Here is a 57,671-nt window from a genome sequence, read left to right as displayed (position 1 = left end):
TATTCAAGTCTTCTTTCTGTATGGGTTTTAATAAGTAATCTACGCTATTTACTTTAAAGGCTTGGATCGCATATTGATCAAACGCTGTTGTAAAGATAATTGGAGCTGTTACTTCTATTTTCTGAAATATTTCAAAACTTAAACCATCTGCCAGTTGGATATCCATAAACACCAAATCTGGTGTAGTATTGTTTTGAAACCATAGCACGGCATCTTCTACCGTATCAATGATATCCAATAGCTTATAATCAAAATTACAGGCTTTTAGCATGCGTTCTAATTGGCTTGCCGCTCGTGTTTCATCTTCAATTATTAATACGTTCATAGCTATTCTATTGTTCTGATGTCTTTAATAATGGAAGGGAAACAGAAAATTGGTTTTCATTGTTTACTATTTCAATCAATTTCTCAGTAATCAATGCGTAGCGCTTTTCAATATTTTTAAGCCCCACCTTCGTTGATGGTAGTTGGGTAGATTTTGCTTGAATTTTATTATCCACCGTAATATAATCATCCTTGATATGTATGTAAACAGTAAGTGGTTTCGCTTTAGAAATCACATTGTGTTTAATCGCATTCTCTAATAAAAGCTGTAGGCTCATAGGTACAATCATAGCATTTAGTGATGCTTCGGGTATATTCCAATTCAATTGCAAGTTATCTCCAAAACGTTCTGACTGTATGTGGATATATGCTTTAGCAAACTTTAGTTCATCCCGAAGCGAAATGAGATTTGCATTGCCAGACTCTAAGAGAAAGCGATATATATCTGATAATTTATCTACAAATTCTTTTGCTTCTTCTTTAGAGTTTTGGTCAATGATATCACGTAGTGTATTGAGCGTATTAAAGAAGAAGTGAGGTTGGGCCTGATTACGAAGTGCGTCTAATTGCGCTTGTACAATGGCTTGTTTAGACTGCTCTTCTTCTCTTATCGATTTTTTAAGTTGTAAATAAAAGTAAATGGCTTCGTAGATCGCCATCGTCATAATGGTGAGAAAAATAACGAACACTAATGATTTGGTTCTTTCTTGAAAATTATAAGTGAGCTCTTCAAAGAACAAAGAAAAGAAATGATGCCCCAAGAAATCGACCACGAACACCGTGACGGCAGTGGCGAAAAATAAAACCACAATACGATTAGCACTATCTTTTATGTTGGGATATTTTTTCCGTAAACGAATCAAGATGGCCCTATTGATAAACCAATCAAAGATGGAGAAGAATAATGAGATTCCCCAGACCAGCAATGCTTCACTAGTATTTAGGTTCTCAAATGCATTATTAAAAACATAGGCAGCGCTAAAACTTAAAATTAGAATACCAATAACCGTAAACCAGAAGTCATCAAAGCCTAAATATTTAATACGGTTCTCTTTATTTAGTAACATACTAATTGGGTTGTTTTCTTGTTTTAAATTTAAGAATAATAAGATGATTTACGAGTCAAATATCTAACCTTTACCTAGTTTATAAAAGGACTATAAGTTCAATTGTCGTTAACTGTAGTTGAATTGTAAAAATGGTGCCCTGATTTTATATACACTAAAAACACCCTTTTAAATGAAAGAAACAGTGGGAGGGAAGGGACTCAAATATTCATATTTGTATTATAATGTGCTGCGTTATGTGACGTTGCTTTGGAGAAGAAACAAAGTTTTAACCAATCTCCATTGATTTTATTTCTTTTTAAAATTTATTTAAAATGTAATCGAATGCTTTTTTCACGAAAAAACAATAGGAGTGTAAGGGAATGTGTATGGAATGCGAATAAATAACATAAAGTTTTGATAATTAAGATATTCCCTCAAAATAATCCCCAATTAATTTACTATATTTAAATTCTCTCTTGTAGCAATTAATAGACTAAATTTTATGTTTACCAATGTCATATTTATGTCAAAAATTTTGAATAGAACGTATTAAAAAAAACAAGAATGAGTGTTAAATATTATTTATTTGAAACAAATTCATATGGCAGATACTACACCTAAAATCAACATAATTGTTGTTCAAGATGAAATGCTGCAGGCTGAGGATATTGTAAACAGACTTAAAGAACTTAACTATAACATAATAGGTTTTACAGACTCCGCAGCGGCAGCCTTAGAATTAATATCACTACACCAACACGTCGATATATTATTGCTAGATGTTGTTTTAAAAGGTGCTACAGATGGTATTGAATTAGCAAGCATTATAAATGAGAAATATAATATCCCATTTATTTTTCTAACCGCTCATGCGGATAATACAATTATTGATAGAGCTAAAAAAGTAAAACCGCGTGCATATATATTAAAACCGTTTAATGATCGTCAGGTTAGTATAGCAATAGAGCTTACGCTAGTTAATTTTTCTAAAAAACCCTTGGAAAAAGAACTATTAGTGAAAAGTGATTTTAACTTTTCCGAAAATCAAGTGCCAAATCGTACCGATGGCTTCTATCTAAAAAAGAATAATCATTTTGAGCATGTAGGTTTCTTAGATATGCTTTTTTTTAGAAGTGATGTAAACTATACTTCGATTTATACAAAATCTGATCTTTTTATTTATAGCGAAGGTCTAAATAAGATAGTCGAGCAATTACCTAAAGAACATTTTATTAGAGTTCATAGAAGTTATGTTGTAAATATAAATGTAGTTTCAGGCTTTGAAGGTAATTTACTTTTTATTGGTAATTATAAAATCCCAGTTAGTAAGAAATATAAAGAAGCTGTTTTTAATCTTTTTAAAGATGTAATCTAGTATTATTCTTTTTCCCTGAGTCCTTCTTAAAAACGTTGAGTTTCTAAATGTCTAGAATACCTGAGTATTTGAAGTAAGCAAGAAATTAATTTTTTTGAGTTTGTTCAAATCCCGTAATCCCTAAGAATCGCGTATTTGAAATAATACGTACTATTCGCCGTTTTACTCATATTATACATTTGTTCTATAATGGTCAGCATTATGTAACTTGAGCTTTGGTTAAAAGCGGTTCGCAGAAACTTTCTTTCTTTATTTTTTTTCTCTCCTAAAGTGAAATTATAAATGTGAATGGAACACTTTTTACAGCGTTGGATGTAGGAGTGGAGGTAAAGTGTGTGGAATGCAATTTTATGACGAGTGTAACTTATAATTAACCTAATATTCGACCTAGCAATATTATCTAGAAAACACTTCTTTAAATTGATAAAAGAAACGTTCAATTAACCTCAAATCTTCGGTAACAATTTCTGCAATCCCTCGCATTTCTTGTTTAAATTCAATTTCTTTTTTATAAGAAGTTACAAGAGTGGATGGGAGCGAAACATCAATAAGATAAAAACCATCTACATCTGGAATTAAAGAAATATTTTTAACGGTGCCTTGTAAAGTTCCAAACTCAGTATCTGGAAAATTTTCTAATTTGATATTCACTTTTTGACCAACTTTTATTTTTCCAGAATTTTGAGCAGGGGTTTTCAATTTTGCAATAAAATCTGTATTTTCAATAGGAATAATTGTAAAAACCAAATCACCTTGATTTACATTTTGATTTTCAGTCCAAAAGTTCAAGAATGAAACATTCCCATCAATTCTTGATTGTAAAAGATAACGCAACTCCCAATCTTTAATACTTTTCTTTAATTGATTATAAGACTGTATCACATTTTTTAGCAATACCATATCTTCTTTAGTTTTACTAATTGTTGTGCCTTGTAGCGTATTTGACGCATTGCTAATGGCCTCTTTTATTTGAGATATAGAAACAGTCATATTCTTGTAATTGCGTTGTGCCCGTAAGTATTCTAACTGTTTGTTTTCATATTCCATTGCAGAAATAACACCTTTGTCAAAAAGTGTTTCATTTCTTTTCAAGTCTTTTTCTATAAATGCTAACTCAGATGTGTTTAACTCTTTTTGAGCGTTTAAGTTTGCCAATCTTCGTTTTAGTTCTGAAACTGAAAATCTGTTTGCGACTGCTACGTTAGAAAAAGGTTGCAGTTCTTTATTTAATTTGTATTGAATAAAACTATTTTCAAATAATGCATAGTCTGAATCTATATCCCCTAAAAATAGCACAGGAACATTATCTATTGGATAATCAAAAGATTTACTATTTATTTTCAACGTGTCAAGAATTGATTTTAAAAATAATACATCTTGAAACTTAGCGGTATTTTCAAGAACTGCTAAAGGTTGATTCTTATAAACCTGCTCATTGTTTTCAATTAGTAATGTGTCTAATCTACCTGTGATTTTTGCATACTCTTTTTGAGGTGGTATTTGAGTTGTTATAATCGCTTCTGAAATAATAATATCTGGATATTTCACAAACCACGAAAGAAACAATAGCATAAGAATTAAAGCTAAAAACAAGACATTACCCCAACGTATCATCCAATGTGGCACTTTGGTTAAAATCTCTTGCACTTCTTCGCTACGAAGCTCTATTTGTTCTATATGTTCATTCATTGTCCTCCCCTTAATCCCCTCCGGCGGAGGGGAGATTTTTTAGTTACCAAGTTCTAATTGGTTTTTAACAAGGTTGTAATAATCTCCTTTTTGCTTTACTAAAGCAGCATGATTGCCAACTTCTACTATTTTGCCTTGGTCTAATACTACTATTTGATGCGCATTTTTAACCGTACTCAAACGGTGCGCAATTACCACCACCGTTTTATTTTCAAAAAAGGTGTCTAGTTTTTCCATAATCACCTTTTCATTATTTGCGTCTAATGCAGAGGTGGCTTCATCAAAAAATAAAAAATTAGGGTTTTTATAAACGGCTCTGGCAATAAGTAAACGTTGTTTTTGTCCTGTACTTAAACCAACGCCCTCCATTCCTATTTTCGTATTATAAGACAATGGCAAGGTTTCAATAAATGATGCAATATTCGCAACATCTACTGCGTGGGCTAATCTCTTTTTATCTACATAATCCTCTCCTATAGCAATATTATTAGCAATGGTATCATTAAAAATATAACCCTCTTGCATCACAACACCACATTCATTACGCCACGTTTTTTGTGAAATGTTTTGTAAATCGTGATTTGCTAATTTAATTTGACCATTAATTGGATCATAAAATTTTAGCAGCAACTTCATCAACGTAGTTTTACCACTACCGCTTACACCGACTATTGCCGTTACTTTATTTGAAGGAATTTCTAAATCTAAATCTTTTAAAACAAGTTGGTCTGAGCCAATATATCTAAATGAAACTTTAGACAATGTGATATTGGTATCTAATGGAATGTTTTTAATCTTCTCAACATCTGTTTGTTCTTCATCTTCTTTGTTATGAATTTCAGATAATCTATCTAAAGATATTTTAGCATCCTGCACTTCTCTTATAAAACTAATGAGTTGAGCAATCGGGGAGTTGAGTTGCCCTACTATATAACTTATTGCTAGCATCATACCGAGTGTTATCTCTCCATCAATAACTAATTTTGCCGACAAAACAGTAATTAAAATGTTCTTTAACTCGTTAATAAACCCAGAACCTACGCTTTGATATTGCTCTAATGCCAAGCCCTCAATAGAAACTTTAAATAAACGAGCTTGCACGAACTCCCATCCCCAGCGTTTTTGTTTCTCTGCGTTGTGCAATTTAATTTCTTGCATACCATTTATAAGCTCAATAACCTTACTTTGCTCTTGGCTGACTTCTGAAAATCGTTTATAATCTAAATCTCTACGTTTTTTTAAGAAAATTATTATCCATAAAAAGTAAAGAAAACTACCCAATAAAAAGATACCAAATAGCGTGAGGTTATAATAAGCAAGCACCAAAACAAACACCACCAAATTAACTATCGAGAACAACACATTTAAAGAAGATGTTGTTAAGATGCGTTCTATACGCTTGTGGTCATTAATACGCTGTAAAATATCGCCCGTCATTCTAGTATCAAAAAAGGCGATGGGCAAGTTCATTAGCTTTATAAAAAAGTCTGAAACTAAGGAAATATTTATACGAGTGCTCAAATGTAATAATATCCAGCTTCTAATAACCTCGATTGCGGTTCTACCAATAAACAAAGCCAATTGCGCAAAAAGGATTAAATAAATAAAGTGAACGTTTTGATTTTTTATACCTACATCAACAATACTCTGGGTTAAAAAAGGAAATAAAAGTTGTAATAAACTAGCTGCCAGTAAACCAATAATAAGCTGCCATAGAAACTTTTTATACTTAAAAATATACCTTGCTAAAAATTTAAATCCAAATTCTTTAATATCTGTATTAAAAGATGAATCATAAAACTTTGCAGTAGGTTCTAATAATAAGGCTATGCCTTCTTCTGTTTCTACTGTTGCATTATTACCTATCCAGTGATTTAAAAATTCTTTTTGATTGTATTTTAGAAGACCGTGCGCAGGATCAGAAATGAAAAAAGTGTTCCTTTTAATTTTATATAAAACTACATAGTGATTTTTATTCCAATGCAATATGCAGGGGAGTGGGGCTTCGTTTAAATCGGTATAAGAAATTTTAACGCTCAAAGTTCTAAAACCAATTACTTCTGCTGCATTACTTAAATTTAACAAACTACTTCCAGAACGTTGGGTTTCAGAAATATTTCTTAGAAAATTTAATAAGAATGTTTTTTTATGAAATTTAGCAATGATTTTTAAACAAATAGGGCCGCAATCTTTATAGTCTGGCTGTTTATAATGTGGAAATCTATTCAAAAAATTTTCTATTTTAAAAGTATACTTAGTTTTAAAAAAAACGTGTAATTTTATTTAGACCATAATCTAGCTAATTTTTTTTTCAGAACCTTTTTATCAATTTCAAAAGATTTTTCTGTAACAAGAATACCACTATCACTTAAATTAGAATAACCCTGCTCTCCTTTCCATTTTGATATAAAAGGATTATAATTACATTCATATTCATGAAACCATAGATTACTATTTTCATTTAATTTTACATCACGGGGATCGACACACATATAACGAAATTCACAATCTTTACATATTAATGTATTCTTCTTTTTTATGCTCCATTTTTTTTGAAAATTATTACTTTGAATAATATTTATAAAATTGTCTTTCGATATCTTTAATATATTACCAAATATATCATATGAATTTAATCCATTTTTAATGTTACCCAGATTGTCTATATATATTTTTTTATTAAAATAGTTGTGATAATTGTATGCTTCGAAAAAGTGATCAAAATTTATACTAAGCTTATTTTTGTAAACATTTGCTGAATATTCAGTGAAAGAATTTGAGTATTCTATAATTTTAAAAAATTCAGAATTATTATTTGTGTAATTCGAATATGATGAATTAAATAATAAAATAGCGAATACTTGATTAAATTTCACTAAATTTCTAAAGTCTGATGGACTATAATCTCTATTCTCCTCTATTAGTATTAGATGGATGGAGTCTACTTCTAATTTTGAGATATTTTTAATTATATAATTAATTCTAGTTTTGTCGTAATGCTTAACAATAATTGATATATTTCTTACATCAATTTTTCCAAACAATTCAGAAAATAAAGAAACTTCAATATTGTCATGGATAATTACATCTGATATAAGGAATGGTGTTTGAAATTGCCGATCAACTTCTGGAAAGTTATTTAACTCAATATCATTTTCAATTTTAAATAATATTTCTTCGCTTAATAAAAAATCTATCCAATCTGTACTTTCAAATTCATTTTCGAACTTAATTATTCCGCTAGAATTTATCAATGAAAATATTTCATTCGAAATAAAAAAATAATCATTTCGAATTAAATCATAGATTATTGCTCTATTAAATCCTTGAATTGGAATACATAATCTATTTCGAATGTATTTGCTCATATAACTGATTTATAAATTGTTCCAATCTGAAGATGGTTAGTTTTATACCTATTTGAAATTCTAAACTTATTAATAGTTTTTTTATCTATAGTTTTTTTTGCTTCTTTAACTGATAATAAATGTATAGGTGCAACACCTAATTTAATTTCTTTTTTTAAATTTTCAATCATTTTATAAATATTCAGCAATTTTTTTTTCTAAATGATAGTTACAAGGTTTTGAAGTCATTCCAAATTGTCCAATAGGGTTGATATCTAAAAGATAATATTCATTATCAAGAGTCAATATAATATCTAAAGATGCACAATCAATTTTAAAATTTTCCAACATTTGTTTCAATAACTTCTCATAATTTTTGTTTAAAGTATAAGGACTTTCTCTATTAGGCTTATTTAGATCATAATGTCTAAAATCTACTTTTGTTTTAGGATTATTTTGAGAAAATATTGCCATTGAAAAAAAATTATCTTTTAAGTAAAAAGCTCTTATTTCGAATTTTTTAGGAATATAAGATTGGAAAAATGTTGGCACAAAAGTTAGAGGCAATTCATCAATCTCACTACTATTTAATTTATAACTATAACTTAAATATGTAGAATCATTTAACTTTTCTCTAAGACTATACCTAATAGATTTTGAAATTACACCATTTTTACAATTGTTTTTATAAAATTTAATCAAATCAATTTTAGACTGAGTAATTAGAAATGAAGGCATATTTATTTTATTAAATTTACAATATCTTAGTACTTCCAACTTATTTAATAAATTATCCTCAAAACCGTTTATACTCTTTTTAGTTTTTAAAAGAGAGAAAATATATTCTGCAATACTCCTATTTTCTATGTTATTATATTTTTTTGTTACCTGGCTAAAATCAAAACCTAAATCATTCTTGAAAAATAAATCTCCACGACGATACCAAACTGAATCAATTTCGGAAAATGATATTTTCTTTGTTGATGTTTTAAGTATAAAATCATCTTCAGTTAAACTTTCAATTTTTAGTTTATCATCTTCATTGATTCGTATAAATTTTTTTTGCATAGAATTTAACCATCTCATTACATAAGTAGTGGTAAAATCATTTTGTATCGAAATGATTAAGATCATAAGTATTAAATTATAATTCTACTGCTTGAATTGTGTATAAGTAATTCTTGTTAATATTCCCTTGTGCTTTCATTCCACTAATTTTGTTAATAATTTGAATATTGTTTTCATCAAAATTTAAGTTATTTATTAGGTAGTTTTTTATTTGTTTTAATTGTTTTTCAATAATTTCAACATTATGATTATTAAGTTTTGATGGTCTTATATAAATTTTTGAAGGCATTTCTTTATTATATAATTCGCTAATTACATATAACTGGAGAAGTGATTCAGTATAATTAATATTATTACTATTATCAAATTTTAAGAGAAATAATGGATTTTCTTTTTCTTTTAATTTACCAGCTACGTAAAAGGACTTGGTTATTACTATGGGTATGAGCCAGCTAATTTTCTCATCTAATGCAGATTCAATAGCACATTGTATTATTTTTTCTTTATGATTATCGTTTGAGTGGATAGCAAGAATTGTAGGGTCAATTTCTCTATAACTCTCAAAATTGTTAGAATAAAAAGTTCTAGGAAACCCATAAACATTACAGAAATTAGTTAGATATTCTGAACTTAATGAATCTTGACGCACCTCATTACTATAGTCATCGGTTTTATTACGTCTTATATATTGATCCAAAAAAACTAAATTTTCAATTTTTTGGAAATATGAAGTGTCTACGTTTTTCCAAAACAATGGGTTGGCTTTATTAAAGTATTTCTTACTTTCCTGCCATATAGGTTTAAATTTTACACTGTCTAATAATTTAATATTGTACCCTCCATCAAAAGCCGTTTTAACATATCTCAGTGCATACTTATTATTTTTAGCGATATAACATCTAGCCAAATACATGGATGAACTATAAATAAATTCGTGACCTTTTAGTTTTTTAAAAAGTAATTCTGCATTTTCACAATCGTTTGCATCAACTAAATTATAGAGTTGTATTGTTTTTTCTCTATCCAATAACCAATCTCTTAATTGATAATCTAATTTATCATTTTGAAAATCCTGACAACCTATTGTAAAAAAATACAGACTTATCAAAATTACATAAGTCTGCCTTTTTTTAATAAAAAATAATATTTCTGTTAACATTGGTTTACACTAGTGTAATTTACTTTACAATTATCATCATATACGGTTGTGTAAGTGTCGCAAGGCTGACCACTACAATTAGTGTTACCCGATTCTGTACCTCCACTACTTGTAGGATCTGTACCGCCAACTAAGATGTTTAATTGTTCTTTTTTCATTTCTTTTTTAAATAAATTAGAATTAAAACCTGATTTCATATCGTGATAGTTTTTTTAAAATTATTAATTAATGAATATTTTCTAATCTTGACAAACTGGTGAAACATCATACCAAAATATTGAGCAGTCATCATTATAAATGGTTTCGTACGTATCACCAGAAGGATAATGATTTGTTGGTCCAGTTTCTGTGCCGCCACTTCCACCAATAACTCCACCTCCAAAGAGATTATCTAATGATTTTTTTTCAATAGATTTTTTAAAAAGTTTAGAATTGAATTTTGTTTTCATAATAATAAATTAAATATTCAACTTACTCTATATAAGGCTTTTCAGTTTCCGCCATCTCAAATCTAAAGAAAAAGTTTTAATATAGAGCATATATGCGTTTATAATTCTTAATTGATATATTCACTTTTAGAGTGTGATAAACAGTAACACTCAATATATAAAAGACTTCGGAATAAATCTTAGGAAATTGCGAAGAATAAAAAGATTATCACAAGAAGAGTTAGCATTTGATTGTAATATAGCAATTTCTCAAATAGGAAGGATCGAGCGTGGAGAAGTAAATACGACATTAAGTACATTATATACTATTCCTTTAGCTTTAGAAATCACAGTACCAGAGTTGCTTGAATTTTAAATTTTGTTTAAATATACCTCCTACTATATAGGAGGAGGGAAGTTAGTAATACCTAACTCTACATTAAAAAGCCTAATAGAGTGGACATAAATAGCTTGTCTTGGCATATATATTATCTTAAAGCTAAACGTTGAATGTAACCCTAAAAATAAATAACTGCGTAAAAAATAAAACTTAGAATAAAAAAGATAACGAACATCCATAATAAAAGTGTTTAAAGTTAAAACCCCCGCAATATGCAAGGAAAGCTTTCATTTTGTTTTGAATGAATCTAATGCAAGGGGTAAAGCGTTTTACGGAGCTTTGGATATGGTCTTGGTTAAAAAGCTTTACTTCATTTTACCCTTGAATTACACGATTTCAAAAAAAGACCTTTGCTGTAACTTGTGTGTGCCAAAATCCCAAATTATAACAAAAATGTAAAATTGAATCACAATCTGGCTGTAGCGTTGGCAAAACGGCCTCAGAAAACTTTGGTTAAAACAATAGGCGAATGAGCGTCCATATTTTAGAGATCTAGCAATACATATTATTAATAAATTCAATGTTTAAGGCTAGTTCAAAGTAATCTTAGTGAGTTAGAATGCTTTCTAAAATATAGCGATTGAACCGTGATTGTTTCCAAAGTTTTGTGCAGCCTTGATTTTTTTGTTTCTTTTTTTGTCAAGAAAAAAAGATAATAATAAACGATTAATAGCAAGGGTTTCAAATTTCAGTTCTAATCTAAATGTTGTTAAACAGCTCAAATCAAAAAAGTTGAATAATAGCACAATTAGAGCAAGTGTACAGAAATTATCTCGCAGAGTAATTTTGTACTCTTGCGGAAGGCTTTACGAGAATGTCGTAGAAAAAAATATTGCAGGATTATTATCGTATACGTGATTTTTAAACAAATCTAAAAGGTTAGCTTTTTTTTGGCGCTGGCAATGCGGTTGGAAATTGTGTTTAGAAATATACGTCATAAGCGTTTAATTTATAAAAAGCAATCGAGCGCATAGGCAGTGGCAATTTTACATAGCGACTAATTATGGTACAAATCTAACGAGGTGTTTAAACTAGACCAAAACCAAAAATGTTTAATGACCCCCAGATATGGTTTAATCAAACGAACTAAGTAGTATGGGGATATTTTACATAATATAGAATTATAGCTTACAAACTCACTATGTTCATTGAAACATCAAAAATGATACATTTGTACTATAATGTTCTGCGTTATGTAACTTTGCTTTGAAAAAAGCGATACGCTAGTATTAGATTTCCATATTTTTTTCTTTACAAATGTTTTTTGAAAATGTGAGTGGAACACTCTTTACAGCGGTGGCAGTAGGAGTGGAGGTAATGGGTGTGGAGTGGATTACTGTAATAAATTAATCTCTTGATAAAACCTCTCTAATTTGATGAAAAAATCTTTCTACCAATCTTAGATCTTCAGTTATTATTTGTGCGGAACCAGAAAGGTTTTTTAAATATTCTATTTTTTTACCATGAGTAGTTGTAAGACCATTAGACAGTTTAATGTTTGCTTGGAAAAAATTATCATTTGGAACATTCGATAAATTTGTGATATGCGCTTTTAGTAAACCAAATTCACTTGCATTAAAGCCATCTAAAGAAATATTAACTATTTGTCCTATTTCAACCTTACCAGAATTGAGAACGGGTATTTTTAGATAGCCAATAAAATCTCCCTCTTCATTAGGAATTACAGAAAAAAGTGGGATGTTAGGTTGCACAAATTGATTTAAATTCACTGTTTGCAAATATTTTAATTTGCCATTTACAGGACTTTTAATAACGTGAGTTTTAATCCAATTATCTAAGGCTATCTCCGTTTCTTTTACCGCTTCATAAATATTTAACTCATTGCTTAAAATTGTTTCTTCTTCACTGTGGCCAAGATTGCTTTTATTACTATTGATATTTATTTTTTGGCTTTTTAATTGAAATATTCTTGCTATTTGAGACTCATAACTTCTTTGGCTCTGTAAATATTGAGTTTCGTAGGTTTCAAATTCACGTTTTGAAATAACACCTTTATTAAATAATTGTTTATTTCTATTCAAATTAATTTCTGAAAGTTCTAATTCCCGCTTTGCTACATCTCTATCGTTTTCAGCACTCTTAATTAAGTTGTTAAATACTTGTAATTGATTATCCTGTAAATTTGCCTGCTTTTCATAATTACCATCTTCTAAATGATGTTCATAACTATGAGCAAGTCTGGCTAGATTATTATAATTGCTTTGTATCTCGCCCAAATTGAGTTTTGTAAATTCTATTTCCAAAACTGAGTCAATGTCATATTCTACTCTTTCTATATTTTTAAGTATAGAATCAAGTAATTTTATATGGCTTAGATTTACATTGTTATCAATTATTGCAATCCAATCATTTTCATTAATAGAAGAGTTATCTTTAAAAAATAAACTATCAATTTTATCATTAATTTTGGGTGATAGTAAAATTGGTGGGTTTTGTGATGTTACGATGGATTGTGCAATGATTACATCTGGATATTTAATAAAAAATGAAATAGTTATTAATAATATGATGAAACCAAACAAAATAGTATTACCCCATTTAAAAATAGATTTTGGTGGGTTTGATAAAATGTCTTGAACCCCTTCACTGTATACATAAAATTCTTCGTTTTCTCTTTCCATTTTAATTGCCTAATTCAAGTTGATTTTTGACTAATTCATAATAGTCACCTTTTAATGCTGTAAGTTGTTCATGAGTACCCTCTTCCACGATCTGGCCATTTTCTAGTACAATAATGTTATCTGCATTTCTCACTGTGCTTAACCTATGTGCCACGATTATTGCTGTTCTATTCTTTAAAAACTCAGCTAATTTTTCCATTATCGCCTTTTCATTATTAGCATCAAGGGAGCTTGTGGCCTCATCAAAAAATATATATTCTGGGTTTTTGTATACTGCTCTTGCAATCATAATACGTTGCTGTTGCCCACCACTTAATCTAATTCCATTAGTGCCAATTTCGGTATTTAGTCCATTAGGTAGTCTGTCAACAAATTCATCAATGTTAGCAATTGAAATAGCTTGGCGCAGTTTTTCAGCATCAATAACTTCATTTTGTTCAGATTCTGCTATATTATTTGCTATACTATCATTAAAAATAAAAACATCTTGCATTACTGCTCCACATTGTGCTCGCCAAAAATCATTTTGAATATGGTTCAAGGCTTGTGTACCTATATTGATTATTCCCTCAGTAGGCTCATAAAATTTTAATAATAATTTTAATAACGTGGTTTTACCGCTACCGCTAGCACCAACAATTGCGGTAGTTTTACCTTTAGGTATTGAACAATTAATATTCTTCAATACCATTTTATCTCTCTTACTGCCATATCTAAAAAATAAATCTTTAATCTCTAAATTTGCATTTTCAGGAATAAATTGTGATTTATTGTCCACTTGTGAATCTTCATTTTCTTTTGAGTGAATTTGCCAAAGTCTCTCTAAACTCAATTTCGCATCTTGCCAAGACTGTATAAAACCAATAAAGCTAGACAGAGGAAGATTTAATTGCCCAACGATATATTGTACCGAAAGCATAATACCTAATGTAATATCACCATTAACCACCGCTGTTGCTGAAATGAATGTGATAATAATATTTTTAAGTTCATTTATAAAGTTTGAACCAATGGATTGATATTGAGCTAATTTTAAACTACTTATAGATGTTTTAAAAAGGCTAATTTGGATGCCTTCCCATTTCCATCGATGCTTTCTTTGTGAATTATTAGTCTTTATCTCTTTAACTCCATTTATAATTTGTACTAAGGAAGATTGACTTTGCGAGTTTTCATCAAATCGCTTAAAATCGAGTTCTGCTCTTTTTTTTAAGAAAAAAAGTGTCCAAGCAACATAGCCAATCGCTCCCGTAATAAATACAAGAAATATTTGTAAATCATAAAAGATAAGTACAGCATTAAATACTAAAAACAATAACACAGAATAAATCATACTCAAAGCGTTATTTGCCACAAAATTTTGTATTCTGTTATGGTCGTTAATTCTCTCTAGATAATCTCCAGTATTTCTTGTGTCAAAAAACGGAACAGGTAGCTTTAGCATTTTCATTAAAAAATCTGAAAGCATTTTTATATTGAATCTGCTAGTAATATGTAGAAGTAGCCACTGCCTAAAGATAGTAACTAACGTCTGTGATATAAAGAGCGCTAATTGGGCAATGAGTATTAGGTAAATAAAGGGTATATCTTGGTTTACAACTCCAATATCCACCACTGATTGCATCAAAAAAGGAAAAATAAATTGTATGATTGTAGCAACAAGGAATCCTATAAATAATTGAAAGAATATTTTCTTATATGGCTTTAGGTAGGGGATAAGAAATGAAAAACCCTTTTTGTCATTAGTGTTTTCTTCTTGTTTGTAAAACTCAGGACTCGGCTCTAAAAATAGTACAAAGCCATTCTCGTCGGTTGCGCTTGTCCATGCTTTGAAAAACTCATCTAATGGATAGTCCAACAACCCTTGAGCAGGATCCGCAATATAAACTCTATTTTTAGTGGTTTTATATACAACCACCATATGGCGTTGACGCCATGGGATAATAAAAGGAGTTGGAGCCTCTTTTACTAAACTTTCTAAAGTTATACGCATCCCTAAAGTACGCATCCCAATAGCTTCAGCTGCATCTGCAATACCAGCCATCGTAACACCCAATCTTGTAATACCTGCTTTTTCTCGCAAGTAGTCTCTAGAAAAACGCTTGCCGTGGTATTTGGCAATCATTCTAAGACACGTAGGACCACAATCTCTATTGTCAAATTGCTTATAAAACGGAAAATTTTTATTCTTTAATGATTGTGCTGCCATCGCATTTGGTAAGGGTATTTTTCATATAATACGTTATCTTCATTGATTGTATTACCATCTTTTCCTTCTTTTACTGCTTTTTTAAAGATTGCAATGGCTTCATCTTCTTTTTTGAGCTGAGCCAGGCTTAGCCCTTTATAAAATAAAACCTCAGCAAAATTGGGGTACGTTTTTAATGCCAAATCAAATTGCTCAATAGCTTGTCCATATTTGCCTAATTCATATTTTGTAATTCCGAAATAAAACAAATCTAGATAATGGGCACCATCGTCAAACTTTTCTTTTTGTTCTTTTATATCTTTAGCGAGTAGTTGTTCTGCTTGTTCAAACTCATTTAACTGAAGATGGGATAATGCTATATAAAATTTATAGGTATGATCCATTTCATAAGAATTTCCGTGCATTTCTATTGCCGCTTGAAAATCTTTAATAGCTTCCCTATATTCTTTTGAGAAAATACACTTTATAAAAGCACGATAGGGCAAGTATTTTTGAGGATTATATTGTACAGCTTTATCTATAAATTGCATACCCACTTCATATTTTCTAGCTTTAAACAAAGGCATTGCTTTTTGTTGCCAGAGATATGAGATAGTACTATCCTTTTCTAAACCCTTACTAAGACATTCTTGCCATTCATTCATTTCATATGTATAGTTATGTTTTTTTGCACATTGCTTACTATATTCTTCAATTATTTGTTCTTGCGCTTCTGTGTATTTTTGAAAAATAGGTTTTTCTGTATTGTTATTTTTGATAGGTTGTGAACAAGAGAATACGATACATAAAAAAAGGATAGAGATGTAAATTTTCATAGCACTAATTTTTAAGGTTAACTTCTATAAAATTACTAAAAGTGAAATTATAAGGTTGATTAGTGTATGTATAATCTTTAACTATATCACCATATTCACGTATCATTTTTATATACTGTTCTTTAATTGTTGCGTACAGTTGTATGCTAGGTTCTTTTATTACTTGCACTACTCCTTTATAATGCGCACAAAATTTTTCAAAACAAACAAGATCGTATTTGTACTTGTTTAGGTAAAACCCTATTCTAGCTAATGCTTCTTGTTTTTCTTTATCATTAAACACATTAGCTGTTATACAATTATCTAAGCAAAGCGTAGAGGTATAGTAGGTGTATAAGGCATGAAAAAGCACATAAAAGCTTCTGTATTCTTTTGGGTTTTCTAGTATGGGGGCTAATGGAGCGTTGGGGTCTAGTATAAAATGTTCCTGTTTATTAAACCAAAACATAAACATAATGGCATGCCCAGATTGGTGTGCAATATCATCTACAAAAAAGGCTTCGCCGTAATCGTCTTGGTAGGCATTTAAAAATGCCATACCTAGCACATTGTTTGAAGCAAAAGAGTTCGTGTGCTTTGGGTCTGCTTTAAAAACACATAATTTGCTGCAGCATTTTTGTATGAGTTTAAAATGTGAGGGGCTCGTTTTTTCGATACATTGTACCGCATTTTTTAAGTCTGCTTTGTTTTTTAAAAATAATGCTTTGTCCATCTCAACTAACTTTGGATCAAGTGGCTGCTCATTCTTATCTCTAAAAATGGGAGATAACAATGGTGTATAGGTTTTAATAAGCTCAATAGTTTTATTTTGGTCTAAATAATAGGGCGCTTCTATGAGTTTTTTGTGGCGATTATAATATCCTTTATTAGGGATGTAAGCAATATTGCTATTGTTGTATAAATACTGTAATTGCAAAGATGTAGGATTAGCAAAATAGCCTTGCATCAACTCTTTTAGTAAAGCTTCTCCATTTTCTGAATACGTAGGGCTATTAAAAAAAGCGAATAATAAAGGTTCTAAAAATGTATCACTATTTTCAAAATTGAGTTGTGACGTAATATTTGGACTTTGTTTGTAAAGTAATAATTTAGTCGTGTTCGAAATTTCATCAACGTTAATATCATTATGTTTCATATTATATTTTTTTTAATTATGAAAATAGGTAAAAGCAGATATATATTTTATCCCAATTTTAGTAATAAACTCTCATTTTTCAGGATCGAATTTTAATCATAAAAATTTAATTAGTAATGGGATAACTAAATTGACGGAATTTGTTAAAGAGTGAAGTGTAATAGAATAAAAAATATTCTTATATAATCTTGCATATGAATAAAATATAGATGAAATAAATTGTGGAAGTAATATTAAGGGCGAGTATAAAATAATTTCATAAGTTAAATCATAATTAAACAAATGAGAAAATGCAAATAATAATATTGAAAAATATACAATACTTCGATTGTATTCGCTGAAAGTTTTTTTTAATTTCTCATCTATTTTAATACTATTGTTTAATATTTTAAAACAAAAATAACCGGCTGATATCGCAATAAATATTCTTAAAATAATGTTTTCAAATTCAAATATATTTAGTCCTAAAAATTTAGAAACTATATAATAAGAAAAAATAGTCAATGTAATTGATATATTGAATTTACTATATATCAGTGATAATCTGAATAGAAGCTCTTCTAATATTGGAGCAATTAAAACACCGATTATTAATTTATTAATTATTTTTAAATTATTAAATGTATCAATTTTTCCTTTCAAAGGGTAATCAAAAAATCCTAGTTTAGAAATAAAGATTATTGTTATCAAAGACAAAATTTTAAAAAAGAAAAACGCAACAACAAATTTCATAATGAAATTTTTATGTTTATTAATCGAATTATTACATTCTATCTTTCCATACTTTACTAAATAAAATAGATCTTTTATAAATTTCATAACTAATTTATTGGTATTCCAGTTTTAAAAATTTATAGATTAGTATAATTTTAAATTAATCGTCAAAAAATCCAGTAATTTTAAATTACTGGATTCAAAAATGTTTCAAGTTAATAATATTTTAATTAAATATTATATTCCAATTGTTCCATATTATTTCAAAGACTCCGTCACTAGGATCAACATCTGCAGGTGGAGTAGGGTCTGGATGACAATCCCCAAAAGTACCGCCACTTACGCTTGTTAATAATTCATCTTGATTTGTTGAAGCTGCTCTTTGTTGCAAAGCCTCAAAGCTTAATTTACTCATAATAAAAATTTTTAAGTTAACAATAGACCCAAACTTAAAACGTTTTTTTATTACTCCTTGCTCAAAAAAAGAGCAATTGCGCCCTGTTTTTATTTTGCTTAAAAGCAGTACCTTTATACTTTGTAATATGTAAATTAATTAAATACCCCATTCTCGGGCAAGAAATATGAAAGAAGTTGTAGCGAAACGCATAAAAGGGCTTAGAGAGTTAAGAGGTTTTTCTCAAGAAGAAATTGCAGACCGGTTAAATATATCTCGCTCTGCCTACGAGCGCATGGAAAACGGTAAAAGCCAGTCTTGGGCTACCCATCTTGGGAGTCTAGCAGAGGTTTTTGAGGTGACGCCAGAGTACTTTGTAAAAGAATCACCCAATAAGCAAGAAAATCATGAACAAAATGGAGGTTTGGCCTTGCAAAATAACGGTACGATAAACACCATCAATTATCTTTCAGAAAAACTCGTGGAGCAGTATGAAAAACGTATTGCGATATTAGAGAAGGAGTTGAAGGAGAGTAAGTTTTAAAAGCAAAATTTAAAAAATCAAAACTTTTTTTCTCGGCCTCAGAAAACTTTGATTAAAACAATAGGTGAAAGAGCGTACATATTTTAGAGATTTAGATATATTAATCTTTACAGTGACTAAGTTTCAAAGCTTATCTAAGTAAACGTAAGACTAACAGAGACTTTCTAAAATATAGCGATTGAGCCGTACATTGTTTCCAAAGTTTTATGCAGCCTTGATTTTTTTGTTTCTTTTTTCATCAAGGAAAAAAGATAATAATTTACTATTGACAATCACAATGTCAAATGTTTAATTCAAAATAGCTTGGAACTTTACAAACAAAAAAATAATCAACAAAAGACAAAATCTAGCAAGTGTAAAGAAATTTATGTGGCTGGCGTGTTGGCTTAAATTTTTTACTCTTGCGGAACGCTTTACGAGAATAGCTTAAAAAAAATTACAGCATATATTTTCCCATATAAGAGAATTATGAACAAAAAGAACAATCTAAGCTTTGTGCGGCTGCAAGCGATGGATAATTGTGTTTTAAAAATTTATGGCAACGCCTAAATATTTTAAAAAAGCAATCGAGCGCGAATGCAGTCGGCAATTTTACATAACGGCTAATTATGGGACATTGCGACGAATCTTCGAGTCAGAACAAACCAAAAAGTATAATGACCCCCAGACAAGCTTAAAATGAGCCAGACGATATAATCAGGGATATTTTACATAATGTCATTATAGCTTACACAGACGTCATATCAATGAAACGAGCAAAACAATCAAAATGTACTATAATTTATATTATGTAAAATAGAATATTTTGAAGTTAATAGGAACTTCCCTTTTACTAGTATTTAATTGTGTTCTTTAAATTAATGAAAATACTACTCTTCAGAATCTTATCTTTGAATTCTCGTTTTTTAAAAACTTATTCATTTAATTCCAAATCTATGAAGTTACTAACTACTAATACACAGTTCTTAATTATTGGATTATGTTTATTATTAATTACAGTAAGCTGTCAAGAAAAAAATACTCAGGTAGATACCACTTCAACAATTAACGGTTATAGTATTTCTGGTTCTGTGGCTAATTCAAACGCGACTATGGTGTATTTGGTAGATACAGCTAACAAACGTGTAGATTCGTCTAAGGTTACCAATAATAGTTTTTTATTAAAAGGTTCTATTGGGGAACCCAATATGTACAACTTGGTTTTTGATACATCAACACCGTCGTATGCAATTCTACTTGAGAATATGGCTTTTAATGTGCTTATGAATGATTCAGATGTACTGATTACTGGTGGTGATTTAAATACCAAATTAGCTACCTATAAACGTGACGAAGCTATTGCTAATGCACAGCGACTTTCGGTTTTAAAGAAGTTTTCTTTAGCGACAATTACCGATAAAGAGTTACTATTTTCATTAGATTCAATTTCACAATTAGAAACGGAATATGCTGTTTCTTTTATAGAAAAAAATAAAGATAACGTGCTCTCTTCTATGGCAATTGCAGCAGTTTCATTACCGCTAGAGGATTTAATAGCTTTAACGGAACGCACTAAAAATGCTAAAAACTCGCAGTTAATCAACACATTAACTACAACCATTGCTGTACTACAAAAAGCGGAAGATGATAAAATTGCAGCTGAAGAAAAAGTTGCAGCAAAACGAAAAGTATATCGTGTAGCTGCGCCACAGTTTTCAGGCGAATCACTTTCGGGTACAAACTTAGCGCTAACTTCAGTATTAAAAGGTAACAAGGCGGTGTTAGTAGATTTCTGGGCAAGTTGGTGTAAACCTTGCCGTATGGTGACTCCGGAAATTAAGTATATATACCAACAGTATAACAAGCTGGGTTTTGATATTATTACCGTTTCAGAAGATCGCACTCAAGCTGCTTGGCGTCAAGGTATTCAAGAAGACAATATGCTAGATTGGAACCATATTTATGACAACCAAATGACTATAGCGAGTCAGTTTGGAGCGCGAGCAATTCCGCATATGGTTTTAATTGATAAAGATGGAAAGATTATAAAAGATAAAATTTCAGTAAACCAACTCAAAAAAGAGTTGGCTATAATTTTTAAGTAAAGTCCCCTATTCTGCTTTTAGGGTTTTAATATCTGCTATAAGTTGCGCGATAGATACCTTGTTTAGTCCGTTATAAATACCACGAATATGTCTATTGCTATCTACAAGTATAAAATTTTCAGTGTGTAGAAAATCGGCTTCAGTTTTATCTAAACCTAAATCTTCTTCTACAAAATATTGGTTACGGCCTAAGTCGTAAATTTCGTTTCTTGGTCCAGTAACTAAATGCCATTTCCCATCAATTACATCTTTAGCTTCAGCAAACTCTTTTAAAATTTCAGGAGTATCGTGTTCTGGTGTAACTGAGTGCGAAAGCAATAACACGTTAGGATCATCTTTAAAAGCATCTTGTACTAGTTTCATATTATCTGTCATTTTAGGACAGATTCCTGTACAGAAAGTAAAAAAGAAATCGGTTACATATATTTTACCCGCTACCGTTGCTTCAGTAATTGCTTCGTTGTTTTGGTTTGTTAAATTAAAGGCTGGTACCGTATGGATTTGTGCTATAGTATCTACAGATGGATCTAACCATTGTGGAGTAAATGAAGCCTCTGTATAATATGGTAATTGTGCAACACGACTAGTAGTTTTAGCGGTACTTTCTGTGCACGAAATACTACACAAAAAGATGCTACCTAGCAGTAGTTGTAATAACACCATCTTCAAGTTGAAAACAAAGGTTTGCTCTTTTAAGCCCAAATATGCGTCCGTTTTTTGCTTCATAATTATTGTAAATTTTACCGTTTTCTCGCCACGATTGTTGGAGGCCTTCTTCTTTTCCGTTTACTAAACTGAGTTTTTTAAAAGGAGCTCCACTAATATACCATTGTTCGTGGGTGCCCTGTGCTATCCCATTAGTGTAACTTCCTTGCGAGCGAAGTTTCCCATTTTTCCACCAAGTGGTACTGGTTCCATTACGTTTACCGTTTGTATAAGTAGTTTCAAAACTTTTAATTCCATCTGCAAACCACTTAGTTTGAAGTCCGTTTTTAATCCCATTTAAATACGTGACTTTTTCCGACGGTATTCCGTTTGGGTACTTTGAAACTGCTATCCCAGTAAAGGGCTTCTCGTTTTGATAAAGAAGCCCTTCATTAGGATGAAGTGTAAGTTGCGATATTGAAATTTCGGCGAGTGTTTCGGTGTTTAAAATTTCCGAAGTACTGCTTCCCTCCTCTTTAGTTGTCGCTATATTATTACAACTAATTAGCATACAACAACTTACTACAAACAGACTATTGTATAGTGTTTGGCGTACCTTGATAATCTCCTGGAAATATGATGTAATATTCATTTAAATACGTTTCGTTCTGTATGTGGTAATGGTACTCAGCAGTATCAGTATGCTGCGTAGTTGACGTGTGTCCTCCAGAACTATCTAAATCTGTAGGATATGCTCCTGTTGAATCACATTTTCTTCCATACACGAAAAATCCGTCACTGATAATACCAATTAAGGCATCGTCATCATTTGAAAACGCTTTAGGCTCAAGGTGGTAATGGTAACTCTGAGGTCCTGTATGCGCCGCAGAATAGTCTAATGAAGGTACAGCATTATCTAAAGGAACGTTTGGTCCTTCTTGATCGTCATAAATCATTGCACCACTAACAGCAATACCAATAGGTCCTAATCCTGTTGCAGTTGTACTTGAAGCAAGTGCAGGACTCGCAGGAATTGTTAATGAAAAAGACCCATTAAAATCATCAATATTACCTGGCGCCATTTGCTCATATGAGGTTACTGTTGGCTCCACAAATAATGGATGATTTTCAGCCGAAGCTGGTGTTGAAATACCGTCCGTTTCACGAGCTGTTGTATTAGACCAATATGGTGATGTATGGTTAGGTAACCCGTTAGATTCTATCACCACGTTAGATCCACTCAACATAATGGTTAAATTATCTGTGTCAAATTCTGCAAATGCAGCGTGTAATTCAGTTACTGTATCATCATCATCGTCGCTTACTACAGTTACATCACTATCATCATCTCCACAAGCTGTGAATAATGTCATTGATGCAAAAAATGCGATGGTTAGAAATTTTACTTTGTTTGTTACTAATGTCATAGTTTTGGTTTTAGGGATTAATTTCTTCTAGGTGGTTTTCCTCCTTGTGGTTTAGGAGCATTTTTTAATTCGGTTAGTGATATGTTACCATCGCTGTTTGAATCAATTTTAGAAAAATCGTTTGCTAATGGACCTTTAACTTCTGCTTTAGAGAGCATTCCGTCATTATTAGTATCCATTTCTTTAATAAGTGTCGCTGCATCTTTCTGTCCTTGGCCTTGTTTTCCTTCTTGAGAAGTACTTTCTGAACCAGATCCACAAGAAGCTGCAAAAATTACTAGAGCTGCTAATGCTAGGGTTGTTTTCAAATTTTTCATTGTTTTATTGTTTATACTTATTTAGACTACACATAATTTAAATTCCTTCTTTTCGTAAGTTTTTTTATTCTGAAATTTTAAGAATCGAAACAATTTGAAGCAGAATTTCACATCGTTCATTCATTTGATTTGTATATTGTTCTAGACTTTTTAAACGAACACGTATTCCAATACATTGAGTTCTCCAAAACCAGCATACATCTATATAGCCTTTGATTTGTTTCCATCTCAAAAAGGAGCTGCTACACATATTAATCACTGCCTAAAAGCATTACAAAATACCTTTGATGTGGGTGTTTTAATTTGTTTAGGAAATGATGATATGCCAGCTGTTCAATTTGATAAGGAACGCAATATTTTTGTGTATCGGTTTAAGGAAAAAGTAGTTAACTTTCTAGAACGGACAACAAAGTTTAAAGCCTTTGTAGCTAAAATTATAGCGCTTCCGGTTTGTGAACAGATTCAATTAGTTCACTTTAGAGATATCTGGGGCGGAATCCCTGTATTAGCAAGTAGTAAAAGTTTTAAAACAGTTTTTGAAGTTAACAGTTTTGCTAGTATTGAACTTCCCTCCCGCTATCCAAAAATACCCCAAAACACACTACATAAAATAGCCAAATTAGAACAACAATGCATCACAGAAAGTTCAGCTATTATAACGCCTTCGCTCATTACAAAAAACTATATCGTTTCCCGCTTTAATATTTCCGAAGCTATAATTACACACATCCATAATGGTGTTGAAATTCATCCTGCTACCAAAAATAAAAATGTAGAAAAGTATATACTGTATTTTGGAGCATTACAGAAATGGCAAGGGATAAAGACATTATTTAAGGCCTATAAAGAGTTGGTTGATTTAGATTTGAAATTGATAATTTGTACTTCAATTCCAGAAAAAAGAGTCCTTACCTATCAAAAATTGGCTACGCAAATTGGCATTGAAAAATATGTTGAATGGCAGTACGAATTGTCTAAGGATAAATTAGCACAAGTTATTATTAATGCACAATGTACTATTGCGCCATTAAGTGCTTGCGATCGTAATTTAGTACAAGGTTGTAATCCTTTAAAAATTATTGAATCTATGGCTTATAGCGTTCCTGTGATAGCATCTAATTTACCTGTGTGCAGCGATATAATTACTGATAATGTTAACGGTTTTTTAGTACCGCCGGATAGACCTGAAATTTTAGGTAGAACTATTAGAACGCTAATAAGTGATTCGGAAAAAATGAGAGTGTTAGGAAATAGCGCTAAAAAAACTATTGAAGATTCCTATCTTTGGGAGTACCAAGAATCTAAAATGAAAACAATCTATTTACAATTGCTAAACTAATGGACAAATTTGTAGAAATGGACGGTAAACTGTTTAGAAAAACAGGAAAGATTCAAGGAAAACGTCCAGCACGTTATTGGCTTGTTTTCATAAAGAAATATTTATTAACGGGACAAAGTAGAATATACAGTCCTGTACTTTTAATCTTTCTTATACCTATTACATTAGCAGTACTCACTATCATTTCATTATTTAAATCAAATACATTTGAATATTTTGAAAATTTGATGCCAGCTACTATGATTAGTGCTTTTGTGTGTTTTTTTATATATGCAATATTAAGTACTACTTTTAAGAAAAACTTCATCCACTCTCCTAGCTTCCATCACTTAGCTCGTTTTATCGTGCATATAAAAGGAGATATTAATAAGCAACTAATTTCAATGCGAATTGACAATTCAATAATTGAAGCTGAAGCAAACTATATTAACCCTACAACCTTAGGAATCAATCCATCTAGAGGAACTGTTTATAAACCTTATCAAATAGAACGGTATGCTTTAAAATTCCAATTTAAGGATGGTACAAAAGGTCTAGCATCATTGCATCAAATTACAGTAAGAGTACGGTCTACAAAACGCAGAAGTAGTGGTAAAACAAAAACTAAAGTCAAGTTTAAACATAAATTGTTTTACCAACTTATTTTAACCTTACCAAAATCACATTATAAAGTGATAAACGCTTCGGTACTTGCAACTAAGCAAGACCCTTATGGAATAGTGATCTCTGAAGATTCAGAAAATTTCTTTGTTAAAATAAAAATGAAGCAAAAAAGAAGTGAGATGTTTAAAAAGATCTCTCATACCGTTGAAGATGATGTTTCATATTATACTAAAATGCTTAAATACGCTATTGAGAATAGAGTGTTTGAACCTTTAGAAAGCACAACTAAATCAATCGATAATGAAATCCGTTTTTAGAACTAATTCAATGAAACCAATGAACTGCGAACAAAAATCTGGTATTTTCTTGAATAGATCTTGTGTAAACGAGGCTGTTAAGACATGTTCTAATTGTAAGAAAAATGTTTGTAAAACGCATAGTCACTTGTTAGATGCTACAAAACTATGTGAAGACTGTTATTGGGAATTTTTCCTCTACAGTGAAGAACACCGCAATACGGAGACATATATTGACAACCGAAACAATCACGATAGAGCTACTACATTGTCAGGAAGTAATACTTCTGGAACTACCGATAGAGAAGGATTTGAAGGAGGTTTTGGTGGAGGACAATTTGGAGGTGCAGGAGCTTCTGGCGCTTGGACCGAAGGCGATAAACAAGGTTTTAATCAAGAAGGTGAAGCCACAACAGGAGCCGGACTCTTTGATGATGGTAATGACGCTACTTTTTTCTATAGCTAATGAGAAAAACAATTTGTTGGTTTACAGAAAATTATCCTCCCAATAACGGTGGAATGTCACAAAGTGCAGATCGTATTGTGCAAGAGCTTAGGAAAACGTGTACTGTGCACGTATTTCATTTCACTAATAAAATCGCACCTTTTTTTACAGAAGCTAACGTAGGCGGTAGTTATACAGCAATTCCAGTATACCTAGACAGTTCGCATACCTTAAATGTTCTATGGTCGCATATAAAACAGCATCCGCTTATTATAAATGATGCTATTTTAGTTTCCTATGGTAGTCAATTATGTCAACGTGGTTTGCCATTAATTGCCAAGTGGTTAAAACTACCCTTAGTAACTTGCTTTCGTGGTAATGATTTTGATTCAGGAATTTTTTCGTCTAAAAAACAGCATATTTTATACGCCATTGAACACTCGGCAGCCGTTGCTTGTGTTACTAAAGAGAAACAAGAACGCATACTTTCTTTAAACCTAAATTCTAACATACACTTTACACCTAATAGTATTGATTTAGCACAGTGGATTCCATTAACTAGTGATATAAAATTAGCTAAAAGTTATCGAAAAGCTGCTATTTCTAAAAAATATAGACTTGGATTTATAGGCTATCAAAAGCCCAAAAAAGGTATTTCCTTCTTTTTAGAAGCCTTGCAATTATCAAATATGTGTGATAGCATATTTTTACAATTTGTAGGTGAAATATCTTCTGATTTAGCCGAAACTTTAACACTTCAAAACATTCCATATTCATTAGTACTCCCTAATTCTAAAACCGAATTAATGGCATATTATTTAAGTTGTGATGTTATTATAATTCCTTCAATTTACGACGGAATGCCAAATGTACTTTTTGAAGCAGGAGCTTTAAAAATACCAATAATAGCTTCTAAGGCTGGTGGTTTAAAAGATGTGTTAACAAATGATAACGCTTATATTTTTGAAACAATATCACAAGCATCATTATTGAAAACATTGGACAAATTTAATGAAGATTCACTAGTTACTAAGCAACAAAAAGCTGAAGAACTTTACACAACAATACAAACGAACTACACCCCTACTTTAGAAAGTAAAAACTATTTAAATATCTTTAAAAATATAAATAAATAATTATGAAAACTACCTCATTTAAAAATAGTTACGATAGGCTACTTAAATTTTTAGTTATAGTGTTTATTGCGACATCATTTGTTGCTTGTAAGCAAAATACAAGTGCAACATCTAACGCTACAGGAGAAGATTACACTTCTGAAATGACCAAAAGTGACAAGAAAAAATACAAAGATACTAGTGGCAATGTAGTCTATGAAGTTAAATATAAATCTGACGGATTCAAACTTCGAACAGCAAATTCAGATTTGCTTTGGAAAGTAAAATTGTATCCAGAAAAAATTAAAATTAGTGATAACGAGGAAAACGAGCATCCATACGAAATAAAATTAATTGGAATATTAGCATCAAAATTAGTTAAAGATGATAAAGAATTAGCTCGTTTAAAAATGGAAAGTGGAAATGCCATAATTACTTATAAAAATGGTGATGAAGAAACATCTTTTAAAGCGTACTACTCATCTACATTATTAATTAATGAAATTGATGAAATAGCAGCAGATCAAAAAGACATTATAATACGTGAATTGAAAGCTAAAGGATATTGATTTGTTTTTATGTACAAGGAGGCGGATTGGGGCATCTAGCAAGGGTTGAGAAGGTTATTCGACACTTAAATATTGATGAAGATAATGTGGTTATCATTACACCATCGTCATTTTCCAAACACTTTCCGCAGTTTGAGTTTGTTCAATTAAGATGGAATGATTCCGTTGAGATTTGGCAAAAGCAAATTTCAGATACTTTCCATAACTATCTAATAACAGCCTGTTATGTGGATGTGTTTCCTTTTGGAATAAAAGCAGAGCTTCCTAGTATTTATGAAGCTTTTGAGAATATTTCGTTTCATTATATAGCACGCATTTTAAAATGGGAATTTTATAAAAGCGAGTGTATTAGTGCTATCAACTTTCACTTTAAATCTACTTTAGTTTTAGAGCGGTTATATGAAACTCACAAAATCTGGATACAGCGTATTTCCGAAGAAATAATTTACATCGATATTGCTCCGCAAACAATGCCAAAGCAAATAAGACTTCACGAAAAACCGTATTCACTTGTTATACATTCTGGGGGGATTAAAGCTGTTGAGAAATTATGTGATTTGGCTATTGGAAATACAGCAGAAAAGCCAAATGAACTTATTGCCGTAATTACTCAAGTTCCTTTTAAGCATGTAAATCCAAGAATAATTACTCACACGGGACTATTTGGGATACTTCCCTACCTCCACTTTGCGGAACACATTTACACTGCTGCAGGATTTAATACCGTCAATGAGTTAAAAAATTATCGCGCAAAACATACAATATTTCCTTTTGATAAACTTTATGATGATCAATTTTTGAGAGTTAAACAAGTTTTATAATATAGCATTAAGACGTTAATATTTTGCCAAATGCCTACTAAGAAACCTTAATTTATATTCCACGTATAAAAGAAGCACTACTTTTGCGGCTTGGAAAAAGCTACTAGAAAATCTCAAATAGAATTTGTTGCCCTAATGGCAGCATTAATGTCAGTTACGGCATTAGCAATTGATGCATTATTACCCGCATTAGATGTGATAGGTATTGCAATTGGAACTCAAACTCCAGCAGATAATCAATTACTTGTGACAATGATTTTTGTAGGATTAGGAATTGGACCGTTAGTTTTTGGGCCATTATCTGATGCTACAGGAAGAAAACCTTCTGTTTATTTGGGTTTTATCATTTTCATTATAGCAAGTTTTGTTTGTGTTTCAGCTGAAACTTTAGAGATGATGATACTTGGGCGAATACTTCAAGGAATAGGCCTCTCCGCCCCTCGTACTGTGTGTATTGCTATAATTAGAGATTTGTATGATGGCGATTATATGGCACGTATAATGTCGTTTGTAACAGTTGTTTTCTTATTAATTCCAATTGTTGCTCCTGCGATGGGAAAATTTGTTTTGGATCATTACAATTGGAAAGGCATTTTCTATGTGCAAATGCTTATTAGTATTGGAGTTGCAATCTGGTTTTTAATCCGTCAAAAAGAAACACTTACAGTTGAAAATAAAATACCATTTACCTTAAATCGTGTAATAAACGGTTTTAGAGAAACAACAAAACACTTACAGACAATGGGATACACACTTATCTCTGGTTTTGTTGTGGGATCTTTTTTAGTCTATTTAAGTTCTTCTCAGCAAATTTTTGAAGTGCAGTATAATATGAAAGAGAGTTTCCCATTCATCTTTGCAGGGCTTGCAGTTTCAATAGGTACTGCCATATTTTTAAACGGGACTTTTGTAATTCGTTTTGGAATGAAGAAGATGGTTACTTGGTCACTTATTGGATTCTTTACGGTTTCCATTTTATACGTATTGTTATTTCACAATACACCACACCCTTCTATTTACGTTTTAATTGGATTTTTTGCGATGCAGTTTTTCTGTATTGGATTTCTCTTCGGAAATTTGAGAGCATTAGCAATGGTGCCTGTTGGACACATTGCAGGAATTGCCGCAGCTGTTACAGGATTTATCTCCACTTTAATGGCGGTTCCTATCAGTACATTTATTGGTAGATATGTTGAAAACAGTACATTGCCTTTATTTATAGGGTTCTCTGTTTGTAGCGGTCTGTCTTTGGTTATTCTATATTTAATAAATCGTAAAAACGCCTAAGTTATTTTAGACGTTTTTGATTGATTGTAAGTAGTAGTTTAATTTGATAATGCTTCAAGTTTTTTCATTACCTCTTCGGCTTCAGCAGCCTTTGCATCACTTTTAGATCTATTAGTCGTAGAGAGTTTAAACGATTCCTCTGTTAGTTTTCTATATTGTTCTTCTAACATTTCTCTTTCTGATTTCTTCTTAAATAATCCAAACATAAGTTTCTAATTTTATTTCAAGATACAATTTTAGTACCTACTGTTAATTACACTTTATAATACGTTAATTTAAACGTTTCTCATTTTTAGTTTAACACTATAGTTATCCACTATATTATGGGCTTTCACGGAGTTTCTATAGTATCTTTGGAATATGAATTTATTCTTGATAATCCTTATTGTTTTTAATGCTTTAGCCTTTTTGTTTTATGGGTTCAATTGTATTTTTTCATTAAAAATGCAAGATGAATTTACCCGTTTTGGATTAACCAATGTACAACGTAAACTTACAGGTGTTTTACAAGTTATTGGTGGTTCAGGGTTGCTTGTTGGATTTCTAGTTCCAGTTCTGGGTTTGATTTCTTCCTTAGGACTGACCTTATTAATGATTTTAGGGTTTGCTGTTAGACTAAAAATAAAGGACAGCTTTGTGCAAGCTGCCCCATCATTTATATTTATTCTATTAAATGGATATATTTCATATAAAATAGCGCAATCCTTGAATATTATAACGTAAAAGCGCTACAGTAAATAAATCAATACGCATAACACTAAAAATAGAAATGCAGGAAATGATTTATACAATGGATCACTAATTTTCAAATGCATTATTATAGAACCTAATAAGAGTACTGCAAGTCCAGCCGCCGCTGGATTCTCTAAATACGGTAATCCAATGGATGCTAGTAAAATTAATGCTAGTGTCACTTTTAAAAAGCCTATTACATAGCAAGACCACTTTGGTAAGCCATACGCTTCAAATTCTTCAAGAATAGTTGTTGCGTTTCCTCCACGCCATTTAGTTGCTTTATCTTTTTGAATAAGCCACACATTTAATAGACTAAGTGCCACTGCTACTTTGCATACAATAATAAAATATTCCATTGGTTGAATTATATTAGGTTATTAATTACTCACTATTTAAGTCTCATAACTGATTTGATATTCACGAACTCTTTGATCCCAAAACCACCGTGTTCTCTTCCATGACCTGAATCCTTAACACCTCCAAAAGGCATATTTGGTTGTGCCAGTCCAAAACTATTAATGAAAACCATACCCGTGTCAAAATGATTTTGAGCTAATTTAAAGGCTTTATCTTCATCCTTACTGAAAATACCACCACCAAGACCAAAACGACTGTCATTAGCTATTCGCATTGCGTCCTCATTATCTTTCGCTTTAATTAGGGATGCTACTGGTCCAAATAACTCATCATCATAAGCAGGTTGTCCTTTTGTGATATTAGCTAAAACAGTTGATGGATAATAAAATCCTTTTCCACTTGGCATTTTTCCACCAGTTAAAATTTCAGCACCTTGTTTTACACTTTCTTCAACTTGATTATGTAGTTTTTCTCTTAAGTCGGCTCTAGCAATTGGTCCCATTGCAGTTTCTTTTTTCATTGGGTCTCCAGTCTTAACAGCTTCCATTTTTTTAACAAATGCATTTTTGAATTCCTCGTAAATACTTTCAACGACTACAAATCGTTTAGCCGCAACACACGTTTCTCCATTGTTATAGGTTCTACCTGTTACACAAGTTTCGACTGCTAAATCAATATCTGCATCATCTAAAACCAAATATGCATCGTTACTACCTAATTCTAAAACAGTTTTCTTTAAAGCTTTGGCTGCTACCTGTGCAACTACCCTTCCTGCACCATCACTTCCCGTTAAGGTTACTCCACGAACATAATTGTTTTCAATCACGGCATTTGATTGTTTGTGATCAATAATTAAAACAGTAAATAGATCCTTTGGAAGTCCTGCTTCTTCAAATACCTCTTTTAAGAATAACCCTGAACCTGTGCAATTTTCAGCGTGTTTTAACAACACACCATTACCTGCCATTAAATTTACAATAGCATATCTAATTGCTTGGTAACAAGGGAAATTCCAAGGTTGAATACCATAAATAAGCCCTGTAGGTGAATACGTTACCACACCTTTTCCTCCGTTTGGCAATTCGCGTTCATCATCTGCTAAATCTTTCATTCCCTGTGTAGCTGTATGCTCACATAAACTAGCGCAAAGTTTAACTTCTTGGAATCCGTGTTTAATCACTTTTCCCATTTCCTGAGTCATCAACGTTGCAAACTCTTCTCTACGGTTCATTAATACTTGACCAATTGCTTTTATTACCTTAGAGCGATTCTCTAACGATGTATGGCGCCAGTTTTCAAAAGCTTGGTGACATTTTTCTACTGCGTTTTCAACTTCAGCATCAGTCATATATGTATATTCCTGTACAACCTCTTCTGTGGCTGGGTTTATTGTTCTAAATCCGCCTTTAATTTCTCTTTCTTTCATAATTTCTTTTTTCGTTATAAGACTAATTTTGTGTATTAATTTCTTCTGAAATATTCATTAAAAATTAATATGGCACTTTGTTTTATGGCAATTACAGCATCTATTTTTTTTTAGAATTTCGGCTATGCCAACATTTACTATTTCTAACTAGGAATTAAGTTTCTTGTTTTTGCAGGATAATCTATATAACCTTCTTTTCCTTGTGTATAAAATGTATCTTGGTTCCAATCAGTTAGCTCCACATTTTCAGCAAAACGCCCAACTAAATCTGGATTTGAGATAAAAGGCTTTCCAAAAGCTACACAATCTGCATACCCTTCATCAATAATTTTATTCCCTTTCTCTTGATCAAAAGCACTGTTAATCATCAATACACCATTGTATTTAGGTCGGTATCTTTTTGCAATTTCAGTTTCAGCATGTGGAACATTAGTAACATCTGTGAAAGGTTCTGATAGATGTATATATGCTAGATTATATTCTGCATCTAGTTTTTCAATGATATAATCGAAAGTAGGAAGTGTTTTTTCAGTAATTTCCATACCAAAAATACCGTGTAATGATGGGTTGAAACGTGCGCCAATTTTATTCTCAGGCATTACTTCTTTTATCGCATCAAGTACTTCAAAGAAAAAACGCGCTCTGTTCTCAATGCTTCCACCATATTCATCATCTCGTTTATTACTAAAATCACTAAAGAATTGATGAAACAAGTATCCATTTGAAGAGTGAATTTCAACACCATCAAAACCTGCTTCCATTGCATTTTTAGCTGCTCTAACAAATTCTAATTTTGTGATTTCAATATCCTCTTTAGTCATAGATTTAGGAGTCAAAGTATCTTTCTGTCCTACAGGAGTAAACACTTTAGCATTAGGATTTATGGCAGATGGTGCCCAAGGTAAATCTCCTCCGTGAAAATCTGGATGTGAAATTCTACCTACATGCCACAATTGAATGAATATTTTTCCTCCTGCTTGGTGTACTTTATTTGTGACTTTTTTCCAACCTTCTACTTGCGCGTCATTATGGATTCCTGCAGTATGAATATATCCAACAGCTCTTTTAGAAACCTGACTACCTTCTGTAATTATTAAACCGGCAGTAGCCCGTTGTGTGTAATATTCTGCGTGTAAATAATCTGTTGGTGCATTTTTATCATTTACCGCACGACTTCTTGTCATTGGAGCCATAATTACTCTATTAGACAAAGTGATGTCTCCTAATTTTAAAGGTTGGAGTAACGGTTGATTTGAATTTTCCATTTTCTATATATTTCTGATTAAATTGTTGTTTTCTTATATTAATATGCAATTAATTTAAGGGTTGCTTTTTCCTTTGTACTCCTTCTGTTTCGCTGAAATTACCGTTAAATGCAAACTCACGCTGTAATTTTCGTTCACTTTTAGGGGATTCTATTTTCTGAAGATTTTCAGGCAAGTCACTTTTTTCTCCTCCATAATATCCTAAAGCCAGAGCTGTTGCAACGTGATAGTCTTCAGTAAAATTAAATTCGGTTAAAGCATCTTTAAATTTTAGTCCAGCCATTTGGTGTACAGCGATGCCCAAGTGTTGTGCTTGAACTGTAAGCATTGCTGAGAACGCACCTAAATCGTGTAATGCATGAAAGTTTTCTTCTCCATTCGGATTTGTCTTTTTGAAAGCACCTAACATTAAAACTGGAGCATTTTTAGCCCAACTTTGATTGAATTCAACTAATACATTAAGAATTCTTTCATAAGTATCACTTCCTTTAATTCCCCAGATAATTCTCCAAGGTTGGAAGTTATTACAACTTGGCGCCCAACGTCCAGCTTCTAATAATGATCTAATTTCAGTTTCCGAAACAGGGATATTACTAAACGTTCTTGGACTCCATCGTTCTTTAAGTAAAGGATGTATGTCAAATTTGGTGTCTTTATGTATATTAGTAATTGTCATAATCAGTATTTTTTATGAAGGTACATTTAATCTCTTTTTGTTTAATCTTTTTTAAAACACATTTAACAAAAAGAATGATACATTAACATTTCTATATGCTTTTCCGTATAAACTACCATTTACTTTTACTTAAAAACTAACATATGCTTGTCTGGGGAATTTTCATTGCTATAATATTATTACTCTTGGTTTTAGACCTATTTGTATTAAACCGAAAAGCTCACGTAATTAAAACTAAGGAAGCAACCATATGGACCATCATTTGGATTTCATTAGCGTTAGCTTTTTCAGGAGTTATCTATTGGTTGTTTGCTGGCGCACATATTGAAAACCCTACTGGACTAACTGCAAGCGATGCCGTCATTAAATATATAACAGGTTATCTCATTGAATTATCACTAAGTATTGATAATGTTTTTGTTATTGCTGTAATCTTTTCCTCATTTGCAATACCAGATAAATACCAACATAGGGTATTATTTTGGGGGATTTTAGGAGCAATAGTTTTTAGAGCTTTGATGATACTCTTTGGAGTAGCATTAATTACGAAATTTGATTGGATTATTTACGTATTTGGAGTGTTCCTGCTAATTACCGCTTATAAAATGGCGACTTCATCTGAAAGTAAATTTGATCCTAAAACATCTAAAGTTTATAAAGTTATTCGTAATTTATTTCCTGTTACTCAAAAAATTGAAGGTGAAAAATTCTTCATTAAACGAATGGGAGTAACTGCTGCAACACCGCTTTTCATAGCCTTAATCATAATTGAACTAACTGATATTTTATTTGCCTTAGATAGTATTCCAGCGATTTTAGCAATAACAGCAGATCCTTTCATAGTTTTTAGTTCAAACATATTAGCCATATTAGGACTTAGGTCAATGTATTTTTTGATTTCTAGAATGTTAGCAAAATTTAGATATATCAATTACAGCCTTGTGGTTATTTTGGCTTTTGTAGGTGTTAAAATGCTCTTATCTAAACATATTCATTTTCCTGAGTGGATTTCATTAACAGTAATTGCCGTAGCACTAATAGCAGGGATTTTAGCTTCTGTTTTAATTAAGGCTGAAGAGGAACTAATTGATTCTCAGTGAAAGTTAAAATGAATATCATAATAATCTATTAAAATTTTTTATTACAAAAAATTGTCTCGTATCTTTAAGTTATAATTTAAAACGAAAAGACTATGAACATAAATTTCGAATACAAAGACGTAGCAGCAAGCAAAAGATTAGAGGCAATGGCTTCTGAGAAGCTTAATAAGCTTGAAGATAAATACGATTTTATGGTAGGTAGTGATGTCTACTTTAAAACTGAAAAAACAAGTTCTCCAGAAAAAGGAATGATTTGCGAAATTAGAGTGAATGTTCCTGGTACTACCATTTTTGCCTCATCAAATACAGGTGCTTTTGAAAGTGCAATTGCTAAAACTGTAGGAGATGTTAAAACGCAACTACAAAAACGAAAGGATAAAATGCAAGCGCATTAATATTATAAGTAAAAGTAAAAAGCCTTGACTATGAATTAGTCAAGGCTTTTTTTATGTTGAAATTTTAATAATTTAAAATCTGTAATAACCACATTTTAAATAGGCTCCTTCAGGAAATGATATAGGATGATCACTATCGTGAAATGTTTTCTTAATAAGGTTATAAGTACGTTTAGAAGCGTCTAACATTTCAGTATTTAAATTGAAGAATGCTTTACTAGTCACCCTTGAGCTACAAGAAGCCAAAACAAGTAAACCTCCTTTATTTGTTAGTTTTACTCCTAATTGCGCTAATTGCTTGTACTTTTTTAAAGCAAGCACAATCTCTTTTTCACTTTTGGCAAAACTTGGTGGATCAATTATTACTACATCAAATCGTTGTTTGTTTATAATAAGAAGCTCCATTTCTTTAAAAGCATCGCCAGCAATTATCTTATGTGTTCCTTTATAACTATTTAATTTACCGTTTGCTAAAGCAAGTTGTAATGCCTGCTCACTAATATCTAAGCTAGTAACGGAGGTAGCTCCCCTTGCTAATGCGTGAACTGAAAATCCTCCAGCATAGCTAAAAACGTCTAAAACGGTCTTTCCTTTACTTAGTTCTCCTACTAACTTTCGGTTGTTCCTGTGGTCTAAAAAGTATCCTGTTTTATGTCCTTTAATAACATTAGCAGAAAAATTAACCCCATGTTCTTTAAAAACGATAGTTTCATTCTTCAATTTTCCGAAGAGCACCATTCCATCTTTCAAATTATGGGCTTTACTTTGCTGTAATTTTCGACTCAATCTAAGCACGAGCGTTTCGGCTTTAGAAACCTCCAGAAGTTGCGTGCAAATTGTTTCTAAATAAGGCAGCCAAATTTCACTATATAATTTAACAACAAGCACTTCAGCATATATATCAGCGATAAAACCTGGAAAACCATCATTCTCTCCAAAAAGAAGTCTATAGCTATTGGTATGAGTCTGTAAAAGTGTTCTTCTTAAAGCAAAAGCGCTATTTATTTTTTCTTGAAAAAACTCCTCATCAAGTTTTGCTCCACCTCCGTGATGCACCATTTTAATAGCGATAGGCGAATCTGGATCATACAATCCTACACCCATTGGTTTATTTTTTGAATGACTAAATATTACAGCAATATCTCCTGCCGTACCAGTTTTATTGACACTTTCAATGCTATCACTAAATATCCAAGGATGTTCTGAACGAACACTACGTTCTCCTTTAGCCGAAAGCTTTACAGCAAGAACTGACGGTTTTCGGTTAGGAAAAGGGTTATTAAACATTATAGTTGTTTGTTTAGGTTTTTCTGGTATTTACTTTGAATAAGGTCAACAATAACAAGTACTGCGATTACAAAGTAAAATGTGGTCTTACTCATAGGAGTAATATGATTTCCAAAAAGTTGAAGTTCAGCAATATGTCCACCTTCTGAAAGTAGCATAATTCCTACAATTAAAAGAATAAATAAACCCAAAACCTCATACATACGGTTCTTTTTAAGGAATTCTGTTACTTTTCCACTTAACCATATCATAAGTAATCCACCTATAACAATTGCCACGGCCATTACCCAAAATACATCTGTTAACGCAATAGCTCCTAAAATAGAATCGAACGAGAATACAAGATTCATAATTACGATTGAAACAATAATCATATTAACACTTTTAGGTTTTTGTTCCTCAGTGTCATGAATATCTAATTGCATCATATGCATAATTTCCTTTACAGCTGTATACATTATGAATGCTCCTCCAAAAAGGACAATCAAACTATGTATATTAAACTCACCTTCCACTATTCCTTCCCAATGAAAACCAAATAAAGGATCTTGAAAAAGTGCTATTAATTGAAGCAATACAAATAGTAAAACTAAACGTAATACAATAGCTAAACCAATACCCAATTTACGCACACGTGCTTGCTCCTCAATAGGAGCTCGCTTAGATTCTAGAGAAATATATAACAAGTTATCTAAACCTAAAACTGCTTGTAGCATTGTTAAAAGTCCGAGGGTAATAAAGTTTTCAAGGGTAAAAAGTCCTTCCATGTTGGGTCGTTTAATTGGTTAGTTTAGTTTGTATTATTGAAATAGCGTCGTTTACAGTTCTAAGCTTTTCCATGTCTGCATTTGCAAATTCAATTTCAAAAGCGTCTTCAACATCTAAAACAACATCTACTAAATGTGCCGAATTAATATTTAACTCTGCTGTTAAGTCACTGTCTAACTGAATAGTATCTTTAGACACGTCTTCAGGTAAATAGGTTGAAATAATTGGGATTAGTTGTTTAAATATAGCTTCTGAAGTCATAAAATATATTGAAATTTTGTCTTGCTAATATTTTCTAAAGATAATACACGCATTCACATCTCCAAAACCAAAACTAGCCTTTATTGCTGTTTTTATAGTTGCTGAAATTTTCTCAGTTGGTACGCTATCACTTGAAATTAATGAAGCTATCGAAGGATGAAGATTCTCACAATTCTTATTCCCGAAGATAAAATTGTGCTTCATTTGTAATACTGTTGCAACACTTTCAATACTTCCACTTGCTGCTAAACAATGACCCGTAAGGCTTTTAAGCGAATTTATATATGGAAAATTTTCCCCTTTTCTTTTTAGTGCAATAGTCCAGTTTTTAATTTCTTCAGGATCTTTAACTGTAGCAGTTAAATGACCATTGATGTAATCAATTTCCGAAGCATCAATAGTACTGTTTTCAAGAGCTTTACTAATACATTTTCTAACTGCTGTTGCATTGGGTGCAGTCATACTACCACCTTGTCGATGTCCTCCACTATTTACAGAACCACCTAAAATTTCTGCATAAATTTTCGCTCCTCGTGCATGAGCACTTTCTAAAGATTCTAAAAGCATCGCACCTGCTCCACTTCCAGGTACAAAACCCGAAGCATCACTATCCATAGGCCGTGAACCAGACTCTGGATTATGATTAAACTTATAACTAATCACTTTCATAGCATCAAAACCACCCCAAATATATGGGCCATCTTCACCAGTACTTCCACACAACATTTGTGTTGCTTGGCCATTAGCTATACGCTCATAACCCATTAAAATAGCCTCCGTTCCTGTTGCACAGGCAGACGAGTTTGTAGTTACACTATTTCCTGCACCTATCATCCCAGTCAAATATGCACTTACACCACTTGTCATAGTTTGAGCTACTGCGGTGCTACCTAATCTACGAACTTTCCCTTCATCCAACTTATAAATTGATTCTCTGAATTTTTCCACACCACTTGTAGCCACACCAAATACAATTCCTAAATCCCAATTAGGTTCATCCTCTTGATTTGCAATACTTAAACCAGAATCATTTAAAGCATCCATTCCAGCAATTATTCCATAAAGAATTCCGCTTGCATTGAAGTTTCTAAGTTGTAAATCAGTGAAATACTCCCTCTTTTTTTCTTCTGAAATTTTAGGGATTCCACCTATTTGGCAAGAGAAATTTAAATCTTTTAATAACTGATGATGTGTAATTCCTGAGGTTCCATTTTTTAATGCTTCGGTAAAGGTCTCAAGACCCACACCGTTAGGTGCACAAACTCCCATTCCTGTAATTACAACTCTATTTTTCATCTAGTCTAGGTATTAAAATACTATACAATCATTCCACTTATTTCTCCAAGAGCAACGGTTTCATTAGCTTCATTTAACATACGCACCTTACATTTAAGTTTACCAAATCTAAAATATACTTTCTCAGAAACCACTTGCACCTTCTCTCCTGGCATTACTGCTTTTAAAAAATCTATATGTTGATTTGATAAAGCTATTTTAGTTTGATCTGTAGCGTTTCCTAATAAAAAAATACCCAAGCAAACAACGCCTATTTGAGCCATACACTCTGTTAATAATACTCCTGGAGTAATTGGGTTGTCTTTAAAATGTCCTTTATAAAACTCGGCATTTTTATTAAATGTATAAAAACCTTCAACCCCATTTTCGTCCACACGTGTTAAGCCATCAACAAATAAAAACGGCTTGGTATATGGGAGTTTAGAACGAATTTCTTCAAGTGTGATTTGCATATTTGTATATTATCGTAAACTTTCGCCTCCATCAACTTTTAGTACGTTTCCATTTATCCAGTTTGCTTCATCTTTACAAAGCAAATACACTGAGTTGGCAACGTCTTCTGGTGTGGTCATTCTATTAAAAGGGTTTCTTTTTAGTGACATTTCAGCAATGTGCTCATTACCTGGAATCATTTTAAATGATAAAGTTTGAGTTGCTCCAGCTTGAATACAATTTGTTTTTATACCCAATGGGGCTAATTCAATGGCCATTTGACGCATTAATGCTTCTAAGGTAACCTTTGCGGCAGAAACAGCTCCGTAACCTTGCCAAACGGTATTATTACCTTCACTAGTGAAAGCAATATTTCTTACATCGCTAGCAAACATATTGTTATCGATAATTGCTCGTGTCCATTGCCACCAGCTTGTCCCCATTGCGTGAATGGTAATATCAAGATCTTCTTTAGTCAATGTTTGGTTTGCTTCATTTAACAGTGGTTTTAATGTCCCTTTCGCTATGCTATGGACTAATACTGAAATTTTAATGTCATTTAATTCGGTTAAAATTTCATTAATTACTTCTGTTTTCAAAGCGTCTTTATTAAACGCAGTAACTGAAACATTATGAGATTTCATTAATTCAAATTCTTGCGTTAAGGTATCTCTATCACTTCGTCTAGCTCGATAGATTAGAATTAAGTTATATCCGTGTTTAGCTAATTTATGAGCCGTAGCAAGCCCTAAACCGCTACTTCCCCCTAAAATTAAAGCATATTTATTAGTCTTATTAACCATAGTTAGATTTTTAAAATTTCAGCAATACTCGCTGTGCTGAAAAACCAGGCCCAAAACTCAACATCAAACCAAGTTCTCCAGGAGCTACCCCTCTGTCCATAAATCGTTCAAGAACATACAGCACTGTTGCACTACTCATATTTCCATAGAGTCTGAGTACTTCTTTTGTGTCATCTATATTTTTGCCTAAACTTCCAAAAAGTTCTTCCACCGTTTGTACTATTTTTTTTCCGCCTGGATGAAAAATTAAATGATCAACTTCAGCGATAGTTTTTCCTGCTTTTTCTAGAAAAGGATGTACAATATTTGGAAAATGATTGCTAATTGTTTGTGGAACTTCTTTATCTAGAATCATTTGAAGCCCTGTATTTACAAGCTTAAATCCCATTAATGATGTAGCATTATAGAAGTGATACATTTCTTCGGCTAGTATTTCGGCACCTGAATCTTCTTTGTTTGAAGATAGTAATACACAGGCAGCACCATCACCAAAAATGGCAGCACTAACTACATTAGTCATCGAATAATCCTCTAATTGAAATGTTGCTGTGGGAGCTTCAATTGCCACTACAGCAGCTCTTTTTCCAGGATTTGCTTTTAAGAAATTTTGAGCATAAATTATCCCCGAAACTCCAGCGGCACAACCCATTTCTGTCACCGGAAGCCTCACAACATCTTGCCTTAGTTGTAAGTCATTTATTAAATATGCATCTACGCTAGGTATCATGATGCCTGTGCAACTTACTGTTATTAAAAAATCAATATCTGTTGCCTTCCATGAAGCTTTTGTTAGCGCTTTCAGCATCGCTCTTTTTCCTAGTTTTTGAACTTCTCTAGAATATATATCGTTTCTAGCTTCAAAACTTGGGTTTGTAAACACCTCGATTGGATCCATAATACTATAGCGTTTATCTACACCTGCGCCTTCAAAAAGTTTTATAACCTTTCTTTGGTATCTTGAATCCTGACTAGACATCCATTCTTTTACAAACGGAATGATATCTTCAGTATTTCTAGAATATGGTGGTAATTGCGTAGCAACCGTTGTTATCTTTACAGCCATTAGGGTTATTTTTTAAAGAGAATCCATTGAAATCTGAAAGCCCATTTCCATTGAATAGTTTGATTATTAAATGCTATTTTTTCTGAAATTTTAAACAATTCATTCTTTTTAAACCCACGAGCTACAGACACCAAACCATCGTGTTTTGCAATGCGTGTTTTTATAAAGATAGTACTAAATAGTTTGAATAAAGTAAAGGCTATTTTACTTCTTTCTAAGTCATTAACAACAACTCCTATTTTTGCTTGTTTCATAAAATTATTTAAAACTTGAGATATTTGTTCGTTTTTAAAATGATGTAAAAACAAGGTGCATAAAAATACATCTGCAGAAATTTCTTTAATTTTAGGCGAAAGTACATTCATTATTTTATATGAAATTTCAGGGAAACTTGTCGATCGTTCTTCTGCAGTTTTTAATATATGTTCATTAGCATCAATACCAATAAATAAGCAGTCCCATCCTTTTTTACGAGTGAATTTTGCACATTGTCTTAACAACTCGCCATCACCACATCCTACATCAACAATTGTTATTTGTCCACTTTGCTTATGAGTCAATATTTTTTTTAATCCATTAATAGTGATAGCATTCCCACCCAATAATTTATTAACACGCTTTAAATCATTAAGCAATAGTTCTAACTCCTTGCCTTGAAGAGCAAAGTCGTCCATAATCTCTTCTTGTGTTGAGCGATATGTATCTGAAATTTTTATCATATCATTGGGCTGCCATGCGTTTTTTTTATAATTGAAGGTACTATTTGAGGAAATACACTCGCTATTTTTAGTCCTATTTTAGATGATGTTTCATTAAGTAAAATACGCTGTATAACACTCCCCGCTTTTAATCTTTTTTGAAATGCATTATTCCATTTTAAAGCATAGTTATCCTCTAGCCACTGTCTACTATCACTAGATTCGTTCCTAGATTTTAAATATAATTCACTAAAAATTTTGGCGCTATGTATTGCCATAGCCATTCCATTTCCACAAAGTGGATGGATTAAACCTGCACTATCTCCTAGCATAAATATATGGTTAGATATCGGTTCTTTATTCTCAAATGAAATCTGACTAATAGTTAAGGGTTTTTCAAACACAGGAACTGCAGTTTCAAAGAAATGCTTAAGATGTTTGTTTTTTGATAGATGTTCTTTCTGAAATGCTTTTATACTTTTATATTTTTTAAAAGCTGAAACTTTAGAGAGGTAACAAGCGTTGACCTGTCCTGTTTCCGTTTTAGAGAGTCCGCAATAGCCTCCTTTAAAATTATGTAGTTGAACTTGGTTGTTTGGCATTTCATAAGTATAATGCCCTTTTACTGCCATCCAAGGAGTTTTTTTTTGAATGAATGTTCTATTAAGTGATTTATCTAAATTGCTTCGTTTTCCAAAAGACCCTACAACATAATCTGCTGTATACAGAGAATTAGCACTTGTTAGCACAGAAAATATAGATTTTTTAGAAATATCATTTACTTCGTATGTAATACTAGTGACAGTATCGAAGATGAATTCCGAATTTTTTCTAGCTTCATCATACAGAATAGCATCTAATGAAAATCTACTTATCCCAAAACCACCAAGATCTAACTGTACATCTATTTCAATATTAAACGTATCAGTTATTTTGAATTTAGATATTTCAGCAGCATTATGATAAAGTGGATTAACGCCTAATTGTTTGAGATATGGCAATACCTCGTTAGAAACGTATTCACCACAAACCTTATGATGTGGATATTTTTGTTTTTCAATAACCAACACCTTTACGTTTTGTTTTGAAAGATGGATTGCGGTACTTAAACCTGCAAGTCCTCCTCCAATAATTAATACATCAAAATGCGTTAGTTTTATCATTGCTCTAATTTCGGGATTGTATGGCACATAAAAAACCCATTCACAAAACTTTATGAATGGGTTTAATAATATATTACAAATAAAACTATTTAGTTTCCATTTGCTTCTTTTTCAGCGTCACTTTTCATTTTTTCATTTGGAACTATTACTATGTTCACTCTACGATTTTCAGCTCTACCTTCGGCAGTATTGTTATCTCCTACTGGTGTTTGTTCACCGTACCAATTTGTTGTAAATCGAGAAGCATTCATCCCTTTGGTTCCTGTAAAATAGTTTGTTACAGCATAAGCTCTATTTTTAGATAAAGTCATATTATTTTCGTCACTACCTACACTATCAGTATGTCCTACAACAAGTACATTAGTATCAACATACTCTTTTAAAACACCAGATAACTTGTCTAAAGTAGCTTTTGATGCTGCGTTAATGTTATATTTAGCAGTGTCAAAGTAGACACCACTATTTTCATCAAACGTTACCACAATACCATCGTCCACACGTTCTACTTTTGCACCAGGAATTTCAGTTTCAATTTGTTGTGCTTGTTTATCCATTTTATTTCCAATAAGGACACCAGCACCACCACCTACTACTCCCCCTATAACGGCTCCAATTTCACCATTACCACCTTTACCTATGTTGTTTCCTAGAATTGCTCCTAAAACAGCACCACCGGTAGCACCAATAACAGCACCTTTCTGTTTGTTATTTGCGTTCTTGGTTGCTTCGCAACTAGTTAATCCAATTACTAACAATAAACTCAATGCAGTAATAGTAAATTTCTTAATTATATTTTTCATTATTCTTGAATTTTAGTAAAGTCCATATTGATTTTAAAAGGTTTACCGTCTAAATCTACGGTTTGTTCCCAACGCATATTTGTATCGCTTAATTGCGTTAGATTTACTCTAAAACCTGTAGTTTCAGTTTTGTTAGAACTTCCTTGTTTTACTGTAGGTTTAAGTAAAAAATCGTACAAACCGGAATCAGCATCTACTTCTTGAATTGTAAATATAAAATTTCGATCTCCTGTTTGACAATTTGCTCCATTTATGGTGTATATACCAGAATTATTATTCGGTATAAAACGCCAGGTTGATCCTTCAAAACACTCTTTAGATGTGTCATTAAATAATGAAACATTATAAGTTCCAGTTTGATTGTACGTAATTGCTTCTAAAGTCCAATTACCCTTCACAACTTTTTTAGACTGAATAACTGTTTTTGGCACACCACAAGAAATAATGGTGAATGCCAAAACAGCAATTGCTATGATTTTTTTCATCTTAAAATATAGGTTTGATTAAAGACTAGTTTATTTTCTAAGTAATTTAGATAGTAATGAAAATACTAATAGAACAATGAAAATGTAAAATATAATTCTTGCAATGTCTGTTGCTCCATCTGCTATTCCTCCAAATCCAAATACTGCCGCTACTAAAGCGATTACTAAAAAGATAATTATCCAACGTATCATAATAAAAGTTTTTGATTGTTAATATTGACGCTAATGTACTGTGAAGAAAGAGCGAAACAATAATGTTTGTCTTAAATTTAACTGAACTTGTTAAATAAATCAACGAAGATTAAAAAAGCCTTAAACAACTGTATAATAAGTGTTTAAGGCTTTGTTTAAATTGTATTTTAACAGTTTTTATGTTAAAATATAGCAGTAATGTAATTGATTAATATTCAAAAATTAAAAAAAATCTAATAAGCTAAAAGTGCCAATAATTGATCTTCAAATCTATTTTTAGGTAGATACTGCGCTTCAAGATTTGCCGCAAAAGGAATTGGTGTTTCTAAACTAGCTACTCTTTTTACAGGAGCATCTAGATATTCAAAACAATTTTCAGTTACTAATGCTGAAATATCACTAGCCATACTACCAAACATTGAATCTTCTTGTAGGATAATAATCTTACTTGTTTTTTTAACCGAAGCAAAAATTGTTTCAGTATCTAAAGGCGAAAGCGTTCTAAGGTCAATAAGGTCTGCTGAAATATTAGGATTCTTCTCTAATGTTTCCATAGCCCAATGAATACCTAAACCATAACTAATGATAGTTACATCATTTCCTTCTTGCAATGTTGCTGCTTTACCAATAGGTAATGTGTAATAATCTGTTGGTACTTGCTGGCGTATACTTCTATATAATGCTTTATGTTCAAAGAATAATACCGGGTTAGGGTCCTCAATAGCTGTAGCTAATAAACCTTTAGCATCGTATGGAAAAGCTGGGTAAACTACTTTTAATCCAGGAGTGTGAGTAAACCAAGCTTCATTTGTTTGGCTATGAAACGGTCCTGCTCCTACACCTGCACCGCAAGGCATACGTATTACTACATCAGCCTTTTGATTCCATCTATAATGAGATTTGGCCAAATAATTAACTATTGGATTAAATCCGGAAGTAACAAAATCTGCAAATTGCATTTCCATTATGGCTTTATAGCCACAAATAGAAAGTCCCATCGCAGCAGACACAATAGCCGACTCACAAATGGGAGTATTACGAACACGTTCTTTACCAAAAGCTTCTAAAAAGCCGTCAGTTATTTTAAACACACCTCCATACTCGGCAATATCTTGCCCCATAATAACCGTGTTATGATGACGTTCCATTGATTGCTTTAATCCTTCGGAAATAGCATCGATTAAACGAAGTTCTTCTGTTTTATTGTTTGATGTAACTTCTTGATATATAAAACTTTGATACACATCATTTAACTCAGTACTTAAGTCTGCTTCAATAACTTCTTCAGCAAAAGCTAGGTCTAATCCGTTATTGATTTCAGTTTTAATTTCAGCTTTATATTTCTTCTTTATAGTTTCGGTTAAAACATCTTCCTGTAATAAGAAATTTTCAAAATTTATTAATGGATCTTTTGCTTGCCATTCATCTAATAAGTTTTGAGGAACGTATTTTGTTCCACTTGCTTCCTCGTGCCCACGCATTCTAAAAGTTTTAAACTCTAGTAAAACAGGCCTTGGGTTTTTACGCATATCAATAACAAGATCATTTAATCTTGTATAAACTTCAAGAATATTATTTCCTTCAATAATGTGAGATTCCATACCGTAACCTTTACCACGATCTGCAAGGTTTTCACAATTATATTGCTCGCTTGAAGGAGTAGATAGTCCATATCCATTATTTTCAATACAGAATAAAACAGGTAATTGCCATACACTAGCTACGTTTAAAGCTTCATGAATATCTCCTTCACTTGTTCCTCCTTCACCAGTAAATACTGCGCAAACTTGATTGTTTCCTTTTAATTTGTTTGCTAGTCCTATTCCATCTGCAACACCAAATTGTGGCCCAAGATGCGATATCATCCCTACAATATTATATTCTTGTGTTCCAAAGTGAAAACTACGATCACGACCTTTTGTAAAGCCGTTCGCTTTTCCTTGCCATTGGGAGAATAATCTATGTAGCGGAATCTCTCTTGTTGTAAATACACCAAGATTACGGTGCATAGGTAAAATATACTCTTCATTATCAAGTACAGATGTTAAACCAACTGAGATTGCTTCCTGACCAATACCACTAAACCATTTAGATATTTTTCCCTGTCGTAATAAAATTAGCATTTTTTCCTCAATCATTCGAGGCTTAAGCATTGATTTATATAACTTTAGTAATAATTCATTAGATAGCGAAGCGCGATTATAGTCGAATGAAATTTGTGCAGCTGTTTTAGTACTCATAATTATTTTTAATGTAAATCAAAAGTAGAAAAAATAGCACACTAGGACTATAATTAAGACTTTTTTTTCAATTCGGTTTCCATTAGTAATTTGGTATCTTTGTAACATAAAATGTATGTATTATGAATAATATTCCAAGTGTAGATCTTGCTGACTTTCTAAGCGGTGATGCTGCTCGAAAGCAAAAGTTTGTAAATGAATTAGGTAAAGCTTATGAAGAAATAGGTTTTGTATCATTAAAAAATCATTTTTTAAGCGATGAACTTGTTTCAGAATTATATAAAGAAATTAAAGCTTTTTTTGCTTTAGACGTAGCAGAGAAAAAGAAATACGAAATAGAAGGTTTAGGTGGTCAAAGAGGTTATGTTTCTTTTGGTAAAGAACACGCTAAAGGTAAAAAAGAAGGAGATTTAAAGGAGTTTTGGCATTTTGGACAAGAACCAACAGAAGATGCTAATTTACCAGAAGACTATCCTGAAAATGTGATTGTTAAAGAACTTCCAGATTTCAACAAAACAGGAATGGAAGCTTACAGAATGCTTGAAAAAACTGGAATCAATGTTTTAAGAGCTTTGGCTTTATATATTGGAGTTGACGAGCATTATTTTGATCATTGGGCAGCAAATGGAAACAGTATTTTAAGACCTATCCACTACCCACCTATTACTGAGGAACCTCAAGGAGCAGTTCGTGCAGGTGCTCACGGAGACATTAATTTAATTACGTTATTAATGGGAGCTTCTACAGGAGGTCTTCAGGTATTACGTAAGGATGGAGAATGGATTGATGCAATTCCTGAAGAAGATGAATTAGTTATTAATGTAGGCGATATGCTTGAACGACATACTAATAATAAGTTGCGCTCTACAATACACCGCGTGGTTAACCCGCCAAAAGAAGAATGGGGAAACCCAAGATATTCAATTCCATTTTTTATGCACCCAAGAGGTGATATGAAATTGAACTGTATGCCCGAATGTGTTGATGAACAAAACCCAAAAGCATTTGACGATATTACAGCTGGTGAATTTTTACACCAACGACTTGTTGAAATTGGTTTAATTAAAAAATAGTAGACCTCTGCTCAGCTATAAGTTGAGCAGGTTTTTATTTCTCATGATTTATTGAGAAATAAATCATAACCTAAATAAATGGATTTAAAAGATCAATTAAAAAACCTATTTCCAGATCACGAAGAGTCTAATGTACCAGAGCCAGTTGTTGACAACAATCAAATATGGCTACAGGAAGAACCAATGATTTGCAAATATGAAAAGCGTAAGGGAAAACCTATTACAATAATTGAAGGATACACTGGTGCTGATAGTGACTTTAAACAACTTGCTAAAGAGATAAAAAAACTTCTAAGTGTGGGAGGTAGTTTTAAAAATGAGCAAATTATTATTCAAGGTGATTATCGTGATAAAATCATGAATTTTTTACAGGATAAAGGTTTTAAAACTAAACGTGTAGGCGGTTGATTTTAAGCGAAATAACAAACTAATATAATACCGTTACATATCAAAAATTCTAATCCACTCGCTCCTAGCGAACTTATATTAAATAAGGATGGTAGCATCTACCACCTTAACTTATTACCTAAAGATATAGCTCATACAATAATTACTGTAGGTGATCCTGATAGGGTAAGCGCTATCACGAAACACTTTGATGTGATAGAAGTATCTAAGCACAAAAGAGAATTTAAAACCGAAACCGGATTATATAAAGGTAAACGCCTTACGGTTATCTCAACTGGAATAGGAACTGATAATATAGACATTGTTTTTAATGAACTTGATGCACTTGTAAATATCGACTTCAAAACAAGAACTATAAAAGACGAACTAACACAATTAAATATTATCAGAATAGGAACTTCTGGAGCAATCCAAGAACATATCCCTTTAGATAGTTTTTTAGTTTCTGAAATAGGAATAGGTTTTGACAATCTACTCCATTTTTATAAAACAGCTTCTTTTATTAATTCAGAATTATCTGAAGCATTTGTTAAGCATACTCAATGGAATACGTCTAATTCAAAACCATATGTTGTAAATGGTGACGAAACGTTGCTTAATCTTTTTACTGGCGAAAATTTCAGAAAAGGAATAACTGCTACTAATGTTGGATTTTACGGGCCTCAAGGAAGAAAACTTCGTTTAGTACTACAAGACGATTTGTTGAATTCTAAATTAGAGTCCTTTAATTACAATAACCAAGTAATAACTAATCTGGAAATGGAAACTTCTGGAATATATGGATTAGCTAAACTACTAGGACACAAAGCCATATCTTTAAATGCAATTATAGCAAATAGAGCAAATGGTACTTTTAGTGAAAAACCTAAAGAAACTGTAGCTTTGTTAATTGAAAATACATTAAATAAATTAGTAACACTTTAATTTGCTTCTGTTACAAGATGAGTATGAAACAATTTAAAATAGGCGGAGTACCAGAGCATTTTAATCTTCCTTGGTATTTAACTTTAAAAAATAAGGAATATCATGAGGTGGACATCAATTTACGATGGACAGATTACTATGGTGGTACGGGACAAATGTGTAAAGCATTGCGAGAAGGTGAAATTGATATGGCTGTAATCCTCACAGAAGGAATTATAAGAGATATTATTAATGGTAACCCAAGTAAAATTGTTCAGGTGTTTGTAAAATCGCCATTGATATGGGGGATCCACACAGCAAAAAATAGCGATTATAAGAGTATTTCAGATTTAAAAGGTACTAAAGCTGCTATAAGTAGATACGGTTCTGGATCTCATTTAATGGCTTATGTAAATGCTGAAAAGCAAGGTTGGGATACCGAGAAGGATCTTGATTTTGAAGTTATAAAAAATTTAGAAGGTGCATTAAATGGATTGCCAGAAGGAAAAGGTGATTATTTTATGTGGGAAAAATTTACTACAAAACCTTATGTAGATAATGGCCCCTTTAACATCGTAGGCGAATGCCCTACTCCTTGGCCATGTTTTGTAATTGCAGTTAGAAACGAGGTATTAGAAAATGATCCTGATGCTGTTTCTAAAATTTTAGACATTATCAACGCTACTACAGAAGAGTTTAAGGAAATCCCTTGTATTGATCAAATGATATCTAATAGATACGATCAAAATATTGAAGATGTACAGGAATGGTTATCACTTACTGAATGGAGCCAAGAGCAACTATCAGAAGCTGAAGTAACAAGGGTTCAGAAAAAACTCAAACAACTACAGTTAATTGAAAGCGAAAAACCCATTAATGATATTTTAGGATAAAAATTAAACACCCTTCGAGGGTGTTTTTTATGATTTTTTTTTAAATTAACTATATATATTACTAAAGCTACTATTTTTTTTAAGCTTGACGCAACCCTTTAAGGAATGCTGCATCTAACATATATAATCTCACAATTATGACAACATTTTTAATAGTTTTAGGCAGTTTAGTAGGTATCAATTTTTTATTACTACAGTTTAGTTGTAATGATGCAACAGAGTCTAATCAAAAAGAAGAGAAGTAATTTTTTTTAGTTTATAGTTTAAGTGAACTAAACTATCTGTAAAATGTATGCCAACCATTTTATAGATAGTTTTTTATTTCCAATCAATTAAGGAATTACCCTTAGATGCTAAAAATGAATTGGTTTTAGAAAAATGTTGATTACCAAACCAATACCCCCTATTTGCACTTAATGGAGAAGGATGACCACTTAATAGAATGTGGTGTTTGTTTCCGTCAATAAGTTTAGCCTTCTTTTTAGCAAAACCTCCCCACAATAAAAAGACTACATCAGTACGTTTTTCTGAAATTTTCTTAATTACAGCATCAGTAAATGTTTCCCATCCTATTTTTTGATGACTCCCAGCTGCTGCTTCTTTTACTGTTAAAGTTGCATTTAGCAATAGCACACCTTGTTTAGCCCATCGTTCTAGGTTTCCGCTTTCTGGATATGCAATTCCAATATCCGAAACTATTTCTTTAAAAATGTTTTTTAATGATGGTGGATGCGTTATACCATCAGTTACGGAGAAACAAAGCCCGTTAGCCTGTCCTCTACCGTGATAAGGATCTTGCCCAATAATTACCACCTTAATATCATTAAATGGCGTATACTCAAAAGCTGAGAAAATACTATTAGACGGAGGATAACAGGTATTTAGACGGTATTCGCTTTCAATGGTTTCAACTAAAGATTTAAAATAATCTTTCTGTATTTCATCTTCCAAAACTGCCTCCCACTGAGGCCCCATTTTTACATCCATATTGTCTATTTTTGTAGTTGCAATCTACTTTCAAAAATAGCAAAACTTTAAGGCGACTTAACTATTGTAAAGTGATTAAAATTTCAGAAGAAAATTAAATGTAGCACGCTCAATGTGCCTTTCTCAATGATTAAAATAGACAGTAAGACCCTTTTAGATTTAGAATTTCCTACGATATTAAAGCAAACTGCAGAGTATTGCGTTACAACCTTAGGGAAAGAACACATGGTAACACTATTACCATTTACTGATGAAGCCGAAATTATACCAGCATTAACTCGCGTAAATGAATATAAAGCTTCTATACACAGTGATGCGCCAGTACCTAACCACGGTTTTGACGATATAACAAGAGAACTCTATTTGTTAGATATTGAAAATAGTGTTTTGGAGATATCGGGCTTTAGAAAAATGGGAGCTATTATTGATTCGACTGGAATGATACTCAAATTTTTCAAGAAATATGAAGAGTTTTATATTGAGTTACATTCATTGTCTAATACAATAGATTTTAAGCAACATATAAGCGAAGAAATTAAAGCTATTATCAACAAATATGGCGAAGTTAAAGATGAAGCTTCCCCACAATTACTAGCTATTAGAAGACGATTAAATAGTGTTAAAGGACAAATTAATTCATCTTTCAACAAAGCACTTAGCGCATATTCTAGTAATGATTATTTAGATGAAATTAGAGAGTCGGTTGTAGAAAACAGACGCGTACTAGCGGTAAAATCAATGTACCGTAAAAAAGTGAGAGGTACTGTTTTAGGAACTTCTAAAACGGGTAGTATTGTGTATATGGAGCCTCAGGAAACTTTTGAGTTTACAACTGAGTTGAGCAATCTTATTTACGAAGAGCGCGAAGAGATTAAACGAATACTAAAAATGCTTACGGAATATATTAGACCGTATGCCCCCTTATTAAAATCTTATCAAAGCTTTTTAGTAAAGATTGATGTTATTTCAGCGAAAGCGAAATACGCTTTAAAAATGGATGCTAACGTACCCATTATTACTAAAGCAAGAAGGTTATCTTTAATAAACGCCTACCATCCTTTACTATTGTTAACTAATAAGGCTCGTAAAGAAAAAACCTATCCACAAAGTATTTCGTTAAAACACGAAGAACGCATTATCGTGATTTCGGGACCAAATGCAGGTGGAAAAAGTATAACATTGAAAACCGTTGGTCTGCTTCAAATTATGCTGCAAACAGGTTTTCTAATTCCAGTAGAACCACAAAGTGAATTTTGCTTTTTTGATAGGATACTAACTGACATTGGCGATAATCAATCTATTGAAAATCACCTAAGCACTTATAGTTACCGTTTAAAAAAGATGAATCATTTTCTTCGGAAATGTAACAGTAATACACTATTTCTTATTGACGAATTTGGAACCGGAAGTGACCCAGAATTGGGTGGTGCATTAGCTGAAACATTCCTCGAGGTTTTCTATGAAAGAGAAGCTTTCGGAATAATAACAACACACTACGCTAACCTAAAATTACTTGCAAATGAGTTGCCACACGCAATTAATGCAAATATGTTATTTGATAGCAAAACCTTAGAACCACTATATAAATTGTTTTTAGGGGAAGCTGGGAGTTCGTTTACATTTGAAGTAGCTCAAAAAAACGGAATTCCTTATAGCTTAATTAATAAGTCTAAAAAGAAAGTTGCTAGAGGTAAAATTAGATTTGATAAATCAATTGCCGATTTACAAAAAGAAAGATCAAAGCTTCGTAAAACTTCAGAGAACCTTGAGACTTCAGCTGAAAAAGCTCGTAAAGAAGAACAGCAACTAAAAGAGATTAATGCTAAAGTACAAGACAAATTAGAAAATTATCAAGAGCTTTTTGATAGCAATCAAAAGTTGATTTCTATTGGTAAAAAGTTTGATGTTTTATCTGAGCGCTTCCATAACAACAAAAAGAAAAAATTGTTAATTGACGAACTATTTAAAATGGTTCTTGTGGAAAATTCTAAACGTAAAAAGATAGCTCCAAAGCAAAAGAAGCAAGTAAAAGCAAAGAAAAAAATTACGGAAGCTGAAGTTGAAAAAAAAGTTGAAGTAATACGACAAAAGAAAAAAATAGAAAAAGCCGAAGCTAAAAAAGCACCTGCTCCTAAACCTGAAGTTCCATTAAAATTAGGGCATAGAGTACGCATGAAAGATGGTAAAGCAATAGGAACTATTGATAAAATTGAAAAAAATAAAGCAACTGTTAATTATGGAATTTTCACAACAAATGTGAGTCTTGATGAATTAGAATACGTTGGTAAATAATGATTGACACTAAAGAACATAAAATTTTACTCTTTGATGGCGTTTGCAATCTTTGTAATAGCGCTGTCAACTTTGTTATTAAACTTGATAATAAAGATGTATTTCGATTTACTGCATTACAGGAAGAACCTGGAAAGTCCTATTTAACCAAATATAATATCGATCCAAAAAACATTGACTCAATTGTACTCATTGAAAATGGTAAAGCATACGTTAAATCTTCCGCAGCTTTAAGAACCGCAAAATACCTTGGAGGAGCTTGGCCACTTCTCTATGTTTTTATTATAGTACCAGCTTTTATACGTGATGTAGTCTATGATTATATTGCTAAAAACAGATACAAATGGTATGGTAAAAAGGATAGCTGTATGATTCCTACACCTGAGTTAAAAGCTAAGTTTTTATAAACTACCCCAGTCTAGCTTTCATATTAAGTTTACCCAATAGTTCTTTTGCTACCGAATTGCTATATTCTTTTTTACGGTATTTAGTTATTGAAGTAATACCCGTCACAACATTAGTGGTAAAAAGTTCATCAGCTTTTTGAAGTTCGAAAGGTGATATTGATGCTTCCTCAAAATCGTAATCTAGTAATTTATCAAACATTGATAAAATCTGCTTGCGCATCACTCCTTTTAGACAACCATCGGCTAATGGAGGTGTTTTAATAGTATCTCCTTTTACTAAAAATAAATTACCATTCAATGTTTCTATAACTTGTTTTTTTTCGTTTAGAAGCAAGCAGTTTTGATAATCATTCTCTTTAGCATAAATACTACCTAAAACATTAATTATTTTATTGTTTGTTTTTAATGTACTTAAAATACCAGAAGTGATATAATGATCCTTAAAAAGCTCTACTTCACAAGGTGAATCATCTAAGGTGTAAAATGGATTTTCTAACGGAGAACACGTTATAGCATACTCAATATCATTAGAAGTAGGTGTATAAAGGCCACCTTCTTTTCTCCATACAAGTATTTTTGCTCTATATGTTTTATAATTTGCATCTTGAGCTTCAATAGTACTAAGTACTTGCTCTTCAAGGAACTCCTGTGTAAAATTCATTGGGATTTCCATACGTAGAATTCGCATTGAAGACATTAGCCTAAAGTAATGATCTTCCCAAAAAAGAATTTTCCCTGCCGAAACACGTAAAGTTTCAAAAACAGCATCACCGTAATTAAGTCCGCGATTACTCACAGAAAGAGTTTTCATTGAATGTTCTGAAAGTTGTCCGTTAAAATTAATCATAAAAAAACCGCCTCATTTTGTGGAGGCGGTGCAAAGATACTTATAAGGTTTTCTTTAGGTTACTTTGAACCCAAGATTTGTTTTAATTCTCCTATCATACTTTCCCATAATAGTTTTCCTTCCTCTACTTCATCCTCCTCTGCAAAATCGGTTACCATCAACGCAACATCCTTAGTAACACCATCTACCTGAATGCGTAACTCGAAAAAATATTCGGTTCCTTCATCCTCCATCCATCTAAATTTTATACGCTCACCACTTTTTTTACTAAGCAATTTCGCCTTTTCTTCACTTCCTTCCCAAATAAAAGTAAAAAACTCTCCTCTTGAGTTTACATTGTCTGCATACCACTCACTCATTCCTGAAGGTGTTGATATATAGGTATATAAAAGGCTTGGAGAAACTTGCATTGGAAACTCCATTTCGTATTTTATTTTATCATCCATAGTCTTTTGTTAGACCTCCAATATATATATTTCAATGCGAACGAAAAAGACAAGTTGCTATTTTTTCGTGTAAGAAAATTTTGATAGGGCAAAGCCGAAATTTTAAAGACTTAGAATTTAATTAATAATCATAAAAAAAGGGTGAAAATAAATTCACCCTAGGTATTTTTAATAATAGAAACTAATGTTATTTTCTTAAGATCTATTTCTTCCGCGTGAGCGATTTCCGTTATTAGAGCCAGAATTTCCCGAATTAGAATTTCGGTTTCCGCCACTAGACTTTTTACTTGAATTTCTAGGGTTTCTAGATCTACTTTGTTGATGTTGCGCTTTATTAGCAGCTTTTTTATCAAGTATCTCTTTAAGTGATTCTGTAGGTTCAAAACCTTCAATAATCTCATTTCCTAATTTCTCTCCTAGTAATTTTTCAATACCACGTACGTATTCAAACTCGTCTACACTAACTATTGAAATTGCTTGACCACTTGCTCCTGCTCTACCTGTTCTACCTATACGGTGAACGTAATCTTCAGGTATATTAGGTAACTCGTAGTTTACAACATAAGGTAATAATGGAATATCAAGCCCTCTAGCAGCAATATCAGTTGCTACAAGTACTTTAATGGAACCACTTTTAAAACCTGCAAGCGCTTTTGTTCGTGCTCCTTGGCTCTTATTACCGTGGATTGCAGCACTTTTAATTCCTGCTTTCCCTAGTTTTTCTGAAAGTTTATTAGCTCCGTGTTTTGTTCTTGTAAAAACAAGTGTTTGATCCCAGTTACCTTCCTTCATTAATTTTATAAGAAGTTCAGTTTTAAGACCTTTATTTGTTCTGTAGATAGTTTGCTCTACCTTCTCTGCAGTTGTGTTTTCTGGTGCAGCTTCGACCATTACAGGGTTTGTTAAAAAACTACCCGCAAGTTTTTTTATCTCTTTTGAAAATGTTGCCGAGAATAACAAGTTTTGTCTTTTACTAGGTAATAGCGCTAAAACTTTTTTAATATCGCGTAGAAAACCCATATCAAGCATTCTGTCAGCTTCATCTAAGACTAGAAACTCTACTTTATTGAATGACATAGCACCTTGACTGTGTAAATCAAGTAATCTACCTGGTGTTGCTACTAATACATCCACTCCTTGACGTAACGTTTTAATTTGTGGATTTGCATTTACACCACCAAAAACTACCATACTACGTAAATCTGTAAACTCAGAGTATGAGCGTACATCATCCATAACTTGCGCAGCTAGTTCCCGCGTGGGAGTTAAAATTAACGCTCTAATAGGACGTTTGTGCAAAGGTTTACTTTGCAACATAATATCAAGCATAGGTAATGTAAACCCTGCAGTTTTACCTGTACCTGTTTGAGCTGAGGCGAGGACATCGCGACCTTCAAGTATTTTTGGAATTGCTTTTTGTTGAATGGGACTGGGTGTTGTATACCCTTTTTTGCTAATTGCTTTTAGCAAGGCTTCGTTAAGCCCTAAAGATTTAAATGACATAAATTGTGTTAAATGAAATGAACACTGTAGTAATTATAGGTCATTTCTTTTGTGAATGACAAAGGTACGCTTTATTTAATCAGCAATTTTAGAAATAAATTTAATAAAAATGCCCGATTGTTTGCACTAGATAATTTTGTTTTTATCTTTGCAGCCGCTTAGAATAGTATTAAGCAAATTTGGCGAGGTAGCTCAGGTGGTTAGAGCGTCGGATTCATAACCCGGAGGTC

The 57,671-nt window shown here is 32.0% G+C and carries 61 protein-coding genes and 1 tRNA gene (2 of these 62 only partly in view); 21 read left to right on the top strand and 41 right to left on the bottom strand.

Features of this window, described 5'->3' with window-relative positions:
• Together GBH57_RS08010 and GBH57_RS08005 are read right to left on the bottom strand one after the other, a co-directional pair.
• A protein-coding gene (locus GBH57_RS08010; RefSeq protein ID WP_151673850.1) for a LytR/AlgR family response regulator transcription factor crosses the window boundary here: on the bottom strand, positions 1 to 325 show its beginning. The gene continues 428 nt to the left of window position 1, outside the view; 325 of the gene's 753 nt are visible here — the first part of the coding sequence; the start codon lies at positions 323 to 325; its stop codon lies off the left edge, out of view.
• 7 nt (positions 326 to 332) lie between these two features.
• Positions 333 to 1,391 carry a sensor histidine kinase gene (locus GBH57_RS08005; RefSeq protein ID WP_151673848.1) on the bottom strand — a complete coding sequence of 353 codons (1,059 nt, stop codon included), beginning with the start codon at positions 1,389 to 1,391 and terminating at the stop codon, positions 333 to 335.
• Positions 1,392 to 1,974: 583 nt separating this feature from the next.
• Between GBH57_RS08005 and GBH57_RS08000 the strand changes: the two genes are divergently transcribed.
• Positions 1,975 to 2,748: a response regulator gene (locus GBH57_RS08000; RefSeq protein ID WP_151673846.1), complete on the top strand. Its 774-nt coding sequence runs from the start codon at positions 1,975 to 1,977 to the stop codon at positions 2,746 to 2,748.
• Positions 2,749 to 3,144: 396 nt separating this feature from the next.
• Here GBH57_RS08000 and GBH57_RS07995 read toward each other — a convergent pair whose 3' ends face one another.
• The 7 genes from GBH57_RS07995 to GBH57_RS07965 all read right to left on the bottom strand — a co-directional run bounded on the left by GBH57_RS07995 (position 3,145) and on the right by GBH57_RS07965 (position 10,460).
• Complete coding sequence (locus GBH57_RS07995) at positions 3,145 to 4,437, bottom strand: HlyD family secretion protein (protein ID WP_151673844.1); 1,293 nt, start codon at positions 4,435 to 4,437, stop codon at positions 3,145 to 3,147.
• Positions 4,438 to 4,476: 39 nt separating this feature from the next.
• Positions 4,477 to 6,666 carry a peptidase domain-containing ABC transporter gene (locus GBH57_RS07990; protein WP_151673843.1) on the bottom strand — a complete coding sequence of 730 codons (2,190 nt, stop codon included), beginning with the start codon at positions 6,664 to 6,666 and terminating at the stop codon, positions 4,477 to 4,479.
• Between the two features lie 50 nt (positions 6,667 to 6,716).
• The gene (locus GBH57_RS07985; RefSeq protein ID WP_151673841.1) at positions 6,717 to 7,805 is read right to left on the bottom strand and encodes a hypothetical protein; all 1,089 of its coding nucleotides are present in this window, start codon (positions 7,803 to 7,805) and stop codon (positions 6,717 to 6,719) included.
• A gap of 171 nt (positions 7,806 to 7,976) precedes the next feature.
• Positions 7,977 to 8,918 (bottom strand): grasp-with-spasm system ATP-grasp peptide maturase, encoded by a 942-nt coding sequence (gwsG, locus tag GBH57_RS07980; protein WP_151673839.1) that lies wholly within the window; start codon positions 8,916 to 8,918, stop codon positions 7,977 to 7,979.
• A 10-nt stretch (positions 8,919 to 8,928) separates the two neighbouring features.
• A complete protein-coding gene (locus GBH57_RS07975; RefSeq protein WP_151673837.1) occupies positions 8,929 to 10,011 on the bottom strand; it encodes a hypothetical protein in 1,083 nt (360 codons plus the stop codon).
• Complete coding sequence (locus GBH57_RS07970; RefSeq protein WP_151673835.1) at positions 10,005 to 10,208, bottom strand: hypothetical protein; 204 nt, start codon at positions 10,206 to 10,208, stop codon at positions 10,005 to 10,007. The genes GBH57_RS07975 and GBH57_RS07970 overlap by 7 nt, the downstream gene beginning before the upstream one ends.
• A gap of 42 nt (positions 10,209 to 10,250) precedes the next feature.
• Complete coding sequence (locus GBH57_RS07965; protein ID WP_151673833.1) at positions 10,251 to 10,460, bottom strand: hypothetical protein; 210 nt, start codon at positions 10,458 to 10,460, stop codon at positions 10,251 to 10,253.
• A 133-nt stretch (positions 10,461 to 10,593) separates the two neighbouring features.
• Between GBH57_RS07965 and GBH57_RS07960 the strand changes: the two genes are divergently transcribed.
• Positions 10,594 to 10,815, top strand: coding sequence for a helix-turn-helix domain-containing protein (locus GBH57_RS07960; protein WP_208997618.1), 222 nt, complete (start codon positions 10,594 to 10,596; stop codon positions 10,813 to 10,815).
• A gap of 1,370 nt (positions 10,816 to 12,185) precedes the next feature.
• Here the strand turns inward: GBH57_RS07960 and GBH57_RS07955 are convergent.
• From GBH57_RS07955 to GBH57_RS07930, 6 genes are all read right to left on the bottom strand, one after another.
• On the bottom strand, positions 12,186 to 13,481 hold the full coding sequence (locus GBH57_RS07955; protein ID WP_151673831.1) for an HlyD family secretion protein: 1,296 nt from the start codon (positions 13,479 to 13,481) through the stop codon (positions 12,186 to 12,188).
• Position 13,482: 1 nt separating this feature from the next.
• Positions 13,483 to 15,690: a peptidase domain-containing ABC transporter gene (locus GBH57_RS07950; protein ID WP_151673829.1), complete on the bottom strand. Its 2,208-nt coding sequence runs from the start codon at positions 15,688 to 15,690 to the stop codon at positions 13,483 to 13,485.
• Positions 15,672 to 16,505, bottom strand: a complete 834-nt coding sequence (locus GBH57_RS07945) for a tetratricopeptide repeat protein (protein WP_151673827.1) — start codon at positions 16,503 to 16,505, stop codon at positions 15,672 to 15,674. Before GBH57_RS07945 ends, GBH57_RS07950 begins: the two co-directional genes overlap by 19 nt.
• 4 nt (positions 16,506 to 16,509) lie before the next feature.
• Positions 16,510 to 17,640, bottom strand: a complete 1,131-nt coding sequence (locus tag GBH57_RS07940; RefSeq protein ID WP_151673825.1) for a hypothetical protein — start codon at positions 17,638 to 17,640, stop codon at positions 16,510 to 16,512.
• A gap of 96 nt (positions 17,641 to 17,736) precedes the next feature.
• Entirely contained in the window at positions 17,737 to 18,372 is a 636-nt protein-coding gene (locus tag GBH57_RS07935; protein ID WP_161596077.1) for a CPBP family glutamic-type intramembrane protease, read from the bottom strand.
• Positions 18,373 to 18,580: 208 nt separating this feature from the next.
• Positions 18,581 to 18,769, bottom strand: coding sequence for a hypothetical protein (locus GBH57_RS07930; RefSeq protein WP_151673821.1), 189 nt, complete (start codon positions 18,767 to 18,769; stop codon positions 18,581 to 18,583).
• Between the two features lie 166 nt (positions 18,770 to 18,935).
• Between GBH57_RS07930 and GBH57_RS07925 the strand changes: the two genes are divergently transcribed.
• Both GBH57_RS07925 and GBH57_RS07920 read left to right on the top strand, forming a co-directional pair.
• Positions 18,936 to 19,292, top strand: coding sequence for a helix-turn-helix domain-containing protein (locus GBH57_RS07925; protein WP_151673819.1), 357 nt, complete (start codon positions 18,936 to 18,938; stop codon positions 19,290 to 19,292).
• A gap of 935 nt (positions 19,293 to 20,227) precedes the next feature.
• A complete protein-coding gene (locus tag GBH57_RS07920) occupies positions 20,228 to 21,376 on the top strand; it encodes a TlpA disulfide reductase family protein (RefSeq protein WP_161596076.1) in 1,149 nt (382 codons plus the stop codon).
• Positions 21,377 to 21,382: 6 nt separating this feature from the next.
• Here the strand turns inward: GBH57_RS07920 and GBH57_RS07915 are convergent, their stop codons facing one another.
• Genes GBH57_RS07915 through GBH57_RS07900 form a run of 4 tightly spaced genes read right to left on the bottom strand, consistent with a single transcriptional unit; the run spans position 21,383 to position 23,765 of the window.
• The gene (locus GBH57_RS07915; RefSeq protein WP_235904667.1) at positions 21,383 to 22,102 is read right to left on the bottom strand and encodes an SCO family protein; all 720 of its coding nucleotides are present in this window, start codon (positions 22,100 to 22,102) and stop codon (positions 21,383 to 21,385) included.
• Positions 22,011 to 22,673, bottom strand: a complete 663-nt coding sequence (locus GBH57_RS07910; protein WP_235904666.1) for a toxin-antitoxin system YwqK family antitoxin — start codon at positions 22,671 to 22,673, stop codon at positions 22,011 to 22,013. Before GBH57_RS07910 ends, GBH57_RS07915 begins: the two co-directional genes overlap by 92 nt.
• Complete coding sequence (locus GBH57_RS07905; RefSeq protein WP_151673815.1) at positions 22,615 to 23,448, bottom strand: YHYH protein; 834 nt, start codon at positions 23,446 to 23,448, stop codon at positions 22,615 to 22,617. Before GBH57_RS07905 ends, GBH57_RS07910 begins: the two co-directional genes overlap by 59 nt.
• Before the next feature lie 17 nt (positions 23,449 to 23,465).
• Complete coding sequence (locus tag GBH57_RS07900) at positions 23,466 to 23,765, bottom strand: EF-hand domain-containing protein (RefSeq protein WP_151673812.1); 300 nt, start codon at positions 23,763 to 23,765, stop codon at positions 23,466 to 23,468.
• A 175-nt stretch (positions 23,766 to 23,940) separates the two neighbouring features.
• On the opposite strand from GBH57_RS07900, the gene GBH57_RS07895 reads away from it, so the two are divergent.
• From GBH57_RS07895 to GBH57_RS07865, 7 genes are all read left to right on the top strand, one after another.
• The gene (locus GBH57_RS07895) at positions 23,941 to 25,104 is read left to right on the top strand and encodes a glycosyltransferase family 4 protein (protein ID WP_151673810.1); all 1,164 of its coding nucleotides are present in this window, start codon (positions 23,941 to 23,943) and stop codon (positions 25,102 to 25,104) included.
• Complete coding sequence (locus tag GBH57_RS07890; RefSeq protein WP_151673808.1) at positions 25,104 to 26,024, top strand: hypothetical protein; 921 nt, start codon at positions 25,104 to 25,106, stop codon at positions 26,022 to 26,024. The genes GBH57_RS07895 and GBH57_RS07890 overlap by 1 nt, the downstream gene beginning before the upstream one ends.
• Positions 26,008 to 26,469: a hypothetical protein gene (locus tag GBH57_RS07885; RefSeq protein WP_151673807.1), complete on the top strand. Its 462-nt coding sequence runs from the start codon at positions 26,008 to 26,010 to the stop codon at positions 26,467 to 26,469. The genes GBH57_RS07890 and GBH57_RS07885 overlap by 17 nt, the downstream gene beginning before the upstream one ends.
• The gene (locus GBH57_RS07880) at positions 26,469 to 27,584 is read left to right on the top strand and encodes a glycosyltransferase (RefSeq protein ID WP_151673806.1); all 1,116 of its coding nucleotides are present in this window, start codon (positions 26,469 to 26,471) and stop codon (positions 27,582 to 27,584) included. Before GBH57_RS07885 ends, GBH57_RS07880 begins: the two co-directional genes overlap by 1 nt.
• Positions 27,585 to 27,586: 2 nt before the next feature.
• Entirely contained in the window at positions 27,587 to 28,132 is a 546-nt protein-coding gene (locus GBH57_RS07875) for a hypothetical protein (RefSeq protein ID WP_151673805.1), read from the top strand.
• Positions 28,133 to 28,158: 26 nt separating this feature from the next.
• Positions 28,159 to 28,953, top strand: a complete 795-nt coding sequence (locus GBH57_RS07870; RefSeq protein WP_151673804.1) for a hypothetical protein — start codon at positions 28,159 to 28,161, stop codon at positions 28,951 to 28,953.
• Positions 28,954 to 29,043: 90 nt separating this feature from the next.
• Positions 29,044 to 30,240: a multidrug effflux MFS transporter gene (locus GBH57_RS07865; RefSeq protein ID WP_151673802.1), complete on the top strand. Its 1,197-nt coding sequence runs from the start codon at positions 29,044 to 29,046 to the stop codon at positions 30,238 to 30,240.
• Positions 30,241 to 30,278: 38 nt separating this feature from the next.
• On the opposite strand, the gene GBH57_RS07860 is transcribed toward GBH57_RS07865, so the two are convergent.
• Positions 30,279 to 30,446, bottom strand: a complete 168-nt coding sequence (locus GBH57_RS07860; protein WP_151673800.1) for a Lacal_2735 family protein — start codon at positions 30,444 to 30,446, stop codon at positions 30,279 to 30,281.
• Positions 30,447 to 30,600: 154 nt separating this feature from the next.
• Here GBH57_RS07860 and GBH57_RS07855 point away from each other — a divergent pair, with 154 nt between their 5' ends.
• Positions 30,601 to 30,963 (top strand): DoxX family protein, encoded by a 363-nt coding sequence (locus tag GBH57_RS07855; RefSeq protein ID WP_151673798.1) that lies wholly within the window; start codon positions 30,601 to 30,603, stop codon positions 30,961 to 30,963.
• 5 nt (positions 30,964 to 30,968) lie between these two features.
• Here the strand turns inward: GBH57_RS07855 and GBH57_RS07850 are convergent, their stop codons facing one another.
• The 4 genes from GBH57_RS07850 to GBH57_RS07835 form a co-directional block, all read right to left on the bottom strand.
• Positions 30,969 to 31,331: a DoxX family protein gene (locus GBH57_RS07850; RefSeq protein WP_174844032.1), complete on the bottom strand. Its 363-nt coding sequence runs from the start codon at positions 31,329 to 31,331 to the stop codon at positions 30,969 to 30,971.
• A 32-nt stretch (positions 31,332 to 31,363) separates the two neighbouring features.
• The gene (locus GBH57_RS07845) at positions 31,364 to 32,758 is read right to left on the bottom strand and encodes an NAD-dependent succinate-semialdehyde dehydrogenase (protein WP_151673794.1); all 1,395 of its coding nucleotides are present in this window, start codon (positions 32,756 to 32,758) and stop codon (positions 31,364 to 31,366) included.
• Between the two features lie 143 nt (positions 32,759 to 32,901).
• Positions 32,902 to 34,023, bottom strand: coding sequence for an alkene reductase (locus GBH57_RS07840; RefSeq protein WP_151673792.1), 1,122 nt, complete (start codon positions 34,021 to 34,023; stop codon positions 32,902 to 32,904).
• A gap of 49 nt (positions 34,024 to 34,072) precedes the next feature.
• Positions 34,073 to 34,699 carry a nitroreductase family protein gene (locus tag GBH57_RS07835; protein ID WP_151673790.1) on the bottom strand — a complete coding sequence of 209 codons (627 nt, stop codon included), beginning with the start codon at positions 34,697 to 34,699 and terminating at the stop codon, positions 34,073 to 34,075.
• 143 nt (positions 34,700 to 34,842) lie between these two features.
• Between GBH57_RS07835 and GBH57_RS07830 the strand changes: the two genes are divergently transcribed.
• The gene (locus GBH57_RS07830; RefSeq protein WP_151673788.1) at positions 34,843 to 35,799 is read left to right on the top strand and encodes a TerC family protein; all 957 of its coding nucleotides are present in this window, start codon (positions 34,843 to 34,845) and stop codon (positions 35,797 to 35,799) included.
• A 92-nt stretch (positions 35,800 to 35,891) separates the two neighbouring features.
• Positions 35,892 to 36,194 carry an HPF/RaiA family ribosome-associated protein gene (locus GBH57_RS07825; RefSeq protein WP_151673786.1) on the top strand — a complete coding sequence of 101 codons (303 nt, stop codon included), beginning with the start codon at positions 35,892 to 35,894 and terminating at the stop codon, positions 36,192 to 36,194.
• A 72-nt stretch (positions 36,195 to 36,266) separates the two neighbouring features.
• On the opposite strand, the gene GBH57_RS07820 is transcribed toward GBH57_RS07825, so the two are convergent.
• From GBH57_RS07820 to GBH57_RS07760, 13 genes are all read right to left on the bottom strand, one after another.
• Complete coding sequence (locus tag GBH57_RS07820; RefSeq protein WP_151673784.1) at positions 36,267 to 37,481, bottom strand: class I SAM-dependent rRNA methyltransferase; 1,215 nt, start codon at positions 37,479 to 37,481, stop codon at positions 36,267 to 36,269.
• The gene (locus tag GBH57_RS07815; RefSeq protein ID WP_151673782.1) at positions 37,481 to 38,248 is read right to left on the bottom strand and encodes a TerC family protein; all 768 of its coding nucleotides are present in this window, start codon (positions 38,246 to 38,248) and stop codon (positions 37,481 to 37,483) included. The genes GBH57_RS07820 and GBH57_RS07815 overlap by 1 nt, the downstream gene beginning before the upstream one ends.
• Positions 38,249 to 38,258: 10 nt before the next feature.
• On the bottom strand, positions 38,259 to 38,510 hold the full coding sequence (locus GBH57_RS07810) for an acyl carrier protein (protein ID WP_151673780.1): 252 nt from the start codon (positions 38,508 to 38,510) through the stop codon (positions 38,259 to 38,261).
• 24 nt (positions 38,511 to 38,534) lie between these two features.
• Positions 38,535 to 39,806, bottom strand: a complete 1,272-nt coding sequence (locus GBH57_RS07805; protein ID WP_151673778.1) for a beta-ketoacyl-[acyl-carrier-protein] synthase family protein — start codon at positions 39,804 to 39,806, stop codon at positions 38,535 to 38,537.
• A gap of 20 nt (positions 39,807 to 39,826) precedes the next feature.
• A complete protein-coding gene (locus GBH57_RS07800; protein ID WP_151674029.1) occupies positions 39,827 to 40,252 on the bottom strand; it encodes a 3-hydroxyacyl-ACP dehydratase FabZ family protein in 426 nt (141 codons plus the stop codon).
• 15 nt (positions 40,253 to 40,267) lie between these two features.
• On the bottom strand, positions 40,268 to 41,041 hold the full coding sequence (locus GBH57_RS07795; RefSeq protein WP_151673777.1) for an SDR family oxidoreductase: 774 nt from the start codon (positions 41,039 to 41,041) through the stop codon (positions 40,268 to 40,270).
• 10 nt (positions 41,042 to 41,051) lie between these two features.
• On the bottom strand, positions 41,052 to 42,104 hold the full coding sequence (locus tag GBH57_RS07790) for a type III polyketide synthase (RefSeq protein ID WP_151673776.1): 1,053 nt from the start codon (positions 42,102 to 42,104) through the stop codon (positions 41,052 to 41,054).
• Positions 42,105 to 42,109: 5 nt separating this feature from the next.
• Positions 42,110 to 42,823, bottom strand: coding sequence for a methyltransferase domain-containing protein (locus GBH57_RS07785; RefSeq protein ID WP_151673775.1), 714 nt, complete (start codon positions 42,821 to 42,823; stop codon positions 42,110 to 42,112).
• The gene (locus GBH57_RS07780; protein ID WP_151673773.1) at positions 42,820 to 43,965 is read right to left on the bottom strand and encodes an NAD(P)/FAD-dependent oxidoreductase; all 1,146 of its coding nucleotides are present in this window, start codon (positions 43,963 to 43,965) and stop codon (positions 42,820 to 42,822) included. Before GBH57_RS07780 ends, GBH57_RS07785 begins: the two co-directional genes overlap by 4 nt.
• Positions 43,966 to 44,054: 89 nt before the next feature.
• On the bottom strand, positions 44,055 to 44,765 hold the full coding sequence (locus GBH57_RS07775; protein ID WP_151673771.1) for a YiaD family glycine zipper/OmpA-like lipoprotein: 711 nt from the start codon (positions 44,763 to 44,765) through the stop codon (positions 44,055 to 44,057).
• Positions 44,765 to 45,250 (bottom strand): lipocalin family protein, encoded by a 486-nt coding sequence (locus GBH57_RS07770; RefSeq protein WP_151673769.1) that lies wholly within the window; start codon positions 45,248 to 45,250, stop codon positions 44,765 to 44,767. Before GBH57_RS07770 ends, GBH57_RS07775 begins: the two co-directional genes overlap by 1 nt.
• A gap of 30 nt (positions 45,251 to 45,280) precedes the next feature.
• The gene (locus GBH57_RS07765) at positions 45,281 to 45,442 is read right to left on the bottom strand and encodes a DUF1328 domain-containing protein (RefSeq protein ID WP_151673767.1); all 162 of its coding nucleotides are present in this window, start codon (positions 45,440 to 45,442) and stop codon (positions 45,281 to 45,283) included.
• Between the two features lie 233 nt (positions 45,443 to 45,675).
• Entirely contained in the window at positions 45,676 to 47,682 is a 2,007-nt protein-coding gene (locus GBH57_RS07760; RefSeq protein WP_151673765.1) for an alpha-ketoacid dehydrogenase subunit alpha/beta, read from the bottom strand.
• 122 nt (positions 47,683 to 47,804) lie between these two features.
• Here GBH57_RS07760 and GBH57_RS07755 point away from each other — a divergent pair, with 122 nt between their 5' ends.
• From GBH57_RS07755 to GBH57_RS07740, 4 genes are all read left to right on the top strand, one after another.
• A complete protein-coding gene (locus GBH57_RS07755; protein ID WP_151673763.1) occupies positions 47,805 to 48,755 on the top strand; it encodes an isopenicillin N synthase family dioxygenase in 951 nt (316 codons plus the stop codon).
• A gap of 78 nt (positions 48,756 to 48,833) precedes the next feature.
• The gene (locus GBH57_RS07750; protein WP_151673761.1) at positions 48,834 to 49,163 is read left to right on the top strand and encodes a translation initiation factor; all 330 of its coding nucleotides are present in this window, start codon (positions 48,834 to 48,836) and stop codon (positions 49,161 to 49,163) included.
• 39 nt (positions 49,164 to 49,202) lie between these two features.
• A complete protein-coding gene (locus tag GBH57_RS07745; RefSeq protein WP_151673759.1) occupies positions 49,203 to 50,087 on the top strand; it encodes a nucleoside phosphorylase in 885 nt (294 codons plus the stop codon).
• Between the two features lie 23 nt (positions 50,088 to 50,110).
• The gene (locus tag GBH57_RS07740) at positions 50,111 to 50,959 is read left to right on the top strand and encodes a substrate-binding domain-containing protein (RefSeq protein WP_151673757.1); all 849 of its coding nucleotides are present in this window, start codon (positions 50,111 to 50,113) and stop codon (positions 50,957 to 50,959) included.
• A gap of 318 nt (positions 50,960 to 51,277) precedes the next feature.
• Here the strand turns inward: GBH57_RS07740 and ung are convergent, their stop codons facing one another.
• Positions 51,278 to 51,946, bottom strand: coding sequence for a uracil-DNA glycosylase (gene ung, locus GBH57_RS07735; protein WP_151673755.1), 669 nt, complete (start codon positions 51,944 to 51,946; stop codon positions 51,278 to 51,280).
• Positions 51,947 to 52,072: 126 nt separating this feature from the next.
• Between ung and GBH57_RS07730 the strand changes: the two genes are divergently transcribed.
• Both GBH57_RS07730 and GBH57_RS07725 read left to right on the top strand, forming a co-directional pair.
• Positions 52,073 to 54,238, top strand: a complete 2,166-nt coding sequence (locus GBH57_RS07730; RefSeq protein WP_151673753.1) for an endonuclease MutS2 — start codon at positions 52,073 to 52,075, stop codon at positions 54,236 to 54,238.
• Complete coding sequence (locus GBH57_RS07725) at positions 54,238 to 54,645, top strand: thiol-disulfide oxidoreductase DCC family protein (RefSeq protein WP_151673751.1); 408 nt, start codon at positions 54,238 to 54,240, stop codon at positions 54,643 to 54,645. Before GBH57_RS07730 ends, GBH57_RS07725 begins: the two co-directional genes overlap by 1 nt.
• Position 54,646: 1 nt before the next feature.
• Here GBH57_RS07725 and GBH57_RS07720 read toward each other — a convergent pair whose 3' ends face one another.
• The 3 genes from GBH57_RS07720 to GBH57_RS07710 all read right to left on the bottom strand — a co-directional run bounded on the left by GBH57_RS07720 (position 54,647) and on the right by GBH57_RS07710 (position 57,441).
• Positions 54,647 to 55,492, bottom strand: a complete 846-nt coding sequence (locus GBH57_RS07720) for an aminotransferase class IV (protein WP_151673749.1) — start codon at positions 55,490 to 55,492, stop codon at positions 54,647 to 54,649.
• A gap of 59 nt (positions 55,493 to 55,551) precedes the next feature.
• Positions 55,552 to 55,938 (bottom strand): START-like domain-containing protein, encoded by a 387-nt coding sequence (locus GBH57_RS07715; RefSeq protein WP_151673747.1) that lies wholly within the window; start codon positions 55,936 to 55,938, stop codon positions 55,552 to 55,554.
• A gap of 195 nt (positions 55,939 to 56,133) precedes the next feature.
• Positions 56,134 to 57,441: a DEAD/DEAH box helicase gene (locus GBH57_RS07710; RefSeq protein WP_151673745.1), complete on the bottom strand. Its 1,308-nt coding sequence runs from the start codon at positions 57,439 to 57,441 to the stop codon at positions 56,134 to 56,136.
• Positions 57,442 to 57,622: 181 nt separating this feature from the next.
• Here GBH57_RS07710 and GBH57_RS07705 point away from each other — a divergent pair.
• Positions 57,623 to 57,671, top strand: a tRNA-Met gene (locus tag GBH57_RS07705) (it continues 25 nt past the right edge of the window).

This window comes from Patiriisocius marinus (assembly GCF_008974325.1).
Taxonomy (GTDB): domain Bacteria; phylum Bacteroidota; class Bacteroidia; order Flavobacteriales; family Flavobacteriaceae; genus Patiriisocius; species Patiriisocius marinus.
Note: the sequence above shows the minus strand (reverse complement) of the source record. Positions and strands in the feature narration are given on the sequence as shown.

Bases quoted from the DNA above. Each gene is read 5' to 3' on its own strand.
- GBH57_RS07900 (WP_151673812.1), bottom strand. From the start codon at position 23,765: ATGAAAAATTTGAAAACAACCCTAGCATTAGCAGCTCTAGTAATTTTT.
- ung (WP_151673755.1), bottom strand. From the start codon at position 51,946: ATGGATGTAAAAATGGGGCCTCAGTGGGAGGCAGTTTTGGAAGATGAA.
- GBH57_RS07880 (WP_151673806.1), top strand. From the start codon at position 26,469: ATGAGAAAAACAATTTGTTGGTTTACAGAAAATTATCCTCCCAATAAC.
- GBH57_RS07855 (WP_151673798.1), top strand. From the start codon at position 30,601: ATGAATTTATTCTTGATAATCCTTATTGTTTTTAATGCTTTAGCCTTT.
- GBH57_RS07750 (WP_151673761.1), top strand. From the start codon at position 48,834: ATGGATTTAAAAGATCAATTAAAAAACCTATTTCCAGATCACGAAGAG.
- GBH57_RS07815 (WP_151673782.1), bottom strand. From the start codon at position 38,248: ATGGAAGGACTTTTTACCCTTGAAAACTTTATTACCCTCGGACTTTTA.
- GBH57_RS07930 (WP_151673821.1), bottom strand. From the start codon at position 18,769: ATGAGTAAATTAAGCTTTGAGGCTTTGCAACAAAGAGCAGCTTCAACA.
- GBH57_RS07950 (WP_151673829.1), bottom strand. From the start codon at position 15,690: ATGGCAGCACAATCATTAAAGAATAAAAATTTTCCGTTTTATAAGCAA.
- GBH57_RS07910 (WP_235904666.1), bottom strand. From the start codon at position 22,673: ATGAATATTACATCATATTTCCAGGAGATTATCAAGGTACGCCAAACA.
- GBH57_RS07915 (WP_235904667.1), bottom strand. From the start codon at position 22,102: ATGAAGCAAAAAACGGACGCATATTTGGGCTTAAAAGAGCAAACCTTT.
- GBH57_RS07935 (WP_161596077.1), bottom strand. From the start codon at position 18,372: ATGAAATTTGTTGTTGCGTTTTTCTTTTTTAAAATTTTGTCTTTGATA.
- GBH57_RS07925 (WP_151673819.1), top strand. From the start codon at position 18,936: ATGAAAGAAGTTGTAGCGAAACGCATAAAAGGGCTTAGAGAGTTAAGA.
- GBH57_RS07845 (WP_151673794.1), bottom strand. From the start codon at position 32,758: ATGAAAGAAAGAGAAATTAAAGGCGGATTTAGAACAATAAACCCAGCC.
- GBH57_RS07790 (WP_151673776.1), bottom strand. From the start codon at position 42,104: ATGGCTGTAAAGATAACAACGGTTGCTACGCAATTACCACCATATTCT.
- GBH57_RS07885 (WP_151673807.1), top strand. From the start codon at position 26,008: ATGAAATCCGTTTTTAGAACTAATTCAATGAAACCAATGAACTGCGAA.
- GBH57_RS07995 (WP_151673844.1), bottom strand. From the start codon at position 4,437: ATGAATGAACATATAGAACAAATAGAGCTTCGTAGCGAAGAAGTGCAA.
- GBH57_RS07940 (WP_151673825.1), bottom strand. From the start codon at position 17,640: ATGAAACATAATGATATTAACGTTGATGAAATTTCGAACACGACTAAA.
- GBH57_RS07720 (WP_151673749.1), bottom strand. From the start codon at position 55,492: ATGATTAATTTTAACGGACAACTTTCAGAACATTCAATGAAAACTCTT.
- GBH57_RS07715 (WP_151673747.1), bottom strand. From the start codon at position 55,938: ATGGATGATAAAATAAAATACGAAATGGAGTTTCCAATGCAAGTTTCT.
- GBH57_RS07840 (WP_151673792.1), bottom strand. From the start codon at position 34,023: ATGGAAAATTCAAATCAACCGTTACTCCAACCTTTAAAATTAGGAGAC.
- GBH57_RS07765 (WP_151673767.1), bottom strand. From the start codon at position 45,442: ATGATACGTTGGATAATTATCTTTTTAGTAATCGCTTTAGTAGCGGCA.
- GBH57_RS07955 (WP_151673831.1), bottom strand. From the start codon at position 13,481: ATGGAAAGAGAAAACGAAGAATTTTATGTATACAGTGAAGGGGTTCAA.
- GBH57_RS07860 (WP_151673800.1), bottom strand. From the start codon at position 30,446: ATGTTTGGATTATTTAAGAAGAAATCAGAAAGAGAAATGTTAGAAGAA.
- GBH57_RS07985 (WP_151673841.1), bottom strand. From the start codon at position 7,805: ATGAGCAAATACATTCGAAATAGATTATGTATTCCAATTCAAGGATTT.
- GBH57_RS08005 (WP_151673848.1), bottom strand. From the start codon at position 1,391: ATGTTACTAAATAAAGAGAACCGTATTAAATATTTAGGCTTTGATGAC.
- GBH57_RS07755 (WP_151673763.1), top strand. From the start codon at position 47,805: ATGAATAATATTCCAAGTGTAGATCTTGCTGACTTTCTAAGCGGTGAT.
- GBH57_RS07785 (WP_151673775.1), bottom strand. From the start codon at position 42,823: ATGATAAAAATTTCAGATACATATCGCTCAACACAAGAAGAGATTATG.
- GBH57_RS07945 (WP_151673827.1), bottom strand. From the start codon at position 16,505: ATGAAAATTTACATCTCTATCCTTTTTTTATGTATCGTATTCTCTTGT.
- gwsG (WP_151673839.1), bottom strand. From the start codon at position 8,918: ATGATCTTAATCATTTCGATACAAAATGATTTTACCACTACTTATGTA.
- GBH57_RS07850 (WP_174844032.1), bottom strand. From the start codon at position 31,331: ATGGAATATTTTATTATTGTATGCAAAGTAGCAGTGGCACTTAGTCTA.
- GBH57_RS07740 (WP_151673757.1), top strand. From the start codon at position 50,111: ATGAAACAATTTAAAATAGGCGGAGTACCAGAGCATTTTAATCTTCCT.
- GBH57_RS07825 (WP_151673786.1), top strand. From the start codon at position 35,892: ATGAACATAAATTTCGAATACAAAGACGTAGCAGCAAGCAAAAGATTA.
- GBH57_RS07795 (WP_151673777.1), bottom strand. From the start codon at position 41,041: ATGGTTAATAAGACTAATAAATATGCTTTAATTTTAGGGGGAAGTAGC.
- GBH57_RS07890 (WP_151673808.1), top strand. From the start codon at position 25,104: ATGGACAAATTTGTAGAAATGGACGGTAAACTGTTTAGAAAAACAGGA.
- GBH57_RS07970 (WP_151673835.1), bottom strand. From the start codon at position 10,208: ATGAAATCAGGTTTTAATTCTAATTTATTTAAAAAAGAAATGAAAAAA.
- GBH57_RS07780 (WP_151673773.1), bottom strand. From the start codon at position 43,965: ATGATAAAACTAACGCATTTTGATGTATTAATTATTGGAGGAGGACTT.
- GBH57_RS07835 (WP_151673790.1), bottom strand. From the start codon at position 34,699: ATGACAATTACTAATATACATAAAGACACCAAATTTGACATACATCCT.
- GBH57_RS07730 (WP_151673753.1), top strand. From the start codon at position 52,073: ATGATTAAAATAGACAGTAAGACCCTTTTAGATTTAGAATTTCCTACG.
- GBH57_RS07710 (WP_151673745.1), bottom strand. From the start codon at position 57,441: ATGTCATTTAAATCTTTAGGGCTTAACGAAGCCTTGCTAAAAGCAATT.
- GBH57_RS07775 (WP_151673771.1), bottom strand. From the start codon at position 44,765: ATGAAAAATATAATTAAGAAATTTACTATTACTGCATTGAGTTTATTG.
- GBH57_RS07725 (WP_151673751.1), top strand. From the start codon at position 54,238: ATGATTGACACTAAAGAACATAAAATTTTACTCTTTGATGGCGTTTGC.
- GBH57_RS07820 (WP_151673784.1), bottom strand. From the start codon at position 37,481: ATGTTTAATAACCCTTTTCCTAACCGAAAACCGTCAGTTCTTGCTGTA.
- GBH57_RS07875 (WP_151673805.1), top strand. From the start codon at position 27,587: ATGAAAACTACCTCATTTAAAAATAGTTACGATAGGCTACTTAAATTT.
- GBH57_RS07830 (WP_151673788.1), top strand. From the start codon at position 34,843: ATGCTTGTCTGGGGAATTTTCATTGCTATAATATTATTACTCTTGGTT.
- GBH57_RS07905 (WP_151673815.1), bottom strand. From the start codon at position 23,448: ATGACATTAGTAACAAACAAAGTAAAATTTCTAACCATCGCATTTTTT.
- GBH57_RS08000 (WP_151673846.1), top strand. From the start codon at position 1,975: ATGGCAGATACTACACCTAAAATCAACATAATTGTTGTTCAAGATGAA.
- GBH57_RS07770 (WP_151673769.1), bottom strand. From the start codon at position 45,250: ATGAAAAAAATCATAGCAATTGCTGTTTTGGCATTCACCATTATTTCT.
- GBH57_RS07965 (WP_151673833.1), bottom strand. From the start codon at position 10,460: ATGAAAACAAAATTCAATTCTAAACTTTTTAAAAAATCTATTGAAAAA.
- GBH57_RS07805 (WP_151673778.1), bottom strand. From the start codon at position 39,806: ATGAAAAATAGAGTTGTAATTACAGGAATGGGAGTTTGTGCACCTAAC.
- GBH57_RS07975 (WP_151673837.1), bottom strand. From the start codon at position 10,011: ATGTTAACAGAAATATTATTTTTTATTAAAAAAAGGCAGACTTATGTA.
- GBH57_RS07920 (WP_161596076.1), top strand. From the start codon at position 20,228: ATGAAGTTACTAACTACTAATACACAGTTCTTAATTATTGGATTATGT.
- GBH57_RS07810 (WP_151673780.1), bottom strand. From the start codon at position 38,510: ATGACTTCAGAAGCTATATTTAAACAACTAATCCCAATTATTTCAACC.
- GBH57_RS07760 (WP_151673765.1), bottom strand. From the start codon at position 47,682: ATGAGTACTAAAACAGCTGCACAAATTTCATTCGACTATAATCGCGCT.